The sequence below is a fragment of the Gordonia heveisoli genome (assembly GCF_030315745.1).
Taxonomy (GTDB): domain Bacteria; phylum Actinomycetota; class Actinomycetes; order Mycobacteriales; family Mycobacteriaceae; genus Gordonia.
In genome coordinates this window covers 115,343-173,013 of the sequence record NZ_JASXSH010000007.1, presented here as the reverse complement: position 1 = coordinate 173,013, position 57,671 = coordinate 115,343, and the positions used below count along the sequence as shown (strand labels likewise).

At 67.7% G+C, this 57,671-nt stretch carries 50 protein-coding genes (1 of these 50 cut by a window edge); 16 read left to right on the top strand and 34 right to left on the bottom strand.

Annotation, left to right across the window (positions count from 1 at the left end; translation table 11 throughout):
• Nucleotides 1–132 precede the first annotated feature (132 nt).
• Complete coding sequence (locus QSJ18_RS08655) at nucleotides 133–3,090, bottom strand: UPF0182 family protein (protein WP_462476026.1); 2,958 nt, start codon at nucleotides 3,088–3,090, stop codon at nucleotides 133–135.
• A 229-nt stretch (nucleotides 3,091–3,319) separates the two neighbouring features.
• Between QSJ18_RS08655 and QSJ18_RS08650 the strand changes: the two genes are divergently transcribed.
• A complete protein-coding gene (locus tag QSJ18_RS08650) occupies nucleotides 3,320–3,865 on the top strand; it encodes a PPA1309 family protein (RefSeq protein WP_286325959.1) in 546 nt (181 codons plus the stop codon).
• 19 nt (nucleotides 3,866–3,884) lie between these two features.
• On the opposite strand, the gene QSJ18_RS08645 is transcribed toward QSJ18_RS08650, so the two are convergent.
• Nucleotides 3,885–4,946, bottom strand: a complete 1,062-nt coding sequence (locus tag QSJ18_RS08645; protein WP_286325958.1) for a YlbL family protein — start codon at nucleotides 4,944–4,946, stop codon at nucleotides 3,885–3,887.
• 128 nt (nucleotides 4,947–5,074) lie between these two features.
• On the opposite strand from QSJ18_RS08645, the gene QSJ18_RS08640 reads away from it, so the two are divergent.
• The 3 genes from QSJ18_RS08640 to QSJ18_RS08630 all read left to right on the top strand — a co-directional run bounded on the left by QSJ18_RS08640 (nucleotide 5,075) and on the right by QSJ18_RS08630 (nucleotide 8,908).
• Complete coding sequence (locus tag QSJ18_RS08640) at nucleotides 5,075–6,601, top strand: zinc-dependent metalloprotease (RefSeq protein ID WP_286325957.1); 1,527 nt, start codon at nucleotides 5,075–5,077, stop codon at nucleotides 6,599–6,601.
• A 73-nt stretch (nucleotides 6,602–6,674) separates the two neighbouring features.
• Complete coding sequence (locus QSJ18_RS08635; RefSeq protein ID WP_286325956.1) at nucleotides 6,675–7,595, top strand: hypothetical protein; 921 nt, start codon at nucleotides 6,675–6,677, stop codon at nucleotides 7,593–7,595.
• Nucleotides 7,592–8,908, top strand: coding sequence for an ABC1 kinase family protein (locus tag QSJ18_RS08630; protein WP_286325955.1), 1,317 nt, complete (start codon nucleotides 7,592–7,594; stop codon nucleotides 8,906–8,908). Before QSJ18_RS08635 ends, QSJ18_RS08630 begins: the two co-directional genes overlap by 4 nt.
• A 61-nt stretch (nucleotides 8,909–8,969) precedes the next feature.
• On the opposite strand, the gene QSJ18_RS08625 is transcribed toward QSJ18_RS08630, so the two are convergent.
• From QSJ18_RS08625 to QSJ18_RS08590, 8 genes are all read right to left on the bottom strand, one after another.
• Nucleotides 8,970–9,260, bottom strand: a complete 291-nt coding sequence (locus QSJ18_RS08625) for a WhiB family transcriptional regulator (RefSeq protein WP_286325954.1) — start codon at nucleotides 9,258–9,260, stop codon at nucleotides 8,970–8,972.
• Between the two features lie 187 nt (nucleotides 9,261–9,447).
• Nucleotides 9,448–9,732 (bottom strand): hypothetical protein, encoded by a 285-nt coding sequence (locus tag QSJ18_RS08620; RefSeq protein WP_286325953.1) that lies wholly within the window; start codon nucleotides 9,730–9,732, stop codon nucleotides 9,448–9,450.
• 126 nt (nucleotides 9,733–9,858) lie between these two features.
• The gene (locus tag QSJ18_RS08615; protein WP_286325952.1) at nucleotides 9,859–11,985 is read right to left on the bottom strand and encodes an ATP-dependent DNA helicase UvrD2; all 2,127 of its coding nucleotides are present in this window, start codon (nucleotides 11,983–11,985) and stop codon (nucleotides 9,859–9,861) included.
• A gap of 60 nt (nucleotides 11,986–12,045) precedes the next feature.
• Nucleotides 12,046–12,330, bottom strand: coding sequence for a mycoredoxin (locus tag QSJ18_RS08610; RefSeq protein ID WP_286325951.1), 285 nt, complete (start codon nucleotides 12,328–12,330; stop codon nucleotides 12,046–12,048).
• Between the two features lie 85 nt (nucleotides 12,331–12,415).
• Nucleotides 12,416–13,351 (bottom strand): NAD(+) diphosphatase, encoded by a 936-nt coding sequence (gene nudC, locus QSJ18_RS08605; RefSeq protein WP_286325949.1) that lies wholly within the window; start codon nucleotides 13,349–13,351, stop codon nucleotides 12,416–12,418.
• Complete coding sequence (locus QSJ18_RS08600; protein WP_286325948.1) at nucleotides 13,348–14,415, bottom strand: potassium channel family protein; 1,068 nt, start codon at nucleotides 14,413–14,415, stop codon at nucleotides 13,348–13,350. Before QSJ18_RS08600 ends, nudC begins: the two co-directional genes overlap by 4 nt.
• A 54-nt stretch (nucleotides 14,416–14,469) precedes the next feature.
• Complete coding sequence (locus tag QSJ18_RS08595) at nucleotides 14,470–17,877, bottom strand: ATP-dependent helicase (protein WP_286325947.1); 3,408 nt, start codon at nucleotides 17,875–17,877, stop codon at nucleotides 14,470–14,472.
• Complete coding sequence (locus tag QSJ18_RS08590; RefSeq protein ID WP_286325946.1) at nucleotides 17,870–21,259, bottom strand: ATP-dependent helicase; 3,390 nt, start codon at nucleotides 21,257–21,259, stop codon at nucleotides 17,870–17,872. The genes QSJ18_RS08595 and QSJ18_RS08590 overlap by 8 nt, the downstream gene beginning before the upstream one ends.
• Nucleotides 21,260–21,341: 82 nt before the next feature.
• Here QSJ18_RS08590 and QSJ18_RS08585 point away from each other — a divergent pair, with 82 nt between their 5' ends.
• Nucleotides 21,342–22,136, top strand: coding sequence for an alpha/beta fold hydrolase (locus tag QSJ18_RS08585; RefSeq protein ID WP_286325945.1), 795 nt, complete (start codon nucleotides 21,342–21,344; stop codon nucleotides 22,134–22,136).
• A 19-nt stretch (nucleotides 22,137–22,155) separates the two neighbouring features.
• Nucleotides 22,156–22,455 (top strand): MGMT family protein, encoded by a 300-nt coding sequence (locus QSJ18_RS08580; RefSeq protein WP_286325944.1) that lies wholly within the window; start codon nucleotides 22,156–22,158, stop codon nucleotides 22,453–22,455.
• A 28-nt stretch (nucleotides 22,456–22,483) separates the two neighbouring features.
• Here QSJ18_RS08580 and QSJ18_RS08575 read toward each other — a convergent pair whose 3' ends face one another.
• The 8 genes from QSJ18_RS08575 to QSJ18_RS08540 all read right to left on the bottom strand — a co-directional run bounded on the left by QSJ18_RS08575 (nucleotide 22,484) and on the right by QSJ18_RS08540 (nucleotide 32,582).
• Nucleotides 22,484–23,239: a sirohydrochlorin chelatase gene (locus QSJ18_RS08575; RefSeq protein ID WP_286325943.1), complete on the bottom strand. Its 756-nt coding sequence runs from the start codon at nucleotides 23,237–23,239 to the stop codon at nucleotides 22,484–22,486.
• Nucleotides 23,232–24,446, bottom strand: coding sequence for a uroporphyrinogen-III synthase (locus QSJ18_RS08570; protein WP_286325942.1), 1,215 nt, complete (start codon nucleotides 24,444–24,446; stop codon nucleotides 23,232–23,234). Before QSJ18_RS08570 ends, QSJ18_RS08575 begins: the two co-directional genes overlap by 8 nt.
• Nucleotides 24,446–24,862 carry a nitrite reductase small subunit NirD gene (gene nirD / locus QSJ18_RS08565; protein ID WP_286325941.1) on the bottom strand — a complete coding sequence of 139 codons (417 nt, stop codon included), beginning with the start codon at nucleotides 24,860–24,862 and terminating at the stop codon, nucleotides 24,446–24,448. The genes QSJ18_RS08570 and nirD overlap by 1 nt, the downstream gene beginning before the upstream one ends.
• Nucleotides 24,859–27,444, bottom strand: a complete 2,586-nt coding sequence (gene nirB / locus QSJ18_RS08560) for a nitrite reductase large subunit NirB (RefSeq protein ID WP_286325940.1) — start codon at nucleotides 27,442–27,444, stop codon at nucleotides 24,859–24,861. Before nirB ends, nirD begins: the two co-directional genes overlap by 4 nt.
• A 59-nt stretch (nucleotides 27,445–27,503) precedes the next feature.
• Nucleotides 27,504–29,033 (bottom strand): nitrate/nitrite transporter, encoded by a 1,530-nt coding sequence (locus QSJ18_RS08555; protein WP_286325938.1) that lies wholly within the window; start codon nucleotides 29,031–29,033, stop codon nucleotides 27,504–27,506.
• A gap of 219 nt (nucleotides 29,034–29,252) precedes the next feature.
• The gene (locus QSJ18_RS08550) at nucleotides 29,253–30,110 is read right to left on the bottom strand and encodes a TIGR02569 family protein (protein WP_286325937.1); all 858 of its coding nucleotides are present in this window, start codon (nucleotides 30,108–30,110) and stop codon (nucleotides 29,253–29,255) included.
• A 117-nt stretch (nucleotides 30,111–30,227) separates the two neighbouring features.
• Entirely contained in the window at nucleotides 30,228–31,445 is a 1,218-nt protein-coding gene (moeZ, locus tag QSJ18_RS08545) for an adenylyltransferase/sulfurtransferase MoeZ (protein WP_286325936.1), read from the bottom strand.
• A gap of 99 nt (nucleotides 31,446–31,544) precedes the next feature.
• Nucleotides 31,545–32,582, bottom strand: coding sequence for a DUF3152 domain-containing protein (locus tag QSJ18_RS08540; RefSeq protein WP_286325935.1), 1,038 nt, complete (start codon nucleotides 32,580–32,582; stop codon nucleotides 31,545–31,547).
• Between the two features lie 66 nt (nucleotides 32,583–32,648).
• On the opposite strand from QSJ18_RS08540, the gene QSJ18_RS08535 reads away from it, so the two are divergent.
• Entirely contained in the window at nucleotides 32,649–33,311 is a 663-nt protein-coding gene (locus QSJ18_RS08535; RefSeq protein ID WP_286325934.1) for a TetR/AcrR family transcriptional regulator, read from the top strand.
• A 109-nt stretch (nucleotides 33,312–33,420) separates the two neighbouring features.
• On the opposite strand, the gene QSJ18_RS08530 is transcribed toward QSJ18_RS08535, so the two are convergent.
• Nucleotides 33,421–33,651 carry a DUF3107 domain-containing protein gene (locus QSJ18_RS08530; protein ID WP_286325933.1) on the bottom strand — a complete coding sequence of 77 codons (231 nt, stop codon included), beginning with the start codon at nucleotides 33,649–33,651 and terminating at the stop codon, nucleotides 33,421–33,423.
• Nucleotides 33,652–33,852: 201 nt separating this feature from the next.
• Nucleotides 33,853–34,542: a ferritin-like fold-containing protein gene (locus QSJ18_RS08525; RefSeq protein ID WP_286325932.1), complete on the bottom strand. Its 690-nt coding sequence runs from the start codon at nucleotides 34,540–34,542 to the stop codon at nucleotides 33,853–33,855.
• A 326-nt stretch (nucleotides 34,543–34,868) separates the two neighbouring features.
• On the opposite strand from QSJ18_RS08525, the gene QSJ18_RS08520 reads away from it, so the two are divergent.
• Together QSJ18_RS08520 and QSJ18_RS08515 are read left to right on the top strand one after the other, a co-directional pair.
• Nucleotides 34,869–36,482: a DEAD/DEAH box helicase gene (locus tag QSJ18_RS08520; protein ID WP_286325931.1), complete on the top strand. Its 1,614-nt coding sequence runs from the start codon at nucleotides 34,869–34,871 to the stop codon at nucleotides 36,480–36,482.
• Nucleotides 36,483–36,536: 54 nt separating this feature from the next.
• Nucleotides 36,537–37,799, top strand: a complete 1,263-nt coding sequence (locus tag QSJ18_RS08515; RefSeq protein ID WP_286325929.1) for an Rv3212 family protein — start codon at nucleotides 36,537–36,539, stop codon at nucleotides 37,797–37,799.
• 11 nt (nucleotides 37,800–37,810) lie between these two features.
• Here the strand turns inward: QSJ18_RS08515 and QSJ18_RS08510 are convergent, their stop codons facing one another.
• Complete coding sequence (locus tag QSJ18_RS08510; protein ID WP_286325928.1) at nucleotides 37,811–38,602, bottom strand: ParA family protein; 792 nt, start codon at nucleotides 38,600–38,602, stop codon at nucleotides 37,811–37,813.
• Between the two features lie 129 nt (nucleotides 38,603–38,731).
• Nucleotides 38,732–39,163: a hypothetical protein gene (locus QSJ18_RS08505; protein ID WP_286325927.1), complete on the bottom strand. Its 432-nt coding sequence runs from the start codon at nucleotides 39,161–39,163 to the stop codon at nucleotides 38,732–38,734.
• Between the two features lie 123 nt (nucleotides 39,164–39,286).
• Between QSJ18_RS08505 and QSJ18_RS08500 the strand changes: the two genes are divergently transcribed.
• Nucleotides 39,287–40,231: a diacylglycerol/lipid kinase family protein gene (locus QSJ18_RS08500; protein WP_286326001.1), complete on the top strand. Its 945-nt coding sequence runs from the start codon at nucleotides 39,287–39,289 to the stop codon at nucleotides 40,229–40,231.
• Here QSJ18_RS08500 and QSJ18_RS08495 read toward each other — a convergent pair.
• Nucleotides 40,191–41,324, bottom strand: a complete 1,134-nt coding sequence (locus QSJ18_RS08495; RefSeq protein WP_286325926.1) for an MFS transporter — start codon at nucleotides 41,322–41,324, stop codon at nucleotides 40,191–40,193. The two genes, QSJ18_RS08500 and QSJ18_RS08495, sit on opposite strands and share 41 nt — an antisense overlap.
• 495 nt (nucleotides 41,325–41,819) lie before the next feature.
• On the opposite strand from QSJ18_RS08495, the gene QSJ18_RS08490 reads away from it, so the two are divergent.
• Nucleotides 41,820–42,074, top strand: coding sequence for a WhiB family transcriptional regulator (locus QSJ18_RS08490; protein ID WP_005170735.1), 255 nt, complete (start codon nucleotides 41,820–41,822; stop codon nucleotides 42,072–42,074).
• A gap of 64 nt (nucleotides 42,075–42,138) precedes the next feature.
• Here QSJ18_RS08490 and QSJ18_RS08485 read toward each other — a convergent pair whose 3' ends face one another.
• Nucleotides 42,139–43,662 (bottom strand): sensor histidine kinase, encoded by a 1,524-nt coding sequence (locus QSJ18_RS08485; RefSeq protein WP_286325925.1) that lies wholly within the window; start codon nucleotides 43,660–43,662, stop codon nucleotides 42,139–42,141.
• 35 nt (nucleotides 43,663–43,697) lie between these two features.
• Nucleotides 43,698–43,916 carry a biotin/lipoyl-binding carrier protein gene (locus QSJ18_RS08480; protein WP_286325924.1) on the bottom strand — a complete coding sequence of 73 codons (219 nt, stop codon included), beginning with the start codon at nucleotides 43,914–43,916 and terminating at the stop codon, nucleotides 43,698–43,700.
• A gap of 166 nt (nucleotides 43,917–44,082) precedes the next feature.
• On the opposite strand from QSJ18_RS08480, the gene QSJ18_RS20235 reads away from it, so the two are divergent.
• Nucleotides 44,083–44,157 carry a 50S ribosomal protein bL37 gene (locus tag QSJ18_RS20235; RefSeq protein ID WP_370452957.1) on the top strand — a complete coding sequence of 25 codons (75 nt, stop codon included), beginning with the start codon at nucleotides 44,083–44,085 and terminating at the stop codon, nucleotides 44,155–44,157.
• A 104-nt stretch (nucleotides 44,158–44,261) separates the two neighbouring features.
• Here the strand turns inward: QSJ18_RS20235 and rsrA are convergent, their stop codons facing one another.
• Together rsrA and QSJ18_RS08470 are read right to left on the bottom strand one after the other, a co-directional pair.
• Nucleotides 44,262–44,564, bottom strand: coding sequence for a mycothiol system anti-sigma-R factor (rsrA, locus tag QSJ18_RS08475; RefSeq protein ID WP_286325923.1), 303 nt, complete (start codon nucleotides 44,562–44,564; stop codon nucleotides 44,262–44,264).
• Nucleotides 44,561–45,403: a sigma-70 family RNA polymerase sigma factor gene (locus tag QSJ18_RS08470; RefSeq protein WP_286325921.1), complete on the bottom strand. Its 843-nt coding sequence runs from the start codon at nucleotides 45,401–45,403 to the stop codon at nucleotides 44,561–44,563. Before QSJ18_RS08470 ends, rsrA begins: the two co-directional genes overlap by 4 nt.
• Before the next feature lie 160 nt (nucleotides 45,404–45,563).
• Between QSJ18_RS08470 and QSJ18_RS08465 the strand changes: the two genes are divergently transcribed.
• Both QSJ18_RS08465 and QSJ18_RS08460 read left to right on the top strand, forming a co-directional pair.
• Complete coding sequence (locus QSJ18_RS08465) at nucleotides 45,564–46,064, top strand: aminoacyl-tRNA deacylase (RefSeq protein ID WP_286325920.1); 501 nt, start codon at nucleotides 45,564–45,566, stop codon at nucleotides 46,062–46,064.
• Between the two features lie 39 nt (nucleotides 46,065–46,103).
• Nucleotides 46,104–46,916 (top strand): SOS response-associated peptidase, encoded by an 813-nt coding sequence (locus tag QSJ18_RS08460; protein ID WP_286325918.1) that lies wholly within the window; start codon nucleotides 46,104–46,106, stop codon nucleotides 46,914–46,916.
• A gap of 37 nt (nucleotides 46,917–46,953) precedes the next feature.
• Here the strand turns inward: QSJ18_RS08460 and QSJ18_RS08455 are convergent, their stop codons facing one another.
• Both QSJ18_RS08455 and QSJ18_RS08450 read right to left on the bottom strand, forming a co-directional pair.
• Complete coding sequence (locus QSJ18_RS08455; RefSeq protein ID WP_286325917.1) at nucleotides 46,954–47,985, bottom strand: zinc-binding alcohol dehydrogenase family protein; 1,032 nt, start codon at nucleotides 47,983–47,985, stop codon at nucleotides 46,954–46,956.
• A gap of 37 nt (nucleotides 47,986–48,022) precedes the next feature.
• Nucleotides 48,023–49,537: a flavin-containing monooxygenase gene (locus tag QSJ18_RS08450; RefSeq protein ID WP_286325916.1), complete on the bottom strand. Its 1,515-nt coding sequence runs from the start codon at nucleotides 49,535–49,537 to the stop codon at nucleotides 48,023–48,025.
• Nucleotides 49,538–49,786: 249 nt separating this feature from the next.
• Between QSJ18_RS08450 and QSJ18_RS08445 the strand changes: the two genes are divergently transcribed.
• Together QSJ18_RS08445 and QSJ18_RS08440 are read left to right on the top strand one after the other, a co-directional pair.
• Nucleotides 49,787–50,203: a globin domain-containing protein gene (locus QSJ18_RS08445; protein WP_286325914.1), complete on the top strand. Its 417-nt coding sequence runs from the start codon at nucleotides 49,787–49,789 to the stop codon at nucleotides 50,201–50,203.
• A 173-nt stretch (nucleotides 50,204–50,376) separates the two neighbouring features.
• Complete coding sequence (locus QSJ18_RS08440) at nucleotides 50,377–51,546, top strand: MFS transporter (protein WP_286325913.1); 1,170 nt, start codon at nucleotides 50,377–50,379, stop codon at nucleotides 51,544–51,546.
• 11 nt (nucleotides 51,547–51,557) lie between these two features.
• Here QSJ18_RS08440 and malQ read toward each other — a convergent pair whose 3' ends face one another.
• The 5 genes from malQ to QSJ18_RS08415 all read right to left on the bottom strand — a co-directional run.
• Nucleotides 51,558–53,693: a 4-alpha-glucanotransferase gene (malQ, locus tag QSJ18_RS08435; protein ID WP_286325912.1), complete on the bottom strand. Its 2,136-nt coding sequence runs from the start codon at nucleotides 53,691–53,693 to the stop codon at nucleotides 51,558–51,560.
• Between the two features lie 12 nt (nucleotides 53,694–53,705).
• Nucleotides 53,706–54,359, bottom strand: a complete 654-nt coding sequence (locus QSJ18_RS08430) for a nitroreductase family protein (RefSeq protein ID WP_286325911.1) — start codon at nucleotides 54,357–54,359, stop codon at nucleotides 53,706–53,708.
• A 45-nt stretch (nucleotides 54,360–54,404) separates the two neighbouring features.
• On the bottom strand, nucleotides 54,405–55,757 hold the full coding sequence (locus tag QSJ18_RS08425; RefSeq protein WP_286325910.1) for an MFS transporter: 1,353 nt from the start codon (nucleotides 55,755–55,757) through the stop codon (nucleotides 54,405–54,407).
• A 105-nt stretch (nucleotides 55,758–55,862) separates the two neighbouring features.
• Nucleotides 55,863–57,239: an FAD-binding oxidoreductase gene (locus tag QSJ18_RS08420; protein ID WP_286325909.1), complete on the bottom strand. Its 1,377-nt coding sequence runs from the start codon at nucleotides 57,237–57,239 to the stop codon at nucleotides 55,863–55,865.
• Nucleotides 57,220–57,671 carry the 3' portion of an SDR family oxidoreductase gene (locus QSJ18_RS08415; protein WP_286325908.1) on the bottom strand. The gene runs 202 nt beyond the window's last position, so only the last 452 of its 654 coding nucleotides appear in the window; its start codon lies beyond the right edge, outside the window; it ends in the stop codon at nucleotides 57,220–57,222. Before QSJ18_RS08415 ends, QSJ18_RS08420 begins: the two co-directional genes overlap by 20 nt.

Below are 57,671 nucleotides of genomic sequence, written 5' to 3'. Positions count from 1 at the left end.
CCACCAACGATCCCCACAGGGGCATCCCCACAACACACATCCCCACAAAGAGACTTCCGCCGCGGTAGGTGAACTTCCCTACCGCGGCGGAATTCATCTCACGGGTACATCACATGATCTGCACGAGGCAGGTCAGCCTCCGGGCTGGACCGCCTCATACTGTGTGACAGCCTTTTTCAGCTCTGTCAGCGCCTTGCCGTAGGCCTCGACGTCACCGCTGGACTGCGCCTGGGCGAGATTCTTCAGCGCGGTGTCGAGCGCTTGCACCGCGGCGTCACGCGCCGGGTTGGTACCCGACGGCTGCGGCGTCGCCGGCGTCGGCGTGGGATTCGGGGTCGGATTCGGCGTCTGCCCGTCCGGCGTCGGAGGTGTGGGCACCCCCAGCGTCCCCGGCGTGATACCTGCGCCCCGCAAGGCCTCGGCAGTCGTTGTCGCGAAACCGATCCGGGCCGGACGATCACCGGCCTCGTAGCGCGTGATCACCCGGAACAGTCGCGGATACGCCTCGTCGGCCCGCGCCTGTGCATACATCGGCACCACATACAGAATGCCGTTGTCACCGACCGGAAGGGTCAGCAGATTGCCGAAGGTGACTGTCGCGTTCGCCTGCAGGTCACGTTGCGCCTGCGCGACACGACCGTCGGTCTTCATCGGGTTGAACGCCTGGATCGGACCCGATCGCTGATTGTTGCCCGGCAACTCACGCACGGTCATCTGACCGTAGTTCTCCGGATTCGACGACACCGTGACGTAGGCGCCCAGGATCGGGCGATTGAGCCGGTTGAGCACCGAGGTCAGCTGGAACGACGGATTCTTGTTCTGCGGATCGGCCGCGACGAAGTAGTACGGCGGCTGATCGAGACCGCGGGTGGCGGCATCGTCGTTGGTGGGATCCGGCGGCACCGACCACTTGTCGTTGCCCTGGAAGAACGTCTGCGGCGAATCGACGTGGTACTGCGTCAGCAGCGCCCGCTGGATCTTGAACAGATCCTCGGGATACCGGACATGTTCGCGCAGTGCCGGATTGGCGTCGAAATCGGCGCGGCTCTTGACCGTGCCCGGGAACACCTTCATCCAGGTCTTGAGCACCGGATCCTGAGTGTCGAACTGGTACAGCGTCACCTTGCCGGTGTAGGCATCCACGGTGGCCTTCACCGAGTTCCGCACATAGCCGACCGTCTTGTTCACCTGGCTGCGGCCGGTCTGCCCGGGATTCAGGTCCTGGGCGTCGGCGGTCGCGGTCGCCAGCGACGTCGGTTGTGAATACGGGAAGCTGTCGAGGGTGGTGTATCCGTCGACGATCCACTTGATCTGGCCGTCGATCACCGCCGGATAGGCCTTCGAGTCGACGGTCAGCCACGGCGCGACCTTCTTGACCCGGTCGCGGGGGTCGCGGTTGTACAGCAGCCGCGACGCCGAGTTGATCTCGCTGGACAGCAGGAAGTTACGTTCGGTGAACTTCACCGAATACAGCGCACGGGTGAACCAGTTGCCCAGCGAGACACCGGAGTCGGCGGTATAGGTGTAGCGCGCGCCGTCGTCGCTGCCGCCATCGAACTCGCGGGGCTGACCGTTCTCGGAACCGACGATCGCGTAATCCGGGTCGACCTTGGCGATCAACTCACCGAAGTAGATACGCGGCTGGTTGACCTTGATCGGCGCGGTGCGCTGGTGTTCGGCGTTACCGACATTGGTGGTGTCGGTGACGAAGTACACCGGGTCGCCGCCGCTGTCGATGTCGTTGTCGTCGCCCGATTCCCGGACCCGGTTGGCGGGGGCCGCCACGAAACCGTCACCGTGGGTGAAGACCAGATGCTTGTTCAGCCAGTTGGTCTGGTTACCCGAGTACTGGCTGGGGTCGAGCTCACGAACCGAGACGACGTAATCGCGCAACTGTCCGTCCACGCGATAGCGGTCCACGGCGAGCTGCGCCGGGAACCCGTAGAAGTTTCGGCGCTGCTGCTGCTGACGGAACGTCGGGGACACGACATTCGGATCGAGGATGCGGATGTTGTCCAGGGTGACCGTGTCCGCGTTCACCGTGTCCTGGGTGGCCGGTTTGGCCGTCCAGTCCCGCTGATAGGTGACCTTGTCGCCGCCGATCCCATACGCCTGGCGCGTGGCCGCGATGGATCGCTGGATATATTCGGCTTCCTTCTGGGCAGCATTCGGCTTGACCGAGAACTGCTCCATCGCGAGCGGCCAGCCGACACCGATGACCAGCGCCGAGAACACCATCAGCACCGTCGCCACGGCAGGCACCCGCAGGTCGCGCAGCACCACCCCGGCGAAGAAGGCCACCGCACAGATGATCGCGATCGACATCAGGATCAGCTTCGACGGCAGCACCGCGTTGATATCGGTGTATCCGGCGCCCGGGAAGATGTCCTGCTTGCGGTCACTGGAGAGCAGCGAATAGCGGTCGAACCAGTACGCGACGGCCTTGAGCAGCAGGAAGGTTCCGGCCAGGGCCGCCATCTGCACCCGCGCCGCGGTGGTCAGCGAGTTGCCACCGCCGCCCAGGCGGAGACCACCGAAGACGTAGTGGGTGACCAGATTTGCCAAGAAGGCGATCACCACGACGACGAACAGCAGGTTCAGCACGAACCGGTAGAACGGAACGTCGAAGGCGAAGAAGCCCATATCCATCCCGAACTGCGGATCTTTGTACCCGAAGTCGGTGCCGTGCAGGAACATCTGCACGGTCGCCCACGACCCCTGCGCCACCAGACCGGCGATCACACCGATGAGCAGTGCGGGCGCGATACCGAACCACCGCAGCTTGCCCATGATGACGGTGCGATAGCGGGCCAGCGGATCGTTGGGACCGCTGCTGGGCACGAACACCGGCCGCGAACGGTAGGCCATCGCCACCGCCCCGAAGATGATCAGCCCGACGACCAGCGTGGTGATCAAGAACAGGATGATGCGGGTCCAGGCGATGGTCGAGAACACCGACGAATAGCCGACGTCCCGGAACCACAACACATCCGTGGCGATCGACACCAGGCGCGGCCCAACGAGGAGCAGCACCAGCAACCCCACACCGAACCCGATGGCGATCTTGCTCTTGCGTGACAGTGTCGGCATACCTGCCGGCCCGCGGACGCTCACCTGACCCACTCTCCAAAAGTCCACAATCCGGACATGGCGAGTCGGGGTTACCCGGTCCGCCGTTCGGACCATTGCTCATCGATTTGTGCCCACTGTACTGGGCGAGGCTCGGCTTCTACCCTGCAGCAGCCAACGACCGCCGAGCCCATCCGGTTCCCGGAGGCGATCGGGGCGGGCTGGATCACCACCCGGTGCAGGAGGCAAGATGAGCCGAGTGAGCATCCAGGGGTTCTCTCAAGACGCACTCGGCGCGGCACTACGCGACATCATCGACCACACCGCGGACGCCGATGCCGGTTCCGACCGCACGGTATTCGCGCTGGTCTCGACCCGTCTGCTCGCCGAACTCGAACCAGGCGCGGTCGCCGAGGACGACACCTCCGAACTCAGTCCGATCCTGCAGGAGATCGACGACCTCGACGACTTCCTCGCCCGGGCAGCCTGGCCCGAGCAGGTGGTGGGGGCGGCGATCAGCATGGACATCGTCGTCGTGCCGCCCAAACCCGGGGAGCCCGGCACCCCCCGTCCGGCCCGACCCGAGGACGACGTCGACGACGCCGGTGATCGACGGAGTGCCCGGCTGGCGGTCGGCGTCCTGCGCGACGGTCCACGGCTGGCGGTGATGCGGCTCTACCCCGAGGCAGACGGTTCATCCGCCGACGACGGTGCCGCGGACGAACTGCTCACCCACCCCGAACTGGCCGTCGAACTCCGCGACGCGCTGGCCGCGACCTTCGCACCCGACATCTGAGTTCGGCCGCGCAACCTGGTCAGCAGTGCGGGACCTGGCCGCCCCTGGTGATGGTGTTCAGGGAATCCACCGCGCCGTTCAACGTCGACACCTTGACCAGTTCAAGGCCATCGGGCCGGTCGGAAGCAGCTTCGGCGCAGTTGCCCTCCGGCACCAGGAAGACGGTGGCCCCCGCGTCGCGAGCCGCCCGCGTCTTGTGGGTGATGCCACCGATCACGCCGACATCACCGTCCGGATCGATGGTCCCGGTTCCCGCGACGAACTTGCCGCCGGTCAGCTCACCGGTACTCAGCTTGTCCACGACCGCCAACGACATCATCAGACCGGCCGACGGCCCCCCGATGTCGCCCACCGTGAAGGTGATCTTCAACGCCGGGTCGGCGTTGCGCAGCGTCAGACCGATCCCCAGCTGCGGGGTGCCGTTCTCCCCGGTCGCGGCCGGGACCACGGTCACCGTCGTCGGGGTACCGCCCCGGATAACGTCCACGGCGACCGGCTTACCGGCCCCCGCACGTTTGAGGAGTTCCACCGCGGCCGCACGTTCATTGACCGGCGTCCCCGCCACCCGCACGATCTGGTCGTCGACGCGGAGCACCCCATCCGACGGGCCACCCTTGCTCACCGACCCGACGACCAGCTTGGTCTTACCGAGGAAATGCAGGGCCGCGAGCGTGGCGTTCTCCTCGGAACTGCTCATCAGTGCGGCGTTCTCACGATGGACGTCCTCGGTGGACCGATCCGACGGATACACCCGCTCACGCGGTTGCAGTGCGTAATCGCCCTGCACCCAGCGGCCGATCGCCTCGAACAGCGACAGTCCGTCGGAGACCGCGACGGTGGTCAGATTGAGATTGCCGGTCGTCGGATCGACCGGTGCTCCCTCGATCTGAATGACGGGCTTGGAGACAACCTTCCCGTCCGGCATCGCCACGTCGACGTCACCGAGGGTGTTGACGGTGGGTCCCGGTCCCATCGCGACGAAGGGCACCTGTGCCATCGTCCCCAGCAGAAGCAGCCCGATCAGCACCAGAGTGGTCACGCCGATGGTCGCGATCCGCCGGATATCGGCCTGCGATCTCATTCCGCTCACGATAGTGCACCGCAGCACCCCCGAGCGTGCTTCCCCGGCCGACGTCCCTGAGCCGACTACGCGCAAGGCGAACACTCGCCGGCCCCAGGGCCGGCGAATCGGACGGTAACCTGGAAGACATGAGTGACCTGCCCTTCGGCTTCTCGTCTTCCGATGACGACGACGACCGCCGCGACCAGTCCGATGCCGCCAAGAGCAACCCGGACGATGCCGCGCGTAACGATCCGGCCGGAGCTACCAACCCATTCGGATTCGCCTTGGGGCCAGAGGGATTCGGTGCATCCGGCTTCGACGCGTCGGGTTTCGACTCGGCCGCGCTCGGACAGATGTTCTCCCAGCTGGGCAGCATGCTCAGCGGCATGGGCGCCGGGATGAGCGGTGGCCGCGGCTCGGGTCCGGTCAACTACGACGTCGCCACCAACCTCGCGCGTCAGCATATCGGGTCGTTCACGCCGGTTCTCGACAAGGAGAACAGCGCGGTCGCCGACGCGGTACGGCTGGCCGACGTGTGGCTCGACGACGCCACCACCCTGCCGTCGGGTGTCTCGCAGGCGGTGGCGTGGACGCCGGTGCAATGGCTCGAACAATCCCTGCCGACCTGGAAGGGATTGTGCAATCCGGTGGCCGAGCAGCTCGCCCGCACCTGGCAGGACAATCTGCCCGCGGAGGCCGCGCAGTTCGCCGGCCCCATGTTGGGCATGTTGACCCAGATGAGCGGGATGGCCTTCGGTACCCAGCTGGGCCAGGGACTCGGACACCTCGCCAAAGAGGTGCTGACCTCCACCGACATCGGATTGCCACTCGCCCCCGAGGGCATCGCGGTCCTGCTGCCCGAGGCGATCGCGAAGTTCGCCGACGGCCTCGGCCAGCCGGCCCAGGAGATCATCGTCTTCCTGGCTGCCCGTGAGGCCGCCCATCTGCGGCTGTTCACCCACGTCGGCTGGCTGCGGCAACGTCTGCTGTCGACCGTCGAGGAGTATGCGCGCGGCATCAGCATCGACTTCTCCGGCATCGCCGAGCAGACCCAGAACATCGATCCGGCCGAACTGTTCTCCAACCCGGGGAAGCTGGAAGAACTGATCAGCTCGTCGGCCTCCTTCGAACCGACCACCACCCCCGAGCAGCAGGCGGCGCTCAAACGACTCGAAACACTGCTGGCACTCATCGAGGGCTGGGTCGAACATGTGGTGACCACCGCGCTCGGCGACCGGCTCCCGAGCACCGGCGCACTGACCGAGACCATGCGCAGGCGCCGCGCCACCGGAGGACCCGCCGAACAGACCTTCGCCACGCTCGTCGGACTCGAGCTGCGTCCTCGTAAGGTCCGCGAAGCCGCCGACCTGTGGAAGCGACTGCTCGACGCCTCCGATGTCGCCACCCGCGACCACATCTGGGATCACCCCGACCTGATGCCAGACGGCGAGGACATCGACGCCCCGGCCGCCTTCATCGACCGAGTGATCGGCGGGGACAGCGCATTCGACGATCCGATCGCCGCACTGGAGCGCACCCTTGCCGCCGAACGCGAGGGTGAGGACACCAAGCGGGATCACAAACAGTCGGATGAGACCGATCGCACGGGAACCGACCAGTCTGATGACGACAACGGCAAGACCGACGGCGAGCAAACCGACGGCCCTCGCTAGCGCCATCGCCGTGGTCTGTGGATAACTGCGACGATCCCCGATCGCGGTCCCGTTTTTCTGGCAGAGTTCGGCCATGGTGAGAACTCGCCCGTCGCCGATGATCACACCCGACACACCAATCCTGGTGCGGCCCAACAACAGTGTGCACATCGGAACCGACCCGGCACATAGCCTGATCGTCGACGTCGATCCCCGTGTGGCCGCCGCGCAGGTGGCCGATCTGCTGCGCGGTCTGCAACAGCCGTGCCGCCCCGACGAACTGACCCGGCGTGTCCAGGCCACCGGACTCAGCCGGGCCGACCTCGACGAGATCCTCGCCCGGCTGACGTCGCTGGGCCGTACCCGCACCAGCTCCGGCGGCACGCGCGGGCCGGTACCGCTGCGGGTCCACATCCACGGGCAGGGCCCACTGGCCGACCTGATCTCCACCTCCCTGTCGGACACCGGCGTCTGCACCCGGCGCACCGCCCGCCGCCCGCAGCCGGGCGCCATCGCATCGTGGCAGGCCAATCTGGTGCTCCTCACCGACTATCTAGTGCACGACCCGGCCGTCATCGACGGCCTGACCCGCGGGCGGATCCCGCATTTGCAGGTGCGCGTGCGGGACGGCGTCGGCATCGTCGGCCCACTCGTGCTACCGGGCCTGTCGAGTTGTCTGCGCTGTGCCGACCGGTACCGGACCGCACTCGATCCGGACTGGCCGTTGCTGGCGGCACAACTCATCCGCCGTCCCGGCGCCGCCTCGTCGGCGACCATCCGCGCCACCGCCGCGCTGGCCCACCTCCAGATCGAGCGTCTCGACGCCGCCCTGCGCGTCGTCGTCGACCACGGCCACCAGCCACTTCCCCAGCTGGTCGACCATGCCATCGAATTCGGTTCCGACCCGGTCCGGCTGGAAACCAAACACTGGCCGCCGCATCCACTGTGTGAATGCCGCCCGGTGGCCGAATATGAGGGTCCGTCATCTATTCTTGAGCCGGAAAGGATGCTATGACCGACATCACCCGGGGGCAGGGTCGGCGAAACGCGAAGCTGGCGTCTCTCCCCATCGGAATGGCTGGCCGTGCTGCTGCGGGTTTGGGCAAGCGAATGGTCGGCAAAGACAAAGACCAAGTCAACCAGGAGCTCTTGGAGAAGTCCGCCGAGCAGTTGTTCTCCGTCCTCGGTGAACTCAAGGGCGGCGCGATGAAAGTCGGCCAGGCCCTGTCCATCATGGAAGCGGCCATCCCCGACGAGTTCGGCGAACCCTTCCGCGAAGCCCTCACCAAGTTGCAGGCCGAAGCTCCGCCGATGGCGACCGACAAGGTTCACAAAGTCCTCGACCAGCAACTCGGCACACGCTGGCGGGAACGCTTTCAGGACTTCTCCGACACCCCGGCTGCGGCGGCGAGCATCGGCCAGGTTCACAAGGGCGTCTGGTCCGACGGCCGGACGGTGGCGGTGAAGGTGCAGTATCCGGGCGCCGACCACGCCCTCAAGGCCGACCTCAAGACGCTGTCGCGGATGTCGGGTCTGATGCAGAAGCTCTCTCCCGGAACCGATGTGAAGTCGATGATGGACGAACTCATCGACCGCACCGAGGCCGAACTCGACTATCTGGGCGAGGCCGAGAATCAGCGCGCATTCGCCAAGGCCTTCGACGGGGACCCGAACTTCCTCATCCCCAAGGTCGTCGCGAGTGCACCCAAGGTGGTTGTCTCCGAGTGGGTCAACGGCACGCCGCTGTCGAAGATCATCACCACCGGCGATCAGGCGACCCGCGACGATGCGGCCGCGAAAATGGCCGAGTTCGAAGTGAGTTCACCGTTTCGGGTCGGGCTCTTGCACGGCGACCCGCATCCGGGCAACTTCTTCATCGCCGACGACGGCCGGTTCGGTGTCCTCGACTTCGGCGCGGTCGGACACTACCCCGACGGTCTGCCACCCGAGACCGGACCGATCCTGCGGCTCGCGCGCGACAAGAAGTATCCCGAGCTCAAAGCGCTGATGGTCAAGGCCGATTTCATTCGCGCCTCCCACGCGGCGAAGGTGGCCCCCACCGATATCGAGGCCTACCTCAAGCCGTATGTGGATCCGCTGTACACCGAGTCGTTCCACTTCACCCGCAAATGGATGCAGCGGGCGGCGGGCAAGGCAACCGACGTGCGCGGTGATGTGTACAAGACGTCGCGAAATCTCAACGTACCCAAGCAGTTCGTCATGGTTTTCCGCGTGCTGGGCGGTTGTGTGGGGATCGCGTCACAGCTCGAGGCACATGCCCCCTACCGCGAGATCATGGAACGGTGGGTGCCCGGACTCGGCGACTGAATCCGCACCGACGACGACAGACCGGTCGTGCCCCGATGCTCGGGTCACGACCGGTCTGTTCTCAGGCCACATTCTTCCGCGGCCGTCCACGCGGCCGCTTGCGGGCGATGACCGCGCCTCGCTCGAGGATCTCGCCACCCCACACCCCCCAGGGCTCGGCGCGATCGATGGCTGCCTCCAGGCACTGACTGCGCAGGGGGCAGTCCAGGCACAACGCCTTGGCTCGCTCGAGGTCACGGGGATCATCGGCGAACCACAGATCGGCGTCGGCGACCTGGCAGGGCAGGTCGAGCCGGACGGACATCGAGCGGTCCGCCGTCATACACGATTCGAGTACGCATTCGACAGTCATTGCGGTCTCCACATCTGTTGGTTTTCTTCGGTCTTCGACCCGAAGTCCCTCGATGCGGAGCGGCGGCGGATGACAAGTCATCGCTGGGGATGACGGTTATCCGAACCGGTTCACGAAAAGAGGGCCACGGGTTCGCCTGCTGCGATTCGCCCGTGACCCTGAGTGGGGTGGAGAGGTAAGGAGTCGGTTACTCCGTACGCTCTTCGCGATACACGGGGAATCGCTGCGGCGCTCGCGCTACCGCGCTGGCCATATCGGCGGCATCTGCCAGGTCTGCGGCGCCGAGATGGAGGCCGGCCGGGCGGAGGGTCTTCGGGCGCTTCGCTGCTACCGCGATCCAGGAGCGGTTGCGACGAGAATGCGCTTCGATGACCGACACACGACATGGCGCTGCCATCGGCTTGGCGATCGGCTCGACCAGACGATGAATCTGGACGCCGCTCACTGCCTCGACCTTGGTGATTCCGTTCACTGTTCCGCTCCTTTCTGTCTCGAAGGTCCCGTTCCGACGGTTCCCGTGTATGTGGAGGATGAGCACATAGGTCTCACCCGCTGCTGACCTGAACAAGGGTAAATGTGCGTCCCGGGTTCGCACAACCTATTTTTGACCTGCGGTTTTGATGAGGCCTATCAATTCTTCGCCATACTCGGCCAGCTTCTGGGCACCGATGCCCGGAATCGACACCAGCCCGGCGTCGTCGGTGGGCCGCTGCTCGGCGAGGGCCAGCAACGTCTTGTCGGAGAAGATCACGAAGGCGGGCACCTTCTTCTCCGCCGACCGGTCCCGGCGCCAGTCCTTGAGTGCGACCAGCAGATCCTCGTCGAGATCGGACGGACAGTCCGCGCAGCGGCCCAGCAGGGTCGCCGTCGAATCCACCAGGCGGGAGCCACACACCCGGCACACCGGGCCGCGTCGAGGTTTGCGGGTCGGCGCCGCCTTCGACGCCGGCGAGTCGTCGGGGACCAGATCGTTGAGGAACCGAGACCGGCGCCGGGGACGTCCGCCCTCGTTTCGGGCCAGCGCCCACGACAGATGCAGATGTTCGCGGGCACGGGTCACCCCGACGTAGAACAGCCTGCGCTCCTCTTCGATCTCCTCCCACGAGGCCTTGATGGCCTGGCTGATCGGCACCGAACCATCGGTCAGCCCCACCAGGAAGACGGCGTCCCATTCCAGTCCCTTGGCCGCATGCAGCGACGACAGCGTCACCCCCTGCACGGTCGGTGGATGCCGGGACTGGGCCCGGCCGGCCAGTTCCCGGGACAGGTCGGCCAACGTCAGATCGGGGGCGGACGCGACGAGTTCATCGGTCAGCTCGGCGAGCGCGCGCAAGGACTGCCAGCGGCTGCGGGCCTGGGCGCCGGTCGGCTCCGTCTCGGTCATGCCGAGTTCGCCGAGCATGGCGCGCACCACGGTCGGGACGTCGGTGTCCGGCCGGATCTCGCGCCCGGCGATCGCGTTGAGCTGTTTCATCGCCTGCCGCACCTCGGTACGCGTGAAGAAGGCTTCCCCACCGCGCACCTGGTACGGGATGCCCGCCTCGGTCAACGCCTGTTCATAGTTCTCCGACTGGGCATTCACCCGGTACAACACCGCGATCTCGGCGGCAGGCACCCCGGCGTCGATGAGTGTGCTGATCTCGCCGACGATCGCGGTGGCCGCCGCCGGTTCGTCGGCGTACTCGGCGAAGACCGGTTCGGGACCGGCCGGCCGCTGCCCCACCAGGCGCAGCCGGGTGCCCGCGATCCGGCCGCGGGCCGCGCCGATCGCCCGGTTCGCCAGATCGACGACCTGCGGGGTCGAGCGATAGTCGCGTTCGAGCCGGACCACGGTGGCATCGGGAAAGCGCCTGCCGAAGTCGAGCAGATACGACGGCGTCGCGCCGGTGAAGGTGTAGATGGTCTGGTTGGCGTCGCCGACGACGGTCAGATCGTCGCGGTCGCCGAGCCAAGCGTTGAGCAACCCCTGCTGCACCGGCGTCACATCCTGGTATTCGTCGACCACGAAACAGCGATACCGTGACCGGAACTCTTCTGCGACACCGGGTTCGGCGACGAGGATCTGGGTCATGTAGATCAGCAGATCGTCGAAGTCGAGGAGCCGGTCGCCGTCTGCGGAGACCTTCGCGTCCTCGTAGTGGCCGTAGACCGCGGCCACCTGGGCCGGTGGCGCGGGAGTGTCGCGGGCCACCTTGGTGGCGACCTCGGCGTAGCGTTCGGGATCGATCAGCGACGCCTTCGCCCACTCGATCTCCGAGGCGAGGTCACGCAGGGTGTCGGTAGAGGTGTCCAATCCGGCGCGGCGCGCGGCGCGGGACACGATCGGGAACTTGTTGTCCAGCAGTTCCCACTGCGCACCGCCGAAGGCCCGCGGCCAGAAGTAGCGCAGCTGGCGAAGCGCCGCGGCGTGGAAGGTCTGCGCGGAGACCGCGCCACCGCCGCCGGCACCGCCGACCCCCAGTGACCGCAGTCGGGTACGCATCTCGCCCGCCGCCCGCGCGGTGAACGTGACCGCCAGGACCTGCCCCGGATTGACCTGACCGCTGTCGATCAGATGGGCGATACGCCGGGTGATCGTGCGGGTCTTGCCGGTTCCGGCGCCGGCCAGAACGCACACCGGGCCGCGCGGCGCCAGCACGGCGGCGCTCTGTTCGGGGTCGAGACCACCGGTGATCGAGTCGGCATCGGTAGGTGACGCGACGATGACATCTCTCGAATTCGGCACGCGTCCCACTATCGCATCCGGGTCCGACGAAGCCGTCCGACGGTTCGGCGCCGCCCGGTCTCAGCGACCCAGTTTGGCTTTGACGTCGGCGATCGACGGATTCGTGGCGGTGGTTCCGTCGGCGTAGAGGACAGTGGGCACGACATGGTTGCCACCGTTGACACTGCCGACGAACTCGGCGGCATCCGGGTTGAGTTCGATGTCGATCTCCTGCCATCCGATACCACTGCTACGCAGCGCGGTCTTCAGCCGCGCACAGTATCCGCACCACGAGGTGGTGTACATGGTCAGTTCGCCGGTCTCGGAGGTACGCGAGCCTGCTTCGTCATCGATCACGTTGCTCATGCCCCCCATAACACCACGTCGGTGATGAGTTGTTCCCGCGAGCAACTGTGATCCGCAACCCGGGCGACGATCCCGGACGCTCCGTTCAGCCCGCCCAGGCGGCGATCATCGTGCGCGCGATGGAGATGGATCCGGGCAGCCGCAGACGCGGTTCCTCGCCGGCGGCGGACGGTTGCGCCGTCTCGGCATCCGAACGTACCCAATCGCTGCCTGCGGCCAGCGCGGCGCGCACCTCGTCGCGGTGGAACCACTGCGCGTCACCGATCTCACCGTCGAGGAAGGCCAGCTCGTCGTCGGGGTTGCCGAGGGCGGCGAACCCCACCATCAGCGACCGTGGGAACGGCCACGGCTGGCTGCCCAGATACCGCGGTTCGGTGACGGTGATGCCGACCTCCTCGTGCACCTCCCGAATCACGCACTGCTCCAAGGACTCCCCCGGCTCGACAAAGCCGGCGAGCGTCGAGTACCAGCCGTCGGGCCAGACCGCCTGACGGCCGAGGAGGATGCGGTCGGCGCCGTCGTGGACGACGGTGATGATGGCCGGATCGGTCCGCGGGAACTCGTCCCGCCCGGACGCCACATGGCGGCGCACCCAACCGCCACGAGCGGGTACCGTCGCCGATCCGTCGAACGGGGAATGCCGGGCCGACGCGTGCCAGTTGAGGATGCCCAGTGCGGTCGCGAGGATGCCCGCCTCATCGGCCGACAGCCGGGCCGCACCGCGCCGCGCGTCGTCGGTGGGGCCGTCGATGTGGTCGACGCGACGCGTCCAGCGGTCGGTGTCGAGGACGCCGAGGAACACCGCATCCGCGGGCGGCTCGTCGGCGACGGTGGCCGCGTCCAGCCAGTGGAGCCCGCCGTTGCCATTCACCGGGTAGCGCCCGTCCGGGTCGACCAGCAGGACCTTCGCCGAGGTCCAGCCGGTCCGCATCCGGTCGGTGTCGTCGCGGATCTCGTCGGCCCGGTCGAAGACCGACCGGGACAGCAGCGGAGGTTCGGGCAGGATGAATCGGCCGCTCATTCCGGTGCCCCCTTACGGACATAGAGCAACCGGTCGCCGACCTCGATCTGCTCCACCTCGGCATCGCCGACGCGGCGCAGCACGCCGTTGCGCACCACACCGAGCACGATGTCGCGGGTATGGGCGGGCGACCCGCCGGACTCGCCGGGCTCGACCTCGCGTTCGGCGATCGCATAGCCGGCATCGGGGGTCAGCAGATCCTCGATCACCTCCACCACCGACGGGGTCATGGTGGCGATACCCAGCAGCCGACCGGCGGTCTCGGAGGAGACGACCACCGAGTTCGCGCCGGACTGCCGCATCAGATGGGTGTTCTCCGACTCCCGGATCGAGGCGACGATCTTTGCTCGTGGATTGATCTCCCGAGCGGTCAGGGTGGCCAGCACCGCGGTGTCGTCGCGGTTGGTGGCCACCACGATGCTCGTCGCGTGGGCCACCCCCGCCAGCCGCAACACATCGGATTTGGTGGCGTCGCCACGGACGGTCACCAATCCGTCGGCGGCGGCCGCCTCCAGAACGCTCGCATCGGCGTCGACGATCACGATCTCGGCAGGCTTGATGCCGTCGCCGATCATCGCGTCGACCGCGGTGCGGCCCTTGGTGCCGTACCCGATGACGACGGTGTGGTTGCGCACGCTGTTCCTCCAACGCTGGATCTTGAGCGCCTGCCGCGACCGTTCGGTCAGCACCTCCAGGGTGGTACCGATGAGGACGATCAGGAACAGCACGCGCAGCGGGGTGATGATGAGCAGGTTCAGGAGTCGGGCCGACGGACTCAACGGGGTGATGTCGCCGTATCCGGTGGTCGACAAGGTCACCGCCGAGTAGTACAGCGAGTCCAGGAAGGACAGCTGATCCTCTTGGACGTCGCGGTAGCCGTCGCGGTCGAGATAGACCAGCACCGCGGTGAAGAACAGGGCGATCACGGCGAATACGACACGCTTACCGATCGCCCAGCCGGGACTCTGCTGTAGTTCGGGAATCCGGATGATGCCGACCAATGCGTGGTCGGGACGTTCGGACAGTTCCTCGGACAGGAACCGGCGGCGCAGGCGATTACGCATGCGGCCGCCCGGCAACGGGCTGTTCGCTCACTAGGGCAATCTAACCCATTTGTCTCAGCGTGCCAGCTTCGCCGCGAGCGTGGCCTCATCGGGCAGCTTGTCGGCTTCGAGTGTCTGCCCGACGCGGACGTAGTGGAAGGCCGCCCGCACCCGCTCGACGGGCACCCCGGCCAGCTGCGCCCACGCGATCCGGTAGGCGGCGAGCTGGATGAACAGCGACTCCCGCTGTGCCGGTTCGGGCATCGCACCGGTCTTCCAGTCGACGACGATCCACGAGCCGTCCGCGTCGGGGAACACTGCATCGATCCGGCCGCGGACGACGATTCCGCCGATCACCGTCTCGAAGGGCACTTCAACCTCGGTCGGGCTGCGCGCCGCCCACGGTGAGGCCAGGAAGGACTCGCGCAACGTCTCCAGGTCGGCATCGGGCGCCGCGCTGGCATCCGCGGCTCCCGGCAGTTCGTCGATGTCGAGAAGCCGGGTGGCACCGAACCAGCGCTCCACCCAGGCGTGGAACGCGGTGCCGCGCCGAGCCGTCGGATTCGGCCGGAACGGTGTCGGCCGTCGCAGGCGACGCGCGAATTCCGCTTCGTCGGAATCTAATTCGACGAGCTGGCTGACCGACAGATGCGTCGGCAGCGCCTGCTCGACCAGCGCCTGGTTGCCCAGCCGATGTTCGGCGAGCAGCGCGGCCACCTCCGCCTCCCAGTCCGCGATCTCCTGTTCCTCGTCGGTGAGGACGGCCGGCGCCGATTCCTCGCCAGCAATCGCGGGATCTGTTGGTTCCTCGTCGAAGAGTGCCTGCACCTCGCGATCGGACAGCGCCGCCAGCACCAGACGTTCGGCGGCCGTGACCTGCTCGCGCCGTCCGGCGAGCGGGTCGGCGGGCCACATCACGCTCGCCACCTGATCGGCCAGCGGGTTGGTCACACCGTCCGCAGGATCGGGGGCCCGCACGTCGACGGTGAGTCCGGGTGCGTCGATGTCCGGATCGGCGACGGCGGCATCTACCGCTTCGAGGAGTTCGTCGAAGAAATCCGAGCCGCCCCGCGGCTTCTCCGCGCCCTCCGACCAGTAGTGTGCCGAGACCAGTAGATCCGAGCGCGCCCGGGTCAACGCGACATAGAGCAGCCGCCGGTCCTCCTCCAGACGGCGGGCGGCGATGTCGTCCTTGTGATCGGCGAGCGCCACCTCGAGCTGTTTGCGATCTGCAACTGTGGACACATCCAGCGGCGGGAACCCTTCGGTCGCCGACCCGTCCGCGGTATCGGCCCGTACGGCGAGATCGCCGCGCAGCTCGGCGGGCAGCTCACGCGCACTGCCCAGCCAGGTGGTGTCGGCCTTCGCACTCGGGAAGATGCCCCGGCACAGGTGGGCGATCGCCACCACATCCCACTCCAGACCTTTCGCCGCATGCACGGTCAGGATCTGCACCCGCTGCTCGGCCACCTCGATGCGACCGGGTTCCAAACCCTTCTCGATCGTCTCCGCGGTCTCCAGGAAGGCCAGCAGTCCCGGCAGATTCGCGCCCGGACGGTCGGCGTAGCGGCTCACATATTCGGCGAATGCGTCGAGATGTTCGCGGCCGGTGATGGTGCCACGCATCCGCCGGGCGCGGATCTGCGCCTCCACCCCTACCCCGATGGTGTTCTCGACGTCGGCGACGAGTTCGGGCAGTGGCTGACCGATCCGCCTGCGCAGTGATTCCAGCTGGGCGCCGAAGGCGCGGATCCGCGCGAATCCCGCCTTGCTGTAGTTCGACTCGTCGCCGGGGTCGATCACCGCGTCGGCGATTCCCGCCTGATCGACGATCTCGGTGGGCAGCACCGCATCGAGGGCCGCGTCGAGTTCGGCGCGGCTGGTCACGATGCCCCCGGCATCGATGACGGACTGCGCCGCCAGGTTCATCGCGCGACGCCACAGCGCGGCAAGGTCGGCCGCACCGAGGCGCCAGCGCGCACCGGTCAGCAGCCGCATCGCCGCGGTTCCGGCCATCGGGTCGGCCATCAGCCGCAGGGTGGCGACCACATCCTCGATCTCCGGCACATGCAGCAGTCCGCCGATACCGACGACCTCTGCGGGGATACCCCGACTCTCCAGCGCGGCGGCCAGCGGCGCCGAATCCTCGTTGCGGCGCACCAGGATCGCCGTCGTCGGCGGCGGTGTCCCCGCGGTCTCGGCGGCGCGCCAATGATCTTCGATCCGCGCCGCGATCCAATCCCGCTCGTCCAGTACCGTCTCGGTCAGCGCGAGCGTCGCCGTACCGGCCGGGGCGTCGGGACGAGTCCGCAGCACGCTGACCGGGATTCCTTTGCGCCGCAACTCCTCCGAGATGTGGTTGGCCAGGCGCAGTCCATTCTCGGCGTTCCGCCAGCTGGTCAGCAGTTCCAGCCGGTCGGCGGGCGAACCGTCCCGGCGCGGGAAATCCCGGGCGAAGCGTGGCAGATTGGCCGCCGACGCCCCGCGCCAGCCATAGATGGACTGGATCGGGTCACCGACCGCCGTCACCGCCACCGGTGGGCGATCGGCGGCCGGAGCTCCGCCGAACAGCGCCGACAACAGGATGCGCTGGGAGTGTCCGGTGTCCTGGTACTCGTCGAGCAGCACCGCGCGGAACGAACCACGTTCGGCCGCAACCACCTCCGGGTTGGTGGCGACCAGACGCGCGGCCAGCGACATCTGCGACCCGAAGTCGAGGACCGACTGCTCACGCATGGTGGCCGCGAGTGACCGCACCATCGGGACCAATTGGCGCCGCTCATCGATGACCTCACGCACCTTCAGCAGCGCCTGGGTCGGGGTGTCGCGCTGCCGGGGCCCCTTGGGCAAGGTCTCGACCATGTCGTAGAGTTCCGAACCCGCATCGGCCAGCGCATCGATGTCCACGAGGTGTTCGGAGATCTCACCGTAGAGTTTGAGCACCGCCTCGGTCACACTCGCCGGCATCTTCGACGTGTTCAGCTCGCCCGGCCAATTCGACACCAGCGAGAACGCCAACTGCCACAGCTCGGTCTCACTGAGCAGCGTCGAACTCGGTTCCACCGGCAGCAGCAGTCCGTAGTCGGCGATCAACCGACCCGCGTAGGCGTGATAGGTACTGACCTCGGGATCGGCACCACGCAGCCGCGCCATCAAGGTGCCGTCCGGATCCCAGTTGCGCAGGGCCGGTGACCCCGACAGCGTCGACAGCCTGCGGCGGATGCGGGCGCCCAGTTCGCTGGCCGCCTTACGCGTGAAGGTCAGGCCCAGGATCTCGTCGGGTGCCACGATCTGGTTGGCGACCAGCCAGACGACGCGGGCGGCCATCGTCTCGGTCTTCCCCGCCCCGGCGCCCGCCACCACGAGCATCGGTTCGATCGGACCTTCGATCACCGCAACCTGTTCCGGGGTCGGCGTGGGCAGCCCGAGCGCCGCGGCCACCGATGTGGCGCTGATCCGCGCCCGGGTCGTCGGGTCAGTCATCGGTCACCGCCTTACCGCGGATCTGGGTGGGGCAGCTCGCGGTCAGCGAACAGTGCACGCACCCCGGGTTGGGTGTCGCGGTGTAGTCGGGTCCGATGCTGGCGCGGGCCGCGTGCCGGACGATTCCGATCCACTCGTCGAGCAGCTCGGGTGTCAGCGGATCCTGCACCCGTTCGGCCGCACCGGAATTGCGGTTCGCCGAAGACACGTAGACCAGCCGTGCACCGCCTGCCTCGGCGGGGGCCCCGACGACCCCGCCGTGGGCGAGGGCCACCTGGTAGGCGGCCATCTGAGCGTGCTGTTCGGCGTCGGCCTTGGTGATCGGCGTCTTGGCGGTCTTGACGTCGATGACCACCGGCCGACCGTTCGCGTCCTGCTCGAGACGATCCACCCGGCCGCGCAGGCGGACGGCCGGATCGTCGCCGTCAGGCGCAATGGTGGCATCGACCGGCAATTCGACGCCGACCTCGGTCAGGTCGGCGCGCGAGAGTCGCAGCCAGTCCCGGAAATGGGTGAGCATGTCCTCGGCGCGTTGGAGTTCGCGTGCCGAATACCAGCCGACACCGGTGTCGACGCGATCCCAGATGCCACGCAACGCGGCGGTCACCTCGGCCGGATCGAGCTGACCGGCCACCGCCTGGACGAGGGTGTGCACGATACTGCCGGTAATCGCGGGGGTCCCGTCCCCGTCGCGTCCGCCGGAACGTTCGAGCAGCCAGCGCAACGAGCACTTGTTGAGTGCGTCGACCGTCGACGGCGACAGCACCACCGGACCACGGTCGGGGGTCCACAGCGCGGTGTCCGAACTCGGCGGGGCCAACCCGTACCAGTCCCGCGGGTGAGCCCCCGGGATATCCGAGTCGGCGAGTTGTGCGAGGAGTCTGGCCGCCGCGCGGGTGCGCGCGTCGGGTTCGGTGCCGTCCGGGTGGGCGGCGCCGTCGATCACCACCGAACGCAGTGTCGCGACGAGCGACGGCAGCGACAGCACCCGGTCCACCCCCGGATCCAGCGGCAGCATGTCCGCGGCGTCGTCGGCATCCTCGGAAGATCCGGCCGCCCCGGCGATCTCGGCGATGAACCGCGATGGGGAGGCATCACCGCTACCGTCCTCGACGGCCGTGACCAGCAACCGGCGCCGTGCTCTGGTGCAGGCGACGAGGAAGAGCCTGCGTTCGTCGGCGAGGGCGGTGGCACCGCGCGCGAGGGTATCCACCGCCTCCGGGTCGATTCCGTCGAGAAGGTCGACGAGCTGACCGGTCGCCAGCACCCCGCCACGGCTGCGCAACGACGGCCACAGCCCGTCGAGGACCCCCGCGACTGCCACCACATCCCATTCCCGTCCGGTCGCCGCGTGGGCGGAGAGCACCGTCACCGATTCCGCGGCCGCGCTCACCGCCCGCGAATCACGGGGAATGTGCAGCTGAGAAAGGTAGTCGACGAATCCGCCGGGCCCGGCGGCGGGCAGCGTGTCGGCGAAATTACCTGCTGCCTCGAACATCGCCATCACCGCGTCGAGATCGCGATCGGCCTGCTCGCCACCCGGTCCGCCCCGAATGGCCGCCGCCGCCCAGCGTCGTTCCAATCCGGTCGCCTGCCACGCCGACCACAGCGTCTCCTCGACACTGTGCCGCGACCGATGCGTCGCCATGGCTGCGGCGATCACGTCGAGCACCCTGATCAGCGGGGTGGCCTCGGTCTCGGTCAGCTTCTTTCGGTAGCGGTCGCCCACGTGCGGGTCGAGAATGGCCCGGCGCAGCGAACCCAGTGAATCCTGTTGCGCCGCTGCGTCGTCGGCCTCGTCTATGCGCCGGATCCCGCGCCGTAGCCGCCGCATCGCACCCGGATCGGCCGCACCGATCGGGCCGGACAACAGCGTGACGGTGTCCTCGACGGTGAAGGCGTCCCCGCCGCCGACCTCGTTGTCGCGGAGCGCCACCGCCCGCAGCACCAGCATGAGCGCGATGACGGCACGCTGCCGATGCAGCGGGAGATCGTTGGCCGGGGTCATCACCGGCACCCCCGCCGAGCGGAACGCCCGCCGCAGCGGCGGCAACGCCAGCGACACCGACCGCACCACCACCGCCATCTGCGACCACGGCACCCCTTCGAACAGATGCGCTCGCCGCAACAGATCGGCGATCGCAGTGGCCTCTTTCGCCGCCGAGGAGAACACCCGTACGTCGGCACCGCCGAAGAGGTCCGGTTCCTCGGGTTCGACGGGCAGCGGATACGGGTGCGGCCGCGCCCCCGGCAGCCGCGCCGAGATCGCCTGTCCCACGGTCGCGATCGTCGGGTGGCTGCGGAAGTTCTCCCGCAGCACGATGTCCTGGGACGAGCCCGTGGCCACCAGTTCGTCGGCGAAACGCGGACTCGCACCGCGGAACCCGAAGACGGACTGATCGGTGTCGGCGGCGATCAGGGTCGTCGTGGTGCCGGTCCCGATCAACCGCACCAACTGCGCCGCCTGGGGGTCGAGATGCTGCGCGTCGTCGACGAGCAGGTGGCGGATCCGGCGGCGTTGTGCGTCGAGCAGTTCCGGATCGAGGGCGAAGGCCGACAACGCCGACCCGACGAGTTCGGCGGCGTCCACCGCGGGCGCGGAGGCTCCCGGCGTCTGGAGTCCCACCGCCCCGCGCAACAGCATGTTCTGCTCGTACTGGGCGAACGCGTGTGCCGCGGCCACCCATTCCGGATGCCGGTGCCTGCGCCCGAGCGCCGCCAGTTCCTCCGGGCCAACACCACGTTCGGCGGCCCGCATCATCAGATCGCGAAGCGCCTGCGCGAAACCATTGGTGCCCAGGGCCGGCCGTAGGTGTTTGGGCCAATATTCGGCTCCGTCCTCGATGTCGCCTGCGAGCAGTTCACGCAACACCACGTCCTGCTCGGAACCGGTGATGAGCCGCGGGGGCGGGTTACCGTGCGCACTGGCCTGCAGCCGCAGGATCGCGAAGGCATAGGAGTGCACGGTCCGCACCAGCGGCTCACGCAACGCTCCCCCGAGTACTCGGCGTCCGCCGGTGGCCGCCGACAGCACGCGCCGGGTGATCTCCTCACGCAGGGCGATGGACGCGCGCCGATTGGCGGCCAGCACCAGGACCGATTCCGGGTCGACGTCGGGGTCGGTGAGGCGGGCGACCGCGGCAGCGACGATCAGTGCCGACTTGCCGCTGCCCGGACCGCCGTGCACGCGGATCGGCTGCCACGCCGACGTCGCGTCGGTACCGGTGGCTGCGCGTCCCGACGTGATTATCGCGGCCACTTCGGAGGGCCACTGCCGGTCGGCATCGGCGGCCCCGGACGCCGCGACCAGCCGCGCCCGCAGGGCGGTACCCCGCGGAACACCCGCCTGTCTGCGCCGAGATCCCGAAACCACGCCGTCCATGCAATCACGAACCACCGACAGTGCCACCGGACACCCGGCGCCCCTGGTCCCCGGACACCATGAGATGCGGCAGGATGGGTGGGTGACACCTGTGAACACCTACGTCTTCGGCGACACCGGGCCCGATCGCGCGCCGGTCACGATCCTGGCGTTGCACGGCCTCACCGGCCACGGCCGCCGGTGGGCCTCGCTCGCCGATCACCTGCCCGGCGTACGTATCGTCGCCCCCGACCTGCTCGGCCACGGGCGGTCGCCGTGGCGTCCGCCGTGGGGTGTCGACGACCACGTGCATGCACTGTCCACCGTGATCGACGAGCATGTGCCACAGGCGGATCGGCCGATCGTCGTCGTCGGGCACTCCTTCGGCGGGGCACTGGCCATCCATCTCGCACAGCGACGGCGCGACGACATCGCCGCACTGGTGCTGCTCGACCCGGCGCAGGGACTCGACGCCGAGTTCTGCCTCGAGGTCGCCACCGACAGCCTCGACCACTGGGACTACGCCGACGCCGACGCCGCCCGTGCCGCGAAACGGGCCGAGGGCTGGGCGGATGTGCCCGCACAGCGGCTGGAGGACGAGATCACCGACCACCTGATCCCCCGCCCCCACGGCCGGGTGGGCTGGCGGGTCAGTGCGCCGATGGCGGCTGCGGCGTGGAGCGAGATGGCGCGGCCCGCGGTGCTGCCGCCGCCGGGGCTGCCGACCCACATCGTCGTCGCCGACCGGGTCGATCCCCCGTTCGTGCGGCCGGCCTTCCTCGCCGCGTGCGCCGCCGAACGGGCCGACGAGGTCACCGTGACCCACGCCGACTGCGGTCACATGGTGCCCTTCGCCCAGCCCGAACTGGTCGCGTCGCTGATCCGGTCGGTGCTGTGAGCACCGCAGGGGTGCACTGATGGCCGCGGTGACCGACCACGATGTCGAACGCGTCCGCGCGCTGGTCGCGTCGATCCCCGCAGGCGAGGTCTCCACCTACGGTGACCTGGCGGCAGCCGCCGGATTATCCTCGCCACGGATCGTCGGGTGGATCATGCGCACCGACACCGCCGATCTGCCGTGGCACCGGGTGGTTCCCGCGAGCGGCAGACCGGCGCCGCACCTGGCCACCCGCCAACTCGAGCGCCTGCGCGCCGAGGGGGTACCGATCACCGACGGCCGGATCCGCTTGCGCGAGTGCCGAACCCAGCTCAGCTAGGCCACCTACCGCACCGTCGGGGTCGGGATCAGCGGCGCAGCAGTCGGACTGCGGCCTCACGGCGGTACGGACTGATCGCGGCCCGCATGCGGGTGACGATCAGATCGACGATGCGCGGATCGGCACCGAGCGGCGCCGCCACCACGTCGGCCCCGTAGGTCGACAGGCGCTCGTGGAACAGTCCGGGTGCCAGCAGGTAGCTGGCCACGACGACACGACGGCCGCCCCGCCCGGCTGCCTCGATCGCCTCGGGCACCGACGGGCGGGCCGTGGTGATGAACCCGACCTCGACCCGGCCACCAATCAGCGACTCCAGCTGCCGCGCCGCGAGATGCACCTGGCCGCAAGCGCTTTCGTCTGATGAACCGGCCGCGGCGAGCACCACCGCGTCACCCGGCTCCCAGCCTGCCTCGATCAGCCGCAGTCTGGCGACCGCGGCGATCGCCGGATCGGGTCCGAGCGCCCGGGTGACGATGGCGTCGGTACGTCCGCTGGCCAGCACGTGTTCGGGTAGATCCTTGCGCACGTGATACCCCGACGCCAAGAACGCCGGTACGAGCAGCGCGGGCCGATCGGTGTCGGCGATGACCTCACTCGGCGTCGGACCGAGTACGTCGACGAAGGCCGTCCGTGTCGTCCCCACCCGGCGACTGACCGCCTCGGCGATCTCGGCGATCACATCGAGCCCACGAGCGCTGCGCGTCCCGTGTGCCACGAGTACCGGGCTGACCTGACCCAGCCGATCCCCGAAGGGCAGCCGGACATCACTGGCGTATTCACTCATGTCCTGCACCCTTTCCGCCGTCCTCGTCGTTGTCCTCGGCGTCGTACTCCAGGTCGACGGCGAGCCGATAGCCGCGTTTGACCACGGTCTGGATCATCTTGGGATAGCCGAGTGCCGCCCGCAGGCGCGCCACCGCCACCTCCACCGCATGCGTATCGGAACTGTCGCCGGGCAATCCACCGAGCAGTTCCTGCCGGGACACGACCCGGCCCGGCACCCCGGCGAGGATCTTCAGCAGGATCATGCTGGTCGCCGACAAGTCCCGGACCTCACCGTCGACGATGACGGCCTGCCCGCGGATGGCGGTGTCGTGTCCGGCGACGCGGAGCGTCCGGCTGCGACGGGGAAGTTCGTCGGTGATCAGCCGGGCCAGTGCACCGAGCCGGAACCGCCGCGGGTAGATCACCGGGATCTGCAGCGCCTCAAGAGGACTCGCCGTCACCGACCCCACCGCCAGCACCGGTACCGCGGTCCGCAACGCGGACACGAACTGCGGCAGCTTGCCCAGTTCCTTGGCTCGGGTGAGGATCGCCGCCGCCGCCGGGGCGCTGGTGAAGGTGATCGCATCGAGATCGCCGCGCAGCACCGCCCAGATCATCTTGTCGATCGCGTCGACGTTGGGATGCATCCGCCAGCGGTACACCGGGATCGGAACCACCTCGGCGCCCGCGGCGCGTAGCACCGTGCAGAAGTCCGGCAGCGGTTCCCATTCGGAGGTCGCCCCGTGCAGTTGCACCGCGATCCGAACGCCCTCGACTCCCTCGGCCAGCAGCCGGTCGAGTACCTCGGAGGAGGATTCACTCTCCGGCGACCATTCCTCGCGCAGTCCGGCGGCCCGGATCGCCCCCTTGGCCTTGGGGCCGCGGGCGATCAGCCTGCTCTTGCCGAGCGCTTCGAGGACGGCCTCGGCATCGCCCCAGCCGTCGGCGGCCTCCACCCAGCCGCGGAAACCGATACCGGTGGTGGCGACCATGATCTGCGGCGGATCGGTGATGAGTTCCTCGGTCACCCGCTCCAACTCGGTGTCGTCCACCAGGGGCAGGATCCGGATGGTCGGCGCATGCATGACGTCGGCACCGCGCCGGGTGAGCAGCGCCGCGAATTCCTCGGCTCGCCGGGCGGCGGTCACGCCGATGGTGAACCCGGCCAGCGGCAGCGGGTCGGGTGACTGATCGGGCTGACGATCGGTGTCAGATTCGGTGGCCATCACGCGGGAACGAACACCTCGACGGTGTGGTCGACGAGCCGCACCGCATAGCTACCCGCGGTCATCGACTCGTCGTCGAGGCAGATGCCCGTCCGCAGGGAGAAGACCTGCTTGCCCAGCGGACTCGCGACGGTCGGCTCGCCACCACGGTCACCGGTCAGACCGCGAGAGAGCACCGCGGCGCGACCGAAGGGATCGACGTTGCCGATCGCGTACAGGCGCGACCGCCCCAGCGTTGCCTCCCGGTCGGTCTCGACGGCCGGAATCCGGAACAACGCCACCTGCACACCACCCGGTCCGAGGACCGCGACACCGCGGCCGACGACCAGGTCGTCGATCGTGCACGCGCGCACCCACGTCCCGGTGCTCTCCATCTCGTCACTCCCTACCGTCGCACTCGATGCCGTCACACTCATGTCGGCACCCCTTCCTTGTTCACCACACCGCTGTCCACGACACCGCTCGCGGCCACCGACCCGCCGGGCGCGGTACGCACCGTCGGAAGGTCGAGCAACACCGGAACCATCCGATCGGCCTCGGTGAACCGGATCGTCTCGTCGACCTCATCCGGCGCGTTGACGAACGACACGAACCGCTTGAGCTTCTCCTCGTCGGCCAGCACGGCCGCCCACTCGTCCTGGTAGCCATCCACATGGCGCTCCATCGCGGCCTCCAGATCTGCGGCGAGTCCGAGGCTGTCGTCACAGACCACCGCTTTCAGATGGTCCAGTCCGCCCTCCAGGGACTCCAGCCACGGGGCTGTGCGCTGCAGACGGTCGGCAGTGCGGATGTAGAACATCAGGTACCGATCAATGTAAGCGACCAGCGTTTCGTCATCCACTCCACTGGCCAGCAACTGCGCATGTTTGGGGCTCTGACCACCATTACCCGCCACATAGAGGTTCCAGCCGTGCTCGGTGGCGATCACACCGACATCCTTGCCGCGCGCCTCGGCACATTCGCGGGCACAGCCGGAGACGCCGAACTTGATCTTGTGCGGCGACCGCAGCCCGCGGTAGCGGGTCTCCAGCCGCACCGCCATGCCCACCGAGTCCTGGACGCCGTAGCGGCACCACGTCGACCCGACGCAGCTCTTCACCGTGCGCAGGCTCTTGCCGTAGGCCTGACCCGATTCCATGCCGGCGTCGACCAGTCGCCGCCAGATCTCCGGAAGCTGGTCGACACGTGCACCGAAGAGGTCGATGCGCTGACCACCGGTGACCTTGGTGTACAGCCCGAAATCGCGCGCGATCTCGCCGATGACGATCAGCTGCTCGCCGGTCACCTCACCGCCGGGCATGCGCGGCACCACCGAGTACGACCCGTTCTTCTGCAGATTCGCCAGGAAGTGATCGTTGGTGTCCTGCAGAGCGGCCTGCTCGCCGTCGAGGATGTGATCGCTGGAGGTCGAGGCGAGAATCGAGGCGACGGTCGGCTTGCAGATCTCGCAGCCCTGCCCGGTGCCGTAGCGGTCGATCAGCCCCGAGAAGGTGCGGATGCCGGTGACCGCGACGATCTCGAACAATTCGGCCCGGGACTGCGCGAAATGCTCACACAGTGATTTCGACAACTCGACGCCCGACGACTCCAGCAACGCCTTGATACTCGGCACACAGCCACCGCAGGTGGTGCCGGCGTTGGTGCAGCCCTTGATCGCGGCGATGTCGCACGATCCGTCGGCGATGGCCGAGCAGATGGTGCCCTTGGACACCCCATTGCAGGAGCAGATCTCGGCATCGTCGGGCAGCGCGTCGATGCCGACACCGGAACCGCCACTGCCGGCCGGGATGATCAGCGCCGCGGGGTCGCCGGGGATCTCCCGGCCGACCATCGGCTTGAGCATCGCGTAGGCCGACGCATCGCCGACGAGGATCCCGCCCAACAGCGTCTTGGCATCGTCGGACAGCACGATCTTGGCGTACTTTCCGGCCACCGGGTCGTGGTAGACGATCTCCAGCGCGTTCTCCGTCGTGCCCATCGCATCGCCGAAGCTGGCGACGTCGACGCCGAGCAGCTTGAGCTTGGTGGACAGGTCGGCGCCCGGGAAGACCGCGTCACCGCCGAGGAGACGGTCGGCGACCACCTCCGCGGTGCTGTAGCCGGGCGCCACCAGGCCATAGCAGACACCCTCGACCGCCGCGACCTCGCCGATGGCGAAGATGGCTTCGTCCTCGGTGGCGCCGCCGACATCGGTCAACACCCCGCCGCGCGGCCCGACCGGGAGTCCGGCGGCCCGTGCGAGTTCGTCACGCGGCCGGACACCGGCCGAGAAGACCACCAGCGCGGCGTCGATCTGCGAATCGTCGCTGAGCGTCACCGTCAGCCCGCCATCGGCGTTGTCGGCGATGCCCGCGGTGCCGACCCCGGTGTGCACATGCAGACCGAGGTCGGTGACCAGGTTGGCCAGCACCGACCCGCCGCCGTCGTCGACCTGCACCGGCATCAGCCGCGGGGCGAACTCGACGACGTGCGGGACCATACCCATCAGCTTGAGGGCGTTGGCCGCCTCCAGGCCGAGCAGACCACCGCCGACGACGACGCCATGTGCACCCGGGCCGGCCGCGGTTGCCGCCGTGCGGATGCCGTCGAGGTCGTCGAGCGTGCGATAGACGAAACACTTCTCGTTGTCGTGCCCGGGCACCGGCGGCACGAAGGCGTACGAACCGGTGGCCAGCACCAGTGCGTCATAAGCGATTTCGCGACCACTGCTGGTCACGACCCGCCGCCCGGCACGATCGATATCCGTCGCCCGCTCGGAAAGGTGCGTGGTTACCGCGGCGTCACCCGCGTAGGCGTTGCCCGCCAGTGCCAGCGAATCGCGTTCCCAGGCACCGACATAGGAGGACAGGCCGACTCGGTCGTATGCGGGGTCGGATTCCTCGCACACGATCTCGACACGCCAGGCGCCGGTGATGTCCCGCTCGCGCAGGGTCTGGACGAAACGGTGTCCCACCATGCCGTGGCCGACCACGACAACTGTTTTGGACTCGCTGGTCACTGGTTACTCCTTGATTGAGGACGGACGTCCGGGCTGACGGGCGGCGTCGTCTCGGACGGCTAGGCCAATGCCTTGTCGGTGGCACCGGGATCGGTGGTCGAGGTCGTGACGTCCTCGGCCTGCCCGGTCGTGACGGTCTCTTCGGTCATGCCGGACTGCTCGGTCTTACCGTCCGCAGCGACGACGGGAAGGTCGGTCGTCTCACCGACGACGATCTGGCGACGTGCGTAGAACCACCAGGTCACCACGGCGGCGAGGACGTAGAAGCTCATGAACACCCAGAAGGCGAGGGTGGCCGACTTGTTGGACTGGTAGCTGGCCCGCAGCACCAGGTTGATACCGACGCCACCCAGACCTCCTGCGGCTCCGGCGATTCCGATCAGTGCGCCGGACATGCTGCGGGACCACTTGGTCTTGGCGAGACTGGTCATGCCGGGCAGGAACTGCGCCTTGTGCTCCCAGATCGTCGGGATGATCTTGTACACCGAGCCGTTGGCGATACCGGAGATCAGGAACAGCAGGATGAAGCCGGTGATGAAAGCGGCCAGCACACCGCCGGTGATGACCTTGCCGTTGTTGTCGGCGATCGTGCCGGCGACCACCAGGATGGCCGAGGAGAAGATCATCGCGATGAAGCAGTACAGGGTGACCTTGCCGCCGCCGATGCGGTCGGCCAGCTTGCCGCCGTAGGGGCGGGCCAGCGACCCGAGCAGCGGTCCGATCCAGGCGATCTGGGCGGCGGCCAGCGCGGGCTTGCCCACCCCGGCCGAGGTGAAGCTGAGGTTGAGGACCTGGCTGAAGGCGAAACCGAAGCCGATGAACGAGCCGAAGGTGCCGACGTAGAGCAGGCAGATCAGCCAGGTGTCGCGGTGCCGCAGGCAGTCGAGCATGGCCTTGCCGCTGGAGGTCTGGTGATCGAGGTTGTCCATGTAGAGCGCCGCACCGACACCGGCGATCGCCAGCGCGAACAGGTAGACGGCACAGACGATCTCGGGGCTGTCCGCAGCCAGCCAGATGACCAGCAGACCGATCAGCTGGACGGCAGGCACCCCGATGTTGCCGCCGCCGGCGTTGAGGCCCAGGGCCCAGCCCTTCAGACGCTGCGGATAGAAGGCGTTGATATTGGTCATCGACGATGCGAAGTTGCCGCCACCGAAACCGGTGATCGCAGCCACCGCGAGGAACCAGCCGAAGCCGAACTCGCCCGGGTTCATCATCAGCATCATCGTCAGGCCGGTGGGGATGAGCAGGACTACCGCGGAGAAGATCGCCCAGTTGCGGCCACCGAAACGGGCCGTGGCCTGGGTGTAGGGAATGCGCAAACATGATCCGACGAAAGTCGCCGTCGCCGCGATGACGAACTTCTGATCTGCACTGATGCCGTACTCGGCACCCATGAACAGGGTCATCACCGAGAACAGTGACCAGACCGAGAAGCCGACATGTTCACAGATGACCGACCAGATCAGATTTCGCTTGGCGATCTTGTCGTTGCCCGCGTCCCACGCCTCCCGATCTTCGGGATCCCAGTCGGTGATCGTGTGGTCACGGGTGAGGTTCTTCTTCAGGTCTGAAAATGCGGATGCCATATGTGTTCCGGTCCCATGCTGTGGTTGTCGCCCGCCGGGCGGACGATGGAGCTGTAGAGGACACCGACGACAGCATTGTCGTGCGATTGGAACCAAAGTTAAGGACCGCGTGTTGCACGGGTTTGCACTCCGATGACCGCGTGGTCACGTTGTGCTCACATCGACACAGGCGATGTGTGAGAGGTTGTGGGATCGGCATCACACGACCCCGACCTGCGGTTATACGAGCAGGCGCACGATTTCGACGACTCGTTCCAGCCCAGGGAGTGCGCCCGCGGTGGACCTCGGGTGCAGGGCGTGCACAGCCAATCGAAACATCGTGGCCCGCAGCATCATCTGCGGCCACTCCGGCTGATCAGCCCATCGGTGCACCAGCCCCTCGTCGGCGCCGCCCCACGCGAGCGAGTCGACGACGGCCACCGCGGCCGCCCAGGACGCCGGCCGCCAGTACGGCACGATGTCGGTGATGCCGGGTGCCGCAGCACCGGCGAAAAGTACCGTACCGAAGAGATCACCGTGCACCACCTGGGACGGCAAGTCGACCGGTTTACGCAGGGTGCCAAGGGTTTTGATGATCTCGACGCTGCGCATGCCGTCCTCCGACGACGGCTCGGCCATCCCCGCACCGCGCGCCGACCGCAGCGGCACGTCCTCCCACGCGGCACGATCGGCGGCCGTGAAGACGTCGACGTCGGTATGCGGCGGGGCAGGCGGTTGCAGCAGAAAACGCGGCCGGTCGAGACCGGCGGTCGCCTCGTGCAGGCGGTCGGCGACGGCGACCACTTCGTCATGTCGTGGTTCCGGTGAACCCGCGATGTAGGTGTCCGCACGCCAACCCGACACCACGTACCGGCCATCGGTCGCACGGAATGGCCGTGCGATGCGTAGACCCTCGACGTAGAGCGACTCACGCACCGAGGCCGACCACGCGGCCCGCGCATGATCGGGCACCAAGGAGAGCACGACCTCACCCACCCGCCAGCCCCCGAGCCACGAATCCCCCATCGGGATCGGCGGGTGGGAGGTCAGCCCGAATGTGTTGAGCACATGCTCGGGCGGCTGCAGGGAAGCGTTCACAACTGCAGAGATTACCGAGCCGAACACCACGAACCCGGCAGCGACGCACGTCGCGGAAGCACCGACACTACCGCGACTGTGACACACGCCACCGGATAATCCCGGCGTCCGGTCGCCTCAGTAGACCGGCAGCGATTTGTCGACCTGGTTGGCCCACGCCGTCACGCCACCCTGCAAGTGGGTGGCGTCGGCGAAGCCGGCCCGTTTGAGCGCGGCCAGTGCCTCGGCGGATCGGACGCCGGTCTTGCAGTAGAGCACGGTCGGCCGGTCCTGCGGGATGTCGGCCAGCCCGGCTCCGGAGAGGATGTCGCCCTTGGGAATCAGGGTGGCGCCGTCGATGTGCACGATGTCCCATTCCACCGGTTCACGCACGTCGATCAGTGCCAGCTTCTCCCCGGCGTCGAGTTTGTCCTTGAGTTCCGCGGCGGTCAGCGTCGAATCCGCGGCCGCGGCGGCAGCGTCGGCGGAGACGACGCCGCAGAACTCCTCGTAGTCGATCAGCCCGGTGATCGATTCACCGTCGGGATCCTTGCGGATCCGGATGGTGCGGTAGGTCATGTCGAGGGCGTCGTAGACCATCAACCGGCCCAGCAGGGGTTCGCCGATGCCGCAGATCAGTTTGATGGCCTCGGTACCCATGATCGAGCCGATCGACGCGCACAGGATGCCCAGCACGCCGCCCTCGGCGCAGGAAGGCACCATTCCCGGTGGCGGCGCCTGCGGATACAGGTCGCGATAGTTGATACCCCGACCGTCGGGCGCGTCCTCCCAAAAGACCGACGCCTGGCCCTCGAAGCGGTAGATCGAACCCCAGACATACGGCTTGTGCGCCAGCACCGCGGCATCGTTGACGAGGTAGCGGGTGGCGAAGTTGTCGGTGCCGTCGAGGATCAGGTCGTAGGTGGAGAACAACTCCACCGCGCCTTCGGGCTCCAGACGCTGATCGTGGATGTTGACGGTGACGTACGGGTTGATCTCGTGGATCGAATCGCGGGCGCTCTCGGCCTTGGGCCGCCCGACGTCGGACTGTCCGTGGATCACCTGCCGCTGCAGATTGGACTCGTCGACGACGTCGAATTCGACGATGCCGATGGTGCCGACGCCGGCCGCGGCCAGATACAGCAGCGTCGGCGATCCCAGGCCACCTGCACCGATGACCAGCACGCGGGCGTTCTTCAGACGCTTCTGCCCGTCCATACCCACGTCGGGAATGATGAGGTGCCTGCTGTAGCGGGCGACCTCGTCATTGCTCAATTCCGCGGCCGGTTCCACCAGCGGCGGCAACGACCCAGTTGATGGCACCCTGTGCGACGACACGACCGCCTCCGTCTTCATCCATGATGGTCTGTCCGCGATGACCCGCGGCTTCTGGCTGCAACGACGACGCGGCGGCTGCCATTCCCCGGGCCCGACCCGACGTCGGTGTCCCGGAACTTAGTGCGCCGTCGGATACGGCCACGGATTCGGCCGGCACACGTAGTTCGGATTCGCCTTCATCTTGGGATCGAGCGCGACGATCTGACGATTGGCGACCCCGAAGGACTGCTGCATCATGATCGGCGCGAGCGACCCGTCTTCCTTACAGGGCTCGTGCGCCTCATAGCCGATGCCGTGCCCGACCTCGTGGTTGATCAGGTACTGCCGATAGGCCAGCCCGTCGCCCTCGTAGGAGGTCGCGCCACGCACCCACCTGGCCTCGTTGAGAACGACGCGCCCGTCCGGCGGATAGAAGCAGGAGGTCTCCAGCCGGATCTGGTAGCCGCACAGTTCGCGAGTGGTCGCGGTGGAGGTCAGCGACACCCGCAGGTCGGGTTCACCGGAATCGATCCGACGGAAGGACACCTTGCCGTCGCCGATCCAGCTGTGCCGGTTCGCCAGGGTGGTGTCGACCATGTGCGCGAAGGTCTTGTCACCACCGAAGTCGTTGGGGTTCAACCCATTCTCGACTTCGACGGTGTAGGTGTATTCCTGTCCGGTCCCGACGCGCGGGGACGTACCCTTCACGGCGTGAAAGACACGTTTGCCGGTCCGGGTGTATGGGCCGCCGTCCGGTAGCGCCCCGGCGGGCAGCGCGGCCTCCTGGATCTTCCCGGTCGGTACGCCGATCGGCCGGGTCTCCTTGGTGACGTCGGTGTTGCGCACGCCTTCGGGGTCGGTGTCCAGCGTCGCCGACGCCGTCGAACGGCTGTCGTGGACGGTCACCACGATCAGCACGATCGTCAGGATCACCAGGACCGGGATCGCGTAGGCCCGCCACCCGTAGGTGGTGACGAACCGGCCGAGCGCGGACTGCATCTTCCGGTTGGACGCAGCATTGCGGTCGGCCCGCGGCCGGCCGTTGTCGTCAGTCGGATCCCACCGCGCACGCAGTGGCTGATCCGGCCGAGGACGCCCCGACGATCTCGGGCCGACATCCCTGGTGTGTCCCTGTCCGTCCACCGGATCGGGGCCACCTTCCTCTGTGCGGCTCACGGATCAACTTTCTCACAGCGCACCGCAGATGCTGCGCAGGAAGGTCCTCCGAGTACGCTCAGACGCATGTCGACCACCGCCAATGCGTCCGCCCAGACCGGGCGAAGCACGCGCCTGCCCCGCAGCGCCCGACGCATGCAGCTGCTCGACGCGGCCAGCGAGATCTTCGTCGAACGCGGATACCACTCTGCGGGCATGGATGAGATCGCAGTACACGCCGGCGTCAGCAAACCTGTCCTGTACCAGCATTTTCCGTCGAAGCTCGACCTCTATATCGCCGTGGTCGACAGCCACTCGGAGAAGCTCGTCAGCGACGTCAACAACGCCCTGCGAACCACCACCGACAACCGTCAGCGCGTCCGTGCCGCGGTGCAGGCATTCTTCGATTTCATCGACCAGGACAACTCGGGTTATCGGCTGATCTTCTCCTCGGATGCGATGGATCCGGCGGTCGTCCGGCGCGTCGAGGGCGCCACCGAAGCGTGCGTCGACGCCGTCTACGGACTGGTGATGCACGATTCCGGTCTCGACCCCTACCGGTCACGCATGCTGGCCGCCGGGCTGGTCGGCGCCAGCCAGGTCAACGCCCGCTACTGGCTGGAGGCCAAGCGGCCGGTGGACAAGCAGGCCGCGGTGGACACCACCGTCGCACTGCTGTGGGGTGGTCTGGCCGGCGTGCCCAAGCAGGCGGCAGCCGAGGCCAGGGCAACCGCCGAACTCGACGGCTGACCCCCCACCCAGATATCACGACAAAACTGCGGCGACCCCACCTTTCCGGTGGGGTCGCCGCAGTTCTGCTCTCGCGTTTCTACGCTCGCGTTTCTACTCTGGGTGCCGGTCAGGAACCGAAACCGACCTTGCGGTTCTCGGACGCACCGACCTCGACATAGGCGATCTTCGTCACCGGCACGATGTAGCGCGCACCCTTCTCGTCGACGAGGGACAGCAGCTGCTGGCTTCCACCGAGGGCCGCCTCGACCGCCGCATAGGCCTTCTCACTGGTGAGGTCCGACGTAATGGTCAGCTCACGCGGGCTGTCGGTGATGCCGATCTTCACTTCAACGGACATTGGCCACCCTTCTCATTCGATCTCCGGTACCGATCGATCTTCGGAATCGACCCTGTCACCAAGGCTAGTGCAGCCCTCGCGACCCCCGACACCCGCTCCGCTGACAGCGAAAACAGGTGTCATAGGTGCACTCCCCGCCGTCGGCGATCACCCTTTGCGGCCTCACCATCGCGCCGGCGCCTCAGGGAGCAGTGGTCGTTCTCAGCCCAGACCCAGATCAGACATCCGTTGGGCGTGCCGGTCGGCGACTGCGTCGAAGAAGGTGGCGACCCCCTGCAACGACGTCGCACCCCGGAACAGCAGATCGGTGACCTCTTCCTCGGCGGCGAGAACCCACTGCGCGTGGGTGATCGCCTCACCGAGCAGGCGACGACCCCACAGCGTCAGCGGTGAGGCCAATTCCGGCCGCACGGCCAACGCGGCCCGGACCTGATCGCGAGCGAAATGCGAACTGTCGGTCGCCGCCATCACCTCCGCCACCAGCGCCTGCGCGTCGGCGGGAAGCACACCGGCCAACTCGGAGTAGAAGTCGGCGGCCAGCCCATCCCCCACATACGCCTTGACCAGCGCCTCCAGCCAGGTCTTGGGGGTCGTGACGTCGTGGTACTGGTCGAAGACCGAGCGATACCGGGTGACCGCCTCCGCCGGATCCATTCCCGCTGCCGACACCCGCTCGGCAAGTTTCTCGAAATGCGCGATCTCCGAGCCCGCCATCCGCGCGATCGCGACCTGACTCGGCACGTCGGGCGCCATCGCCGACTCGTCCATCAGGCGGTAGAACGCGGTGAATTCGCCTGCCAGCAGCACGGCGAAGAGTTTGACGATCGCCGGGTCATCCGGGTCGACGGTGAAAGGTTGGGGGGTCTCGGACGATGGCGTCGGGCTCGTCATGCACTGATCGTAGGCACCGCGCGCAGCCTTCACCAAGTGACCTCGAAACCTCGCCGCCGACACCACCGCAACGGCCGCGATGCAGGGCAAACAGCGACCACCAAGTACACTCGACACCGGTAGACCGGGCCACCGCCCGCCGCTCCGCCCTTCCGGCGGGAGCGCGCCGACGTGCGAGGCGACGCCCCGCGAGCGATTTCCCGCTCGCGCGCGGACGTCACCGATCCCGGCGACCGCGACATAGCGCGCGCACTTTCGAGCCATCTCGTCCGTGCCGGAGACAGTGCGTGCATGAGACGACAGGCCAGAAAGGCACATAACCGCACATGACTGATTCGACCGTGCAGACAACCAGCACCGACGACGTGCAGACCACCATCGTCGACGAGTCCCACACCTCCCCGACCTTCGCCGAACTGGGTGTCGACGACCGTATCGTCGCCGCCCTCGCCGAGGACGGTAAGACGCACACCTTCGCCATCCAGGAACTCACACTCCCGCTGGCGCTCAGCGGCGACGACCTGATCGGTCAGGCTCGCACCGGTATGGGCAAGACCTACGGCTTCGGCGTGCCCCTGCTGCACCGCCTCGCCAACGCCGAGGCCACCGGGCTGCGGGCACTCGACAACACTCCGCGAGCCCTGATCATCGTCCCGACCCGCGAACTGTGCCTGCAGGTACACGGCGACCTCGAGGTTGCCGCCAAGGGCGTCGGCATCACGCTGGCCGACGGCACCCCGCGAGATCTGAAGATCACCGCGATCTACGGCGGGCGGCCCTACGAGTCACAGATCGCCGAACTGCAGTCGGGCGTCGACGTCGTCGTCGGCACCCCGGGTCGACTACTCGACCTGGCCAACCAGGGACACCTGGTGCTCGGCAAAGTCGGGGTGCTGGTTCTCGACGAGGCAGACGAAATGCTCGACCTCGGCTTCCTGCCCGACATCGAGCGCATCATGGGCGCACTGCCCACCCCGCGGCAGACCATGCTGTTCTCGGCCACCATGCCGGGGCCGATCGTCACGCTGGCCCGCACCTTCCTGAACCGGCCGACGCACATCCGCGCCGAGCACGCCAACGACTCCGCGGTCCATGAGCGCACCACCCAGTACATCTTCCGCGCTCACGCACTGGACAAGGCCGAACTGGTCGCACGCGTCCTGCAGGCCGACGGTCGCGGCGCGACGATGATCTTCACCCGCACCAAGCGGACCGCACAGAAGGTCGCCGACGATCTCGCCGAGCGCGGCTTCTCCGTGGGTGCCGTGCACGGCGACCTCGGTCAGGTCGCTCGTGAGAAGGCGCTCAACAAGTTCCGCGAGGGCACCATCGACGTGCTGGTCGCCACCGACGTCGCCGCCCGCGGCATCGACATCGACGACGTCACCCACGTCATCAACTACCAGTGCCCCGAAGACGACAAGACCTATGTGCACCGGATCGGCCGTACCGGTCGCGCCGGCCGCACCGGCATCGCCATCACCCTGGTCGACTGGGACGAGCTGCACCGCTGGGAACTGATCAATTCCGCCCTGGGACTTGGCATCCCGGCACCGGAAGAGACCTACTCGACTTCCGAGCACCTGCGTGAGCAACTGTCCATCCCGGAGTCGGCGACCGGCCGCATCGTCGCCCCACGGCCCGAACGTGACGGGACGCGCGAAGAGCGCAAGCCGCGCGAACGCAACAGCACCCGCACCCGCACCCGCCGCCGCACGCGTGCCGGCAAGTCGGATGCGGGCACCGCACCCGCCGCGGACGCCCCGGCAGCGACCACCACCGCCGACGCCGGTGCCGCTACCGACAGCGACCAAGCCGCGGAGAACGGTGCGGGCAAGCCGCGTCGCCGCCGCCGTCGTCGTTCCGGCGCCAAACGCAGCGGTGACGGGCAGACCACCGACAATCAGGCCGCCGACACCGCGGCCGCCACCGCCGAATAGGCTCGGCGACACCAACCGCCAACCCGACCCCCTGACGACAGGTTCGCCGCTCCCGTGCCACGAGTCGCCCCGGAACGCCGCACCCGGCTCGATCTGACGATCACCGCGATCATCGTGGTGCTCGTCGTCGCAGTCGGCGTCCTGGCCTGGTATGTCAGCCCGGTCCGCCATACCGACAGCGCCCAGGCGGCGCACACACCACCGTCGGTGGACCCGGTGCGCACGATCCCGGCCGCGTTCCGGGCCGCCTGGCACGCCCACTCACCCGCCACCACCGTGCCGGCCGTCGGTGACGCCGTGGTGGTGACCGGCGACGGCGGCACCGTCATCGGCCGCGACCCGCGAACCGGGCGAGAGATCTGGAGCTACCGGCGCGACCTCGCGCTGTGTGCCACCGCCACCGCATGGCCGGGGAGCGTCGACTCGGTACTCGCCGTGTACCGCAATTCACGGGGATGCTCCGAGGTGACCGCCCTCGACGCCAAGACCGGCCGCCGGACGGCCGCCCGGTCCAGCGACGCCGACCCGACGCTGCGGCTGATCACCGACTCCGGCTACATCGTCGCCCAGGGGCCGACCCGGCTGGAAACCTGGGGATCCAACCTCGTGCGTGGCATCGAATACGGCCGCGTCGACGCACCCGTGAACCCCGACACCCAGCCGGGCCGGGCCGACTGCACGCTGTTCTCCTCGGCGGTCTCCGGCGACCGGGTGGCGGTCGTCGAACGCTGCGGCAACGAACCAGGCTTCCGGCTGACGGTGCTCGGCGCAGTCCTCGACGCCGAGGAACACGTCACCCAGTACGGTTCGTCGATCATCACCAACGGCGCCGTCGGAGCCGCACCGGTCATCATCGGCATGAGCAGCGAAGCGATCACCGTCTACGACGGCGGGGTCAACACCGTCACCCGCTCGGCGCCGACGATCCGTCGCTTCAACACCGACGGTGCGCCGTTGACCGCCAACGGAACGACCGTCGACGGGCTGCCGACACCGCCACCGTCTAGCTTTCCGCTGCGTAGCGAAACAGTCGTCAGCTATTGGACGGGCGTGTCAACGGTGGTGCTCGATGCCGATACCGGGGTCGCCCGCTATCAGGTACCCGGAGCTCTCGGTCCCGGCGCGATCATGGCCGGGCAGCTCCTCCTGCCGAGCCCGAGTGGAATCAGCGTCCGCGACCCGATGACCGGACGCGAACTGCGCACCATCCCCCTCACCCGCAGCGGCCCGGTGTCGGGACCGATCAGCCTGCGCGTCATCGGCGACATGGTCGTCGAAACCCGCGGCGGCGACGTGGAGACCTTCGTTCCCGCCTGATCAGATTGCGATCACACGTCCTCGAAAGTCCGGACCGGCTCGCCCGCCTCCCAGTGCTTCCACAGATTCTCGGCGAGTTCCCGATAGGCCGACGCACCCTTGTTCTTACGTCCCCGCATCACCGACGTACCCGATGCCGAGGCCTCCGCGAACCGGACGGTCCGCGGGATCGGCGGTGACAGCACCGGCAGGTCGTAGCGGTCGGCCACATCGGACAACACGTCGCGGCTATGGGTGGTGCGTGCGTCGAAGATCGTTGCGACCGCCCCCAGCATCGTCAGATTCGGGTTGGTGATCTGCTGCACCTCACGAACCGTCCGCAACAGTTGTCCGACTCCGCGATGAGCCAACGTCTCGCACTGCAGCGGCACGACCACCTCATCCGCGGCGGTCAGCCCGTTGAGCGTGAGCACCCCCAGCGACGGCGGGCAGTCGAGGAGGATGACGTCGTAATCCTGTGCCACCTCGGCCAGCGCACGCTTGAGTGCATACTCACGCCCGGGCCGCATCAGCAGCAGAGCCTCCGCCCCGGCGAGGTCGATGGTGGCAGGAAGGAGGGTGACGTTGTCCTCGGTGTCGAGGAGGACGTCGGCGATCTCCTCGTCGCCGAGCAGCACGTCGTGCACCGAGGTCTCCAGCTGATCGGGATCATGCCCCAGCGAAAAGGTCAGGCAGCCCTGCGGATCCAGGTCGACGACGAGAACCGACACATCGAGATCCGCGAGCGCGGCCCCGAGGGACTCCACGGTGGTGGTCTTGGCGACCCCACCCTTCTGATTGGCAATCGCGAGGGTGCGCGTCATGGGCACTACTGTACGGCCACCCCACCGCGCGTACGCGGTGTGCGTCGGGCAACACCGCGACTCAGCCGTCGGCACATTGCGACTCAGCCGTCGGCAACATTGCGACTCAGCCGTCGGCAACATTGCGACTCAACCGTCGGCGTCGATCTCGCCGGCCAGCCAATTGATCGCGGACGGACTGAACAGCACCCCGAGCACGGTCAGCGCAGCCAACCCGAGCGGCACCCCGAACACCGGCTGATGACTGGTGAACAGGTAGTAGGCCACCGGTAGCAACAGGATCTGGGCTACCAGCGCGATCGCGCGGCCCCAGCGGCGGCCGGCGATCAGCGCGAGTCCCCCGACCAGCACACCGCCACCGATGATGCCGAACCACGCCGCCGTGCCGTACCCACTGATCGCGGTCTCCCGATGCCCGGCCAGACCTCGCACCACCAGCACCAGGGCGGCGACGACCGCTATCAGTCCTTCGACCGCGGTAACCGCACCGGCGATCCGGATCGAGGTCGGCGGACGCGCCGGGATCTCGTCGTGGACCTCGCCGATCGGTTCCTTGCTCACCGCCCCAGCCTATGGGGTGCCGACCACGACGGTGCGGCCCACCCACCGCTGCCGACGGCGGCGGGGGGTGGGCGATGTGCGGCGAATCGGACGCGCCAATTATCCTCGGGTGTCGTGCGCGTCATGCTCATCGTCAATCCATTCGCCACCGCCACCTCACCGGCGGGCCGCGATGCACTCGTGCACACCCTCAGTGCCCACTTCCGGGTCGACGTCGAACACACCACCCACCGCGGCCACGCCGGCGAACTGGCGCGGCGTGCCGTCGACGAGGACTACGACGTCGTCATCGTGCACGGCGGCGACGGTTCGGTGAACGAGGCCACCAACGGACTCCTCGACACCCCCGCGGTCAGCGACCCGCACCGTCGGCGCCCGGCGCTCGCGGTCATCCCCGGCGGCAGCGCCAACGTCTTCGCCCGCACCCTCGGTATCGACCCCGACCCCCTGCAGGCCACCCAGCAGATCATCGGCCTCATCGACGGGGGTGTCCGGCGACGCATCGGCCTCGGCTACACCGCCGACCGCTGGTTCCTGTTCAACGCGGGTATGGGGATGGACGCGATCGTCGTGCACGCGATGGAGGACAAGCGGCATGCGGGTAAGGCCGCGACCCCGGCGCGCTATCTGTGGACCACGGTGAGCAGCTTCTTCAAGAACGCCGGCAGCTCGGCCACCTTCGACGTCCTGGTTCCCGACCATCCGGTCGTCGTCGGCGCCCGCTTCGGATTCGTCTCCAACACCAGTCCGTGGACCTATCTGGGGCGCCGGGAGATCCGCACCAACCCGACGACCGGCTTCGACTCCCGTCTCGGCGTCTTCGTCGCCACCTCGACCGGCGTGCTCCGCAATCTGCCGCTCGCGACCCGACTGCTCACCCAGGCCGACCCCAAGGCCAGACACCTCTTCCGCGAGGACGATGTGGCGTCGGTGGAGTTCCGCGCACAGGAACCGATCGACGTGCAGATGGACGGCGACTACATCGGCGCCTTCACCCACATCAGCTTCCATCACCGGGCCGACGCCCTCACAGTGATCGCTCCCCCGGTCGCCGCACCGGCCGACTGACCCGGCCCCCGACGATCAAGAACGCCGCGACCACGACATACGGCCCGGCCGCGACCGCGAACAGCGCAGCGGGATCACACCATCGCGATCCGAGCGCCCAGGCACCGAAGGCACCGACCGCCACCACTTCCTCACCGACACCGACGATCGAGCCGACGGTAGCCCGCGAGCGAGGCGACAGCCGGTCCTGCAGTGCGGCCTCGGTGACCACATGCGCCCAGGTGAACACGCCGAAGGCCATCGCCACCAGCAGCATCGCCGCCGGCCGCTCCCACACCGCCGCCGCAGCGAGCGCGAGCGCGCCGCCACCGAGCACCCCGCCGAACATCCGCGTGCCGGGTCGCCACCGGGCCGCCAGGCCACCGGCGACGACACCGACGTCGACGATCAGCATCAGCGCCGCAACCTCGGGCACAACACTGCCGGAAGACCTATTCGACTGAGTCAGAATCGATTCGGCGAGCAGTGGAAGGTACTCATCAAGGGCCGCAACCCAAGTGAGTGCCACCACCAGTCCGACCAACCACCGGACCGCAGCATCGGAGCGCACCACCCGACCACCGTCGCGGACGACCTGACGCCAACCACCCTCCGCCGTAACGGCGCCGACCGAATCGTCACCGACTGTGCGACAGTGACTTTCCGGCAGAAACGCAGCCGCGGTCGCCGATACGACACACGCGGCGACACTGGCCGCGCCGGCCGCCGCGTATCCACCCCAGGAGAGCAGTGGGGCAGCCGCGACCGTGCCGCCGAGGACGCCGACCGATTCCGCAGCCCGGATCCGGCCGGCGATCACCGGATACCGACCCGCCTGTCCGCATGCGGCAAGTTCGTCGTAGACCAGCGCCTGCGCCGACCCCGAACGCAGTGCGCCACCAACCCCCCACAGCACGAAGCCGGCCGCATATGCCGGCAGCGAGGGCCACCAGGTCCACAGCGCGAAGCCCGCTGCGGTGACGATCGGCGACGCGACGATCAGCCGTCGACGAGAGAAGCGGTCGGCAACCACCCCGGTGGGCAGTTCAGCCACGAACGCGGTGACCGACCAGACGACGAACAACGCCGAGATCTGTGTCGGCGAATATGACACCCCCGTAACCGTCGGGTCGGCGAACATGACCGCGTAGATCGGGTACAGCGGGATGAGGTCGGCGAAGAGCGCCGACGCCGTCGCGGCGAGCTGGAGCCGCGTGCCATCAGGTGAAGGTACAGATCAACATCGACGTCTCATACACTGAGCGTAACCCCGCCGACGGACCTCTTCCGGAGTTTATGCAGGCAGATCGATCACCTCTGCGGAAAATTCACTACCGCAAACCGGAAAGACGCGTAGAGTAGTACATCGGTGAGTGACCGACTACACGCACCCCCCGACCATGCGCCGCCGAACAGATGCTAGGCCAGCGACGTGATTTACCCCACGGTGACGGCCGAACCCATTGACTTCGGCTGAATTCGTGAAAGTATTCACAAGCAACAACGCGGAAACATTTGGTGCGGCCGCGTGAACGATCGGTTACAGCCAACACAAAACCAATTTGGGTCATCGAGTGGTGCGCGAAAGACGCACGTGAGGAGAAGTGCAATGGACTGGCGTCACAAGGCGATCTGTCGCGACGAGGATCCGGAACTGTTCTTCCCGGTGGGAACCAGTGGACCGGCCATCGCTCAGATCGCCGATGCGAAGCTCGTCTGCGCGCGGTGCCCCGTCACCGCCGAATGCCTGTCGTGGGCTTTGGAATCCGGACAGGACGCCGGCGTCTGGGGCGGCATGAGCGAGGATGAGCGTCGCGCCCTGAAGCGCCGCACCGCACGTACGCGTACCCGCAGCAGCGTCTAGCCGACGCCCGGTCGCCCACGCCCGGCGGCCGCATGAGGACCCGGCCAATCACGGCCGGGTCTTTTCATGTCCCGGTGTGTAGCGGAATCACCAGGCGCACTTGTGTACCGGAGCCTTCCGGCCGCGGCCCGATGGTCAGTTGACCGCCGAGCTCAATCGACACCAGCGTCGAGACGATCTGCAGCCCGAGATGCTCCGAGGTGGACAGATCGAAATCGGCGGGCAGGCCGGAACCGTTGTCGCAGACGGTGATCTGGAGATTGCGCACATCTCGTTCGGCGAGAATGTCGATCTGCGCGTCACTGCGGGTGCCGTCGAATCCGTGCTCGATGGCGTTCTGGATAAGTTCGGTGAGCACCATCACCAACGGCATCGCCGACTCGGCGGCGAGCACCCCTAATCGCTGAGCGTGACGAACCCGCACCGCGCCGTCACCGGAGGCCACGTCGACCAGGATCGGCACCAGCCGGTCCACCGCCTCGTCGAGATCGACCTCCTCGTCGACGCTGCCCGAGAGTAGTTCGTGCACCAGCGCGATGGAGGCGACGCGGCGAACGGCCTCGGTCAGCGCCTGCCGGGCGTCGGCGTTGGTCGTTCTACGCGCCTGCAGGCGGAGTAACGCCGACACGGACTGCAGATTGTTCTTCACCCGGTGATGGATTTCCCGGATAGTCGCGTCCTTACTGATCAGGGCACGGTCGCGACGTTTGACCTCGGTGACGTCACGGATGAGCACCACCGCACCCGACACCTGCGCGCGCGGCCGCAGCGGCACGGCACGAATCAACGCGGTCGCCCGGCGGGCGTCGACCTCCACTCGCATCCCGATGTCACGGTAGGGACCTTCGGGTGGCCGGCTCGCACCGGCGGCCGCATCGATCATCATCGCGACGTCCTCCGCCTCGAAGGCGTCGTTGAGGACCTGTTTGATCACCTCACCGAACCGGGTATTCGTCAGTTCCGCGGTCCAGCCCATCCGATGCAGCGCCGACAGCGCGTTCGGACTGGTGTAGGTCACCACGCCGGTGCCGTCGAGCCGGATGAAACCGTCACCGGCCCGCGGGGTCGACAGCCCTTGCGGATTGCCTTCCTCATGCGGGAACAGTCCATCGGTGACCATCTGACACAGATCGTCGGCGCAATCCTGATAGGCCCGTTCCAGGGGAGACGGCAACCGCGGATGGGTGAGATCGACTGCGCGCGTCAGCACGCCGACGATAGCCGCACCGAAGACGACCGGAACCGCCTCCCGACGGATCGCCATCGTCCCCTGCCAGGTCGGATCCTCGTCACGCAAGATCCGCGGCTCGCTGAACGCCCGGGCCACCAACGGTCGGGTAATCCCCGACGACATCGTCGCATCGACGACCGTCCCCACCTCATCGCTCGGGAACACCGTCGAGGCGGTGTTCGGGCGGCATTGGGCGACGGTCACGATCGCACCCGACTCGGTGCGCACCGACAGCAACAGATCAGCGAAGGACAGATCTGCGAGCAACTGCCACTCGGCCACCAGACGCTGCAGGTGCGCCGCCGCGGAGTCGGCGAGAGTGGTGTGTTCGGCGAGGAGATCGGCCAGGGTCGACATGAGCGCGAGAGCGACGTGTCGTCGGCGGGTCCGCGCTAGTGCTCGTAGACGGCGATGACGTCGCCGGCCTGGATCACGTCGCCGACCTTCACCTTGATCTCGGCGATGGTGCCCGGATCCTCGGCGAGTACCGGGATCTCCATCTTCATCGATTCCAGCAGCACCAGCTGGTCACCGACGGCGACCTGCTGTCCCGGGGTCGCACGGACCTCGAGCACGGTCGCGACGATTTCTGCAACGACGTCTTCTGCCATGCACATAAGTTAGCCCACCCCGGCGGCCCACGACGACGGCTGGGCACTACTCGCGGGTAGCGCCGCACCGGTGTACAAGCGCCCCACAACCGCACACCGATTCCCGGATCGGAACCCCGACGTGGGACAATGGATCGGTTACAACGTCAGACGAAGGAGATCCGTCATGGGTAAGCGCGGACGCAAGAAGCGTGCACGTAAGAAGAACGCTGCCAACCACGGCAAGCGCCCCAACTCCTGAGCTCCAAATCTCAGGCATGGTGGAACGCCCGGAGCGGTGACCGCCGATCTCATTCGAGGACCGGCGACCGCCCGGGCTTTTTCATACCCCGAAACCGGCCTGGATCAGGCTTCGGTGCCGTCGGCGTGGCGTCCGGCCTCACGCACGATCACCGTCTTGCGGATCTCCACCCGCAGCCGGTCACGCAGCCCGGCCGGTGCCTGCTCTCCGCCGCATTTGCGGTTGATGAGCGTTTTGAGCTGAGCCTCGATGCCGTAGTGCGCGAGGCAGGCGGGACAACCGTCGAGGTGCGCCCGCAACCGCTCCCGCGCGTCGGGGTCGCATTCGTTGTCCAGCAGCAACCACACGTCGGCGATGACGGCCGAACAATCGAGCTGGGTAAATTCCGGATCGATCTCGGCACTCATCGGGCCACCCCGGCATCCTGCGCGTCGGCGCCCTTGGCGGAACGGTTGAAACCCCGCTCGCGTGCGACGTCACCGAGCAACTCGCGTAGCTGGCGTCGGCCACGGTGCAATCGGGACATGACGGTGCCGATGGGGGTGTCCATGATCTCGGCGATCTCCTTGTAAGGAAGCCCTTCCACGTCGGCGTAGTACACGGCCATCCGGAAATCCTCGGGCAGCGCCTGCAGGGCCGCCTTGATCTCATCGTCCGGCAATGCGTCGAGGGCCTCGATCTCCGCCGACCGCAGACCCGTCGAGGTGTGCTCGGCCGTCGCGGCCAGCTGCCAGTCGGTGATCTCGTCGGTCGGGTACTGCGCCGGCTGCCGCTGCTTCTTGCGGTAGCCGTTGATATAGGTGTTCGTCAGGATGCGGTACAGCCACGCCTTGAGGTTGGTGCCCTCACGGAAGGACGCGAACGCGGTGAACGCCTTCACGTAGGTTTCCTGGACGAGATCCTCGGCATCGGCCGGATTCCGCGTCATCCGCAGGGCCGCCCCGTACATCTGGTCGAGCAGTGGCAGCGCGTCACGCTCGAACCGCTCGGTGAGCTGCTCGGGTGTCTCGTTCGGATCGGCTCGACGCGGCGCCGTGTGGTCGGTCGACTTGGGTTCGGCCACATCGATCCCTTCGGTGAGACGCGGTGCGGGCGCCACCGACAACGATGGTGATGTGAGGCGCACGCCGTCGGTCCAGTTTAGCGGGGTGGCCCAGTCCGCCGTCCCACCGACCGACATCTCGACTTTGGGGGAGGCGAGGGGACGCGACTCGCGCAGTGCGACATCCATCAAGGCGGCAACCATCGGGGATCTTTCCTCCTCGTCCTCACGTCGTACTGTCACAAGGTGCCAACAGCCCGACCGGGACAAATGTTCCCCGGCGTCGCCGGACAGGGGCCGCGTCACCGGCCCGAACGCCGATCGTGGCCTCCGGCAAGACCAGCGAAGGAGCGGAGAACACCTGATGTCAGCCACCCCGGCGATCGCCGCGCTCGAACGCGCCGGCATCGAACACACCGTGCACCGCTACACCCACGATCCGCGATCGGCGGCCTACGGTGACGAAGCCGTCGAGGCGCTCGCGCCGACGCTGGGGATCGGCGCGGATCAGATCTTCAAGACACTCGTGATCAGCCTGACCGGTGGCAGCCGAGCGCGTCCCCAGCTGGCTGTCGCCGTGCTGCCGGTCCCCACGCGGTTGTCGCTCAAGGCCGCCGCGGCCGCGTTGGGTGCGGCCAAAGCCGTCATGGCCGACGCCCGCGACGTCACCCGCAGCACCGGTTACGTCCTGGGCGGCGTGTCCCCGGTCGGGCAGAAGTCCGCATTGCCGACGGTCGTGGACTCCTCCGCGCTCGACCATCCGCTGGTGCTGTGCAGTGCGGGCCGCCGGGGTATGGAGATCGCCCTGTCCCCCGCCGACCTCATCACCGCCACCGGCGCGGTGACCGCAGCCATCTGCGCCTGAGCGCGACGACTGTCGGTGCGCTGGGGCAGCATGGATTCCATGTGCGGACGTTATGCGGTGACCACCGACCCGGCGAAGCTCGCGGCGGAGATCGACGCCGTCAACGAGGTGCCTCCCCCCGAACCCCCGGCCGATCGTGCGGACCAGACAGATCTGGACGCGCCGTCCCGCCCACCTGGCACCAACTACTCGCCTGGGACCAACTACTCACCTGGGACCAACTACAACGTGGCGCCGACCACCACCGTGATGACGGTGGTCAAACGCCATGACCACGACGACCCCACCACCGACCCGACCCTGCGGATACGGGCGATGCGCTGGGGGCTGGTGCCTGCGTGGGCCAAGGAAGTCGGCAAGGGGCCGCTGCTGTTCAACGCCCGCGCGGAGACCGTCGCGGAGAAGAGTTCGTTCCGATCCTCGGTGAAGTCGCGACGCTGCCTGGTCCCGATGGACGGCTGGTACGAGTGGAAGCCGGGCCCGCCCGACACCAAGGGCAAGCCAACCAAGATCCCGTACTTCATGTCGCCGGCCGACGGAACGCGGTTGTTCATGGCCGGTCTGTGGTCGGTGTGGCGCCCCAAGGATGCCCCCAAGGACACCGCTCCGCTGCTGAGCTGTTCGATCCTGACCACCGATGCGGTCGGCAAACTGACCGACGTGCACGACCGGATGCCGCTGATCATGCCGTTCGCCGAGTGGGATGCGTGGCTCGATCCCGACCAGCGCGCACCCGACGAATTGTTCTCCGCCCCGTCCCCGGCGATCGCCGACGCCATCGACATCCGCGAGGTGGCCCCGCTGGTGAACAGGGTCGCCAACAACGGACCCGAATTGCTCGATCCCGTCTGATCATCGGGTCGCCGACCGTCACACACCCAGGCGCGGGTCAGTCGGGGACGAGCACCGCGGCACCGTCGAAGCGGCCGTGCTTGAGATCGGCCAGCGCACGATCGGCCGCCGACAACGGGTAGGTATGGGTGGTGGCGCGGACCCCGTGTCGGGCCGCGAGATCGAGGAATTCGGTGCCGTCACGCCGCGTGTTGGCGGTCACCGAGCGGATCTCCTTCTCGTAGAACAGTTCCCGTTCGTAGTTCAGCGCGGGGATGTCGCTGAGGTGGATGCCCGCGATGGACAGCACACCGCCGCGGCGCAGCGCGCGCATCGCCACTGGCACCAACTCGCCGACGGGGGCGAAGGTGATGGCCGCGTCGAGGAGAACGGGCGGGGCGTCGTAGGCGTCACCGGCGCTGGTGGCGCCCAGCCGCAGGGCGAGACGTCGGGCGTCCGCGCCACGGGTGAGGACATGAACCTCGATCCCCTCGGCGATGGCCACCTGCGCACACAGGTGCGCGCTGCCACCGAATCCGTAGAGCCCCAGCCGCGGGGGCCGGTCCGGACCGTCGTCGGGTGGCCCGCCGCCGAGCAGTCCGGTCCGGCGCAGCGCGCGATATCCGATGATGCCGGCACACAGCAGCGGCGCCGCGGCGACATCATCGATCTCGTCGGGCAGGCGGTAGACGAAGTCGGCCGGCGCCACCGCATACTCGGCATATCCGCCGTCGGCGTCCCATCCGGTGTAACGGGATGCGGCACACAGGTTCTCCGCACCCCGACGACAGTCGTCGCAGTGGCCGCAGGTCCACCTCAGCCACGCAACGGCCACCCGGTCGCCTGCGCCGAAGCCATGTACCTGGTCGCCAGTGGCGACCACCTCTCCCACCACCTCGTGCCCCGGTGTCACCGAGTCCCGGTGGACCGCCAGATCCCCTTCGGCGACATGCAGATCGGTGCGGCACACCCCACATGCGCGCACCCGCACCAGGACTTCACCGGGTCCGGGTTCGGGGATCGGCTTGCTGACCGCGACCAGCGGCGCCGTGTCGATCGGGCCGGGCGCAGGCACCGCCCAGGCACGCATCCTCGCACCCATCAGGATCGGCTCGACCACAGGTCGTTCATCGGTAGGTATAGGCGTCGAGCGGGAAGGAGTTCATCTCCCGCAGCGTACGCAGCGTCGCGGTCGGCCGCAGCAGAGTAGCTTCACCGTGCTGATTGAAGTAGTAGCTGCGCGACCCGGAGCAGTTGCCGTCGTAGAAGACCGACGACTCCAGTTTGTGGGTCATGTCGTCGAGGAACTCGGTGTTGGCGGCGTCGGTCACCTCGAAGGTGTCCGCGCCGCGTCGTCGTACCTCACCGAACAGTCGCGCGATATGACGCATCTGCCCCTCGATGGTCGTGAAATACGACAGCCCGCTATAGGAGTAGGGGCTGTTGAGCGACAACATATTCGGGAACCGGGGCATGGTGATGCCCTCATAAGCCTGAAAGCGGCTCTCCCGCCACCACTGCCCGAGGTTGCGATCTTCCCGGCCGACGATCTCGAAGGCCGGGAAGTTCACATCCCACAGGTTGAACCCGGTGGCCAGCACGAGGGTGTCGATCTCGGCTTTGGTGCCGTCGGCGCAGACGATGCCGTCCGGCTCGACACGCACGATCGGCGAGGTCTGCAACCGCACGGAGGGCCGGTTGAAGCTGGCGAAGTAGGAATTGGAGAATGTCGGTCGCTTACAACCGAAGTCGTACTCGGGGGTGAGTTTACGGCGCGTCGCACGATCACGGACCTGGACACGCAGATGCGCCCGCGCCAGCAGCGCCGCCGCCTTGTTGCCGAGTTTGGCCTGACGGAAGTGCAGGACCCCGACGACCATCAGCATCTCCAGCATCGAGGTGTTCACGACGCGAGCAGCCCGCTGCGTCAGCGGGAACCGCCGGAACAGGGTGCGCACCGGTGGCGGGATCGGGAAGTCGACCTTCGGCACCACCCAGATCGGGGTGCGCTGGAAGACCGTCAATTCGTCTGCTCTGGACGCGATCTCCGGGATCAGCTGGACCGCGGTGGCACCGGTACCGATCACCGCGACGCGTCGTCCGGCGAAGTCGTAGCCGTCCTCCCATGCGGTGGTGTGCAGAATCCGCCCAGCGAAGGTGTCGATCCCGGGGAAGTCAGGGGTGTGCGGCTGGGAGAGAAAGCCGGTCGCGGTGACCAGATAGCGGGCGGTCCGGGTCTCACCGCCGGCGGTCGTCACCCGCCACAACCGTTGCTCGTCGTCCCAGTGCGCCGCGGTGACGGCGGTGTCGAACTCCATATGCCGCTTGAGGTCGTATTTGTCGGCGACATGTTCGGCATAACGCTTGAGTTCGGCCCCCGGCGCGAACAGCCGCGACCAGTTCGGGTTGGGCTCGAAGGAGTAGGAGTACGTCACCGACGCGATGTCGACGGCGAGGCCCGGGTAGTGGTTGACATGCCAGGTGCCACCGAGGTCGTCGCAGCGTTCGAGGATGGCGATGTCGTCGATACCCAGCCGCTTGAACGCGATTCCGGCGCCCATCCCGCCGAATCCCGCACCGACGATCAGCACCTGATGGTCGGGCTGCTCGTCGTCGCGGACTTGCGCCGATTCTTGTGCCATCGATTCTTGTGCCATCGATTCTTGTGCCAACGGCTCTTGTGCCAACGAGTCTTGTGTCAACTCGGTCATCGGTGCCTCCCCGACTCAAAGTATCCGTTACTGACTTGTACAGTAATCGCCGTCACAGTCAACACTCAAGCATTCCCATCACAACCTCACATTTCATGACTGCAATCTGTGAAATAGCGGTTACCCGATATGAAACCCGAGGTCGCACGGAGGTAATGCCCGACGCGGACAGTGATGAGCATGGACAAAGAACTCTTGGAGACCAGCCTCGCTCTCGTCGACCTCCCCGATGACGGGTTGACCGTTCGCTTCTACGACAAGCTCTTCGAACTCCACCCCGAGGTCGCACCGATGTTCGGCCGCGACACCCGGCAGCAGGCCTCGATGCTGCGCACCGCGGTGATCTCGGTCCTCGACCACCTCGACGACGCCGCCTGGCTCACCTCGACGCTGGGTTCCCTCGGCCGGCGCCATGCCGACTGGGGCGTCACCGAACCGATGTACGGCATCGTCGCCGAGGTCCTGGTCGCCACCATGGCCGAGATCGGTGCCGACGCCTGGACCGATGAGATGTCCGAGGCATGGACGCAGGCGCTCACAGCCGTCGCCGGTCTGATGCTCGCCGGCTACCCCGAATCCGCCGAGGGCGCGGCCTGAGCCGACACCACCGGTACTCGCCACCTGCCCAACCACCACCGACCCCAGCCCACCCATCCCGACCGGGAAGGAACCGGAAAGGAATAGCGGCGCCGCCCACAGACTTGGCATACAACGTGCCAATCACCACCGACGGACCCGACACCGGTCACACTTCCCCAGCCCGATCCGCCATGGCGCCCTTCGTCGCCGTCGTCTATGCCTTCGCCGTCGTCATGCTCGGCACGACGCTGCCCACCCCGCTGTACGCGATCTATGCGGGCGAACTCGACTTCGGGGTCACGACGACGACCGTCATCTTCGGTGTCTATGCGGCAGGCGTCATCTTCGCGCTCATCTGCTTCGGTCGGTGGTCCGATGTCATCGGGCGCCGGCCGCTCCTGCTCGCCGGCGCGATCCTGTCGGCGATCAGCGCGGTGATCTTCCTGACCGCCGGTCCGGTCTGGCAGTTGCTCGTCGGGCGGATCGTGTCCGGCCTGTCCGCGGGTATCTACACCGGCGCGGCCACCGCGGCCGTCATCGAACTGGCACCGCCGTCCTGGCAGCAGCGCGCACCTGCCATCGCCACCGCGGCCAATATCGGCGGCCTCGGCCTCGGCCCACTCATCGCCGGGGTGCTCGCCGAGTGGGGGCCTGCGCCGCTGCGCACCCCCTTCATCCTCGACATCGCGCTCGTGGCCCTCGCCTTCGTCGGGGTCTGGGTGCTCACCGAATCGGTCGACCGCCGACCGGGCGCCCGGTTGAGCGTTCAGCGGCTGTCGATCCCCGCCCCCGTCCGTGGCGTCTTCGCGCGTGCGGCCATCGCCGCCTTCGCGGGTTTCGCGGTGATGGGCACCTTCACCGGTGTGGCGCCGTCGTTCATCTCCCACATCATCGGCAACGACAGCCATGCCGTCGCCGGTCTGGTGGTCGGCCTACTGTTCGGCACCTCCGCCCTCACCCAGATCCTGACCCGGCGTATGCCCACCGAGTCGGCGCTGATCATCGGCTGCGGGGTCCTGGTCGTCGGCGTCGGCGTCATCATCGCCGGCCTGGTGGCCGCCTCCCTCGCGATCCTCATCGTCGGCGGCATCATCTGCGGTGTCGGGCAGGGTATGTCCTTCGCCAAGGGACTGGCAGCGGTCGTCGCGGCCTCCCCCGGTGACCGCCGCGCCGAGGTCACCTCGACCTATTTCGTCGTCGCCTACGTCGCCCTGTCGATCCCGATCATCGGTGAGGGCATCGCCGCGAGTCATTGGGGGCTACGCACCGCCGGGGTGGCGTTCAACATCGCGGTCGCGGCCCTCGCCGCAATCGCCCTGATCCTCACCGTGATCGCGGCACGGCGCGCCGACGAGGGGTGACACCCGGTGTCCTATAGCCCCTCGCGCGCAAGGAGTTCGACGAGGTGCGCGAAGCGGGCGTTACTCGCCAGATCCTCCACCAGCACGGCCGCACCGTCCGCGTCGGCCAGCGGGATACACCAGTTGGGATACTGGTCGGCGTCGGTGCCGGGCTGATTCTGGGTGCGCCGCTCCCCGACCGCATCGACCAGCGCGACGCCCAGCAGCGCCGACGGACTGCGGGCGATGAGCGCGTACAGCGCGTCGACGGTGGCCGGATCGTCCGGTGCCGCATCGGTGCCGAGTAGTCCCCGCGCACGGGCCAGTTCCAGGATGGCCTCGCGGTCGCGGGTGTCACGCGCACGCTCGGTCTCGATGTCGGACTCCAGCAGGCCCAACTCCGCGCGCAACGTGATGTGGTCACCGGCCAGGTAGCCCGCGGTCGGCGGCAAGTCGTGAGTGGTGACCGAGGTCAGGCACAGCGCCCGATAGTCCTCGGGCGGGATCGGTGCGAACGGTCCGTGTTCGAACCAGAGGATCGACGTGCCCAGAATCCCCCGCTCCCGCAGCGCATCCTGCACCGACCGCTCGAAGACGCCCAGATCCTCGCCGATGACGACCGCACCCGCACGCTGCGCTTCCAGTGCCAGGATGCCGATCAGCGCATCGTGGTCGTAGTGCACGTAGGCACCGTCGGCGGCCGACGCGCCGTCGGGAATCCACCACAGCCGGAACAGACCGAGGACGTGGTCGACGCGCAGCCCACCGGCATGCCGAAGGACGGTGCGCAGCATGTCGCGATAAGGCTCGTACCCGACATCGGCGAGTCGGCGCGGATGCCAGGGCGGCTGGCTCCAGTTCTGCCCCTGCTGATTGAACGCGTCGGGAGGCGCGCCCACACTGACCCCACCGGCCAGCACGTCACCGAGGGTCCAGGCGTCGGCCCCGTGGCGTGCCACCCCGACGGCGAGGTCGGCGATCACCCCGATGGACATGCCTGCCGCCAACGCCGCCTGCTGCGCTGCGGCCAGCTGTTCGTCGCAGATCCACTGCAACCACATGTGAAAGTCGATGCGACGCTTGTACTTCACCCGTTTGGCCTTGACAAAGTCCTGGTCGAGCAGCTGTCTGCGCCACTTCGGGTCGTCGGGTCCATAGCGTTCGGCGAGGGCACACCAGGTCGCGAATCGACGCAGCCCCTTACCTTCTCGATGCCGATAGGCCTCGAATGCGGCGGCCCGTTCGGCGGTCAGTGGAACGTCGAAGACGAGTTCGAGGCAGTCCATCTTGGCGCGAAAGGACTTGTCGCGTTTGATCCGTTTCGTCGAGGTGTTCTCGCGTAGGAATCCACGTTCGATCGCGGCGATCCGCTCACGCTGTTTCCGTCGCAACCCGGCCAACTCCGGGATGGCACCCATCCGGATGTAGAGCGGGTTGAGGAAGCGACGCGAGGTCGGCAGGTACGGCGAATTCTCCAGCGGCGGCGCCGGTTGCGCCGCATGCAGCGGATTGACCTGCACGAAGTCGGCGCCGTACGTACCACCGGCGATCTCCGCGATCTCACCCAGGTCGCCGAAGTCGCCGACGCCCCAGGAGCGCGCCGAGCGGATCGAGTAGAGCTGGATCGCCAGTCCCCACCGTCGTCGCGCGAGAAGTGCATCGGTGGTGTCCAGCCGCGCCGGGGTGACGATGAGCGGTGCGCTCGCCGCCGCCGCACTGCGCGGATTGAGCGCTTTGAGACGGTGATAGCCGGGTTCGAGGTCGGCGGGCACCGCGAAGGTCGCGCGGCCGACGAGTTCGCCGTCGATCTCCCTCGGCGCCACCCAGATGTCGAGTTGTTCGGCCGCGCGGATCTGACCGGATTCGGTCACCACGTAGACCTGGACCGGATCCCCGTGCGGCACATGGACGCTGAAACTCCCGCCACCTTCGGTTACCACGGTGACGACCGGCAGGAAGGCACGCCACTCCCGTTGGTCGGCGTCGGTGATCGCAGCTTCCACCGCCTCCGCAGAATTCGCGGTGACGCCGAGCGCGGCGAGTACCGCGACGATGGTGGACGCGGCGACGACATGTTCACGCTCGTCCGAGCCGATGTAGGTGGGGGCGATGCCCCAGCGATGTGCGAGTTCGGTCAGCCGGTCGTCCGGCCCGTCGACGCCGTTCACACCGCTATCGTCTCAGGGTTTGCCGGGTCCTGCCGGGTGGGCGCGAGGACGCCTGCTCAGGCGCGGGTGGCGCGCCCAGGTGATCTCGTCGACGGTGCGGCGAACCGGCGTCGTCGACGCCGCCACCGCCCGCGGTGTCGGGCGACGCTCCGGCACCGCCGATCGTCCGACCGCCGCCATGCTGGTGATCTGCCAGTGCGGCGGCACGGCGAACTCACTTTCGGCGCCCGCGCGATCGAATCCGCGGAACTGGTGCACGGACAGTCCCAGCGACTGTGCCTGCACCGTCAGATGCGCGACGGCCTGACCGAGGTCGTAGTGGGCGAATTCGGAGTAGTCGAAGTCGGTGTCCTCCACGAGGATCTGCGCGAGATTCGCGACGAGCAGCCCAGCCGCGGGCGCCCAGGCCCGGGTCCCGGCGCTCAGGTGCCCGACCAGTCTGGCGTGCACGGGATCACCGCGCCGCCCGACGATGAACGACCACGGCTGAGAGTTACCCGCCGACGGCGCACGCCGGGCCGCGTCGAGGAGGACGTCGACGGTGGCGTCACCGACCTCGTGTACGGGATCGAAGTCGGCGGTGCTGAACCGCCCGGCGAGCAGGGGATGCAAACCGGGACGTTCGGGGGCGCCGAGCCCGGCCAGGTCCAGATCGTGTGCGGTCATCGTCGAATGGCAACCGACGTCGGCCGGGAACCATTCCCGGTCTTGCTAGAAGTGCAGGTCGCGTTTGCGGATGGCGGCGGAGGCAGCGACGCTGATCGCCGCGGTCGCCACCAGATACCCGGCGGCCAGCCAGGGGGTGTCACCGCCCGCGCCGATGAGTGCTGTCAGGATGAGCGGGGTCAGGCCCGACGCGTAGATGCCGGAGAACTGATACACCACCGACAGCCCGGTGTAGCGGACATTCGTCGGGTAGAGGCTCGCGAAGAAGGTGCCCTGGGCGCCGTAGAACAGTGCATGGACCACACCGAAGACGAGGATGAGTCCGACGGTGAACCACACCAGATCCTCGGTGCCGAACAGCGCGAAGACCGGGTAGACGGAGATCCCGTAGGCCGCCATGCCGACCAGGTACACCCGCTGCGCACCGAAACGGTCGGTGAGCAGACCCGACACCGGCAGCAGCAGTGCCATCACCACCGCGGCGATACTCACCGCGACGAGGACCGACACCTTCGACATTCCCAGCGTCCCGGTCGCGTAGGCGATGGCGAATACACCCCAGGTGTTGAACGCCGAGCCCTCGCCCCACCGGGCCAGCAGCCCCAACACCGTGTTGCGGGTGTTCGGGGGCAGCACAACCTCTTTCAGCGGTGCCGCGGACTGCTCGGACAGTTCCTCGACCGCGGCGAAGGCAGGCGTCTCGTCGACCTTGAGCCGGACCGCGAAGCCGATGACCACGAGCACGATGCTGACGAGGAACGCGATCCGCCAGCCGTAGAGCAGGAACTGCCGCTCGTCGAAGACGACCTGCAGCAGCGCGAAAACCGCAGTGCCCAGGGCGAGTCCGAGCGCCAGGCCGATCTGGGGGATGGACCCGAACAATCCGCGTTTGCGTGCCGGGCTGTGTTCGACGGCCAGCAGCACCGCACCCGCCCATTCCCCACCGAGCGCGAAACCCTGCAGGACGCGCAGCAGTAGCAACAGCACCGGCGCGAGGATGCCGACGGTCGCCGCGGTCGGCAGCACACCCATCAGGGCGGTCGCCACCCCCATCAGCACCATCGTCAGGGCGAGGGTGCGTTTGCGGCCGATCCGATCGCCGATGTGCCCGAAGACGACGCCACCGATCGGGCGCACCACGAATCCGACGGCGAAGGTCGCGAACGACAGCAGCGTGCCCACGAAGGAACTCTGGTCGGGGAAGAAGATCTTGTTGAACACCAGGCTGGCGGCCGTGGCGTAGAGGAAGAAGTCGTACCACTCGATGGTGGTGCCCAGCAGACTCGCCGCGACGACGGTCCGCAGCCGCTTACGCCGCTCGTCGTCGGTCTCGACGACGGGGCCGGTAGGGCCGGCGGATGTCTCGAGGACGGGCGGGTCAAAAGTTGTCGTGGACACGAGTGCCAGACGTTAGCGCCGCTGACGACCTGCGCCCAGGGTCCGAATCGTGGTGATTGAAAGGCGGAGCATCGTCCACTCTTCCCGATTGAGCCAGATGGCCCCCTACCCGAAAATCACTCCCGGATTCAGCAACCCGTTCGGGTCGAAGGTGTCCTTCACTGACCGCATGACCGCCAGGTCGACATCGCTGCGACCCAGGTGCGTCCAGTCCGTCTTGGCGCGGCCGATGCCGTGCTCGGCGCTGATGCTGCCGCCGTGCGCGGTGACGATCGCAAAGACCTTCTCGGTCAACGCCCGTGTGTCGTCCTCGGCGACGTCGAGCAGGTTGACGTGGATGTTGCCGTCGCCGACGTGGCCGAAGAGGATCGGCCGACAGGGACGGGCGTCGTCGGCGGCGAGTGCCGACAGGTCGTCGAAGGCCTGCGGCAACGCGCGGATCGGTACGGACACATCGAGTTTGACCACCGGGGTGGCAGTCGAGCGCGCGATGGACTCGGTGTGGCTCTCTCGGATCGACCACAGCGCCCGCGCCGGGCCGGGTTCGAGTACCGCATCGGCGATGCCTGCCGCGGCGAGAAGGTCCACGACCGCCTGCTCGACGTCGCCGGTCCCGGACACCTCCACCAGGACGAGATAGGGCGCGGGTGTCGCCAGCGGCCGTCGATGTCCGTGAGAGTGCACGAGGTCCACTCCGGCCTCGGTCATGATCTCGGCCGCCTCGACGGTCAGACCGCGGTCGGTCGCGGTACCGATCAGTGCGATGGCGTCGGAGACCCAATCGAATCCGGCCACCGCGACGATCGTCTCGCGCAATGCGGGCACGAGCCGGAACAAGACGCCGGTGATGACGGCGAGGGTGCCCTCGCTGCCGGCCAGCAGACCCGGCAGGTCGTATCCGACATTGTCTTTGACCAGCGACGACCAGCGGCGCAGGATGCGCCCGTCGGCGAGCACGGCCTCGATGCCGAGTATCTGGGCGCGAGTGTTGCCGTGTCGGATCATCCGGATACCACCGGCGTTGGTGGCGACCACCCCACCCGCGGTCGCGCTCGCACGCGCAGCCAGGTCGACACCGAAGGCGAGTCCGGCGGCGGCCGCGGCCGCATCGACCGCCTCCACCGTGACGCCCGCCTGGACGCCGACACACCGTCCGATGGTGTCGACCTCCCCGATGTCGGTCATCCGGGTCGTCGACAGCAACAACGGACCCGCGGCCCCTCGTTCCGCACCGACGTCGGGGCCCGATGGCGGTATCGAGCCGCCGACCAGGCCGGTGTTGCCGCCCTGCACGCAGACCGGGACACATTCGGCCGCGCAGAGGGACATCACCGCGGCCACCTCGGCGGTGGTGCGCGGGCGGACCACCGCCGACGCCACTCCGGTGAACCTCCCGGTCCAGTCGGTCAGATAACCCGCGGTCTGGTCCGGGTCGGTCAGCACATGCTGGTCGCCGACGATGTCACGCAGTCGCGACAGCATCCGCGATCGGGGTGGAACCGTCGTCGAACTCGATGACACGGCGCACGGTGGACGCATCGGCGAGGGTGGACGCGATGACTGCGGCGACGTTGTCGCGACTGACCTCGCTCGCCGGATTACGTCGGCCTCCCACCGAGATCAGGCCGGTACCCGGCTCGTCGATCAGCCTGCTCGGACCCAGGATGGTCCACGACAGCGAGGAGGCGGCGAGATAGGTATCGGCGGCGGCCTTGGCCTCCGCATAGGCGTAGAAGGAATCCCCTTCCGGCACACCATGGTCGGGTCCGGCACCGAAGTAGGACACCATCACATACCGGTCGACGCCGACCGCCGCGGCCGCATCCATCGACCGGATCGCCGCATCGCGATCGACGGCATAGGTGCGGACCGGATTTCCGCCGCCCGCACCGGCCGACCACACGATCGCGTCAT

Excerpts from the sequence above, each read along its gene's own strand:
- nudC (WP_286325949.1), bottom strand. The coding sequence starts at position 13,351 with ATGAGCGGCCGATTCATCCTGCCCGAACCTCCGCTGCTGTCCCGGTCG.
- QSJ18_RS08570 (WP_286325942.1), bottom strand. The coding sequence starts at position 24,446 with ATGGCCACCGAATCTGACACCGATCGTCAGCCCGATCAGTCACCCGAC.
- QSJ18_RS08445 (WP_286325914.1), top strand. The coding sequence starts at position 49,787 with ATGGACAAAGAACTCTTGGAGACCAGCCTCGCTCTCGTCGACCTCCCC.
- QSJ18_RS08470 (WP_286325921.1), bottom strand. The coding sequence starts at position 45,403 with ATGGTTGCCGCCTTGATGGATGTCGCACTGCGCGAGTCGCGTCCCCTC.
- nirD (WP_286325941.1), bottom strand. The coding sequence starts at position 24,862 with ATGAGTGTGACGGCATCGAGTGCGACGGTAGGGAGTGACGAGATGGAG.
- QSJ18_RS08460 (WP_286325918.1), top strand. The coding sequence starts at position 46,104 with ATGTGCGGACGTTATGCGGTGACCACCGACCCGGCGAAGCTCGCGGCG.
- QSJ18_RS08625 (WP_286325954.1), bottom strand. The coding sequence starts at position 9,260 with ATGACTGTCGAATGCGTACTCGAATCGTGTATGACGGCGGACCGCTCG.
- QSJ18_RS08510 (WP_286325928.1), bottom strand. The coding sequence starts at position 38,602 with ATGACGCGCACCCTCGCGATTGCCAATCAGAAGGGTGGGGTCGCCAAG.
- QSJ18_RS08520 (WP_286325931.1), top strand. The coding sequence starts at position 34,869 with ATGACTGATTCGACCGTGCAGACAACCAGCACCGACGACGTGCAGACC.
- QSJ18_RS08590 (WP_286325946.1), bottom strand. The coding sequence starts at position 21,259 with ATGGACGGCGTGGTTTCGGGATCTCGGCGCAGACAGGCGGGTGTTCCG.
- QSJ18_RS08525 (WP_286325932.1), bottom strand. The coding sequence starts at position 34,542 with ATGACGAGCCCGACGCCATCGTCCGAGACCCCCCAACCTTTCACCGTC.
- QSJ18_RS08580 (WP_286325944.1), top strand. The coding sequence starts at position 22,156 with ATGGCCGCGGTGACCGACCACGATGTCGAACGCGTCCGCGCGCTGGTC.
- QSJ18_RS08450 (WP_286325916.1), bottom strand. The coding sequence starts at position 49,537 with ATGGCACAAGAATCGGCGCAAGTCCGCGACGACGAGCAGCCCGACCAT.
- QSJ18_RS08575 (WP_286325943.1), bottom strand. The coding sequence starts at position 23,239 with ATGAGTGAATACGCCAGTGATGTCCGGCTGCCCTTCGGGGATCGGCTG.
- QSJ18_RS08630 (WP_286325955.1), top strand. The coding sequence starts at position 7,592 with ATGACCGACATCACCCGGGGGCAGGGTCGGCGAAACGCGAAGCTGGCG.
- moeZ (WP_286325936.1), bottom strand. The coding sequence starts at position 31,445 with ATGAAGACGGAGGCGGTCGTGTCGTCGCACAGGGTGCCATCAACTGGG.
- QSJ18_RS08535 (WP_286325934.1), top strand. The coding sequence starts at position 32,649 with ATGTCGACCACCGCCAATGCGTCCGCCCAGACCGGGCGAAGCACGCGC.
- QSJ18_RS08500 (WP_286326001.1), top strand. The coding sequence starts at position 39,287 with ATGCTCATCGTCAATCCATTCGCCACCGCCACCTCACCGGCGGGCCGC.
- QSJ18_RS08600 (WP_286325948.1), bottom strand. The coding sequence starts at position 14,415 with ATGCGTAATCGCCTGCGCCGCCGGTTCCTGTCCGAGGAACTGTCCGAA.
- QSJ18_RS08440 (WP_286325913.1), top strand. The coding sequence starts at position 50,377 with ATGGCGCCCTTCGTCGCCGTCGTCTATGCCTTCGCCGTCGTCATGCTC.
- QSJ18_RS08655 (WP_462476026.1), bottom strand. The coding sequence starts at position 3,090 with ATGCCGACACTGTCACGCAAGAGCAAGATCGCCATCGGGTTCGGTGTG.
- rsrA (WP_286325923.1), bottom strand. The coding sequence starts at position 44,564 with ATGAGTGCCGAGATCGATCCGGAATTTACCCAGCTCGATTGTTCGGCC.
- QSJ18_RS08455 (WP_286325917.1), bottom strand. The coding sequence starts at position 47,985 with ATGCGTGCCTGGGCGGTGCCTGCGCCCGGCCCGATCGACACGGCGCCG.
- QSJ18_RS08490 (WP_005170735.1), top strand. The coding sequence starts at position 41,820 with ATGGACTGGCGTCACAAGGCGATCTGTCGCGACGAGGATCCGGAACTG.
- QSJ18_RS08640 (WP_286325957.1), top strand. The coding sequence starts at position 5,075 with ATGAGTGACCTGCCCTTCGGCTTCTCGTCTTCCGATGACGACGACGAC.
- QSJ18_RS08650 (WP_286325959.1), top strand. The coding sequence starts at position 3,320 with ATGAGCCGAGTGAGCATCCAGGGGTTCTCTCAAGACGCACTCGGCGCG.
- QSJ18_RS08420 (WP_286325909.1), bottom strand. The coding sequence starts at position 57,239 with ATGCTGTCGCGACTGCGTGACATCGTCGGCGACCAGCATGTGCTGACC.
- QSJ18_RS08595 (WP_286325947.1), bottom strand. The coding sequence starts at position 17,877 with ATGACTGACCCGACGACCCGGGCGCGGATCAGCGCCACATCGGTGGCC.
- QSJ18_RS08465 (WP_286325920.1), top strand. The coding sequence starts at position 45,564 with ATGTCAGCCACCCCGGCGATCGCCGCGCTCGAACGCGCCGGCATCGAA.
- QSJ18_RS08635 (WP_286325956.1), top strand. The coding sequence starts at position 6,675 with ATGGTGAGAACTCGCCCGTCGCCGATGATCACACCCGACACACCAATC.
- QSJ18_RS08610 (WP_286325951.1), bottom strand. The coding sequence starts at position 12,330 with ATGAGCAACGTGATCGATGACGAAGCAGGCTCGCGTACCTCCGAGACC.
- QSJ18_RS08530 (WP_286325933.1), bottom strand. The coding sequence starts at position 33,651 with ATGTCCGTTGAAGTGAAGATCGGCATCACCGACAGCCCGCGTGAGCTG.
- QSJ18_RS08480 (WP_286325924.1), bottom strand. The coding sequence starts at position 43,916 with ATGGCAGAAGACGTCGTTGCAGAAATCGTCGCGACCGTGCTCGAGGTC.
- QSJ18_RS08485 (WP_286325925.1), bottom strand. The coding sequence starts at position 43,662 with ATGTCGACCCTGGCCGATCTCCTCGCCGAACACACCACTCTCGCCGAC.
- QSJ18_RS08430 (WP_286325911.1), bottom strand. The coding sequence starts at position 54,359 with ATGACCGCACACGATCTGGACCTGGCCGGGCTCGGCGCCCCCGAACGT.
- QSJ18_RS08645 (WP_286325958.1), bottom strand. The coding sequence starts at position 4,946 with ATGAGATCGCAGGCCGATATCCGGCGGATCGCGACCATCGGCGTGACC.
- QSJ18_RS08555 (WP_286325938.1), bottom strand. The coding sequence starts at position 29,033 with ATGGCATCCGCATTTTCAGACCTGAAGAAGAACCTCACCCGTGACCAC.